The following is a 54,739-nucleotide window of genomic DNA, read 5'->3' on the forward strand; positions in this document are numbered from 1 at the left end:
GTGTAAGGCCGCGCAAGACTTTGCACTAGTTTGCAGATGATCTTGCACAAGTCAAAATAGGGAGAGGGGAGTAAAGTTACCCAATATTGCAGACGTTTCGTCAGCATCGAGTAACGTAGTTGGCAATCGCTTCAACCTGAGTTACATTTTAAAAGCCACTTTTGAGTGGCTTTTTATCCTAGTCTTCTTTCGACAACTCGATTGTTTCTGGTCGAAACAAATCGGATGCCTTATCACTCCCCTTGAACCAAACGCACCTCACATAAGTTGCCATACCCTTAGAATCAGGAATCTCCTCAAATGCAGACATTGTCATTTTTGGGCCGCCACTCTTTAATCGAACCACATCACCTGGTTTAAAACCGCCGTTCATAAAACCTCCGCTAAGTTAACTTGTAAAATATTACTCTACTTGTGCAACCACTCTGTATCCTGCTTTATCATTCAGGAACTCCTGTACTACCTTTAACATGAACTGGCCGTCGTTTTTAGTCATGAAAGATGCCCAAAGTTGCAGTCCAGCTTTTGGGGTTCAATTCAAAACTAGTGGCTTTTTATCTTGGACTCTTCCATCACAAGGCAAAGTTTATTTTGGCTGATAGTGTTTCTCTGTAAACCCATCGGTTACGTCTTCATTTGGAACACTAATAGACGGCCCAATCCTCACACCATTAATTGACTCTATTACTCGACTAGTTGCAAACCGAGTTGATTGAATGTATTCGTCCTGAATGGCACTATAGACCTTGAATGGATAGACTTCAGTGGTATTTCCTGATTGAGCAATGATTGACATATGAACCTCCTTTTGAGTATCAAGCAGTTGTTGGGAATTTTACTAAATAAATAATTTTTTTAAGGTATCTTGAATTGAAGACCACGCACTAAAAATGCCAGCAATGACTAAAAATAGTGCAAAAATTATTGAAATAGTACCAAAAAAACGATTTCTTCCCCATTTTTCCTTTAAGAGGTTAATAAGAGTTGGCCTGCTTTCAAATAACTTTGCATTGAATATTTCTGCTTCTGCTTTGGATTTTCCCCAAACACTTTGAAATGTAATATCAAAGTACTGGTACTCTTCTAAGCCATTCGGCGACATCGAGGCCGCAATGTCACCTGCATTTTTTTCGAGAATTCCTTGCACTGCATCCTTTTCTTGCGACAAGCGACTTAAGAATATTCTTGCTGTGTCAAATAGGTAATTTTCATCATATTTGTCCGAGTCCGAAGAAATTGCATGCTTATAATCTTCCAAGGCGCCTTTACAGTAGTTCTCCATATAATCAGCGCAAATTCTTACTGTCGAATTTATATACATGCTGGAATACCAAGTATTGGTGCTCATCATGTTACTGCGAAGTTCTTTCAAGCGATCGTTCAATAGGGTAGTTTCGGTATGCGATCTTGAATCAAGTAGCGCAGCTAATTGCTCTCTCATTTTGGTCTCTACCCGTTGTTGATTGCCAATTCAGCCAAAGAATACACAAGCACGATAAAAGTATGCAGATTGACAGACGCCCAAGCTGAACCAAGGACCGTACATTTACCTTTTACGACATTTAAATGACAGATAAACATTAATTCTAAAACTGATTTAACGCAAGGGACAATGTTACTTAATTAATATTTTCAACCTAAAAATGAATCATGTGTGCAGCAGTCCACTCAAGATAGGCGGCTTTTTCATACCGCCAATTGGCTAATTGTATTATGTAACTACTATTAATCGCTCCGCGATCCACTCCGCGACTTGCGGGACAACGGCGTTTCCGGCAGCATGAGTTTCCGCAAAGTTGGCCGCATCCAGTCCCCGGCAAATCCCATTATTTTCAACCTCTCCGATCCGCTCAACCATCTTATGCCTGTGTTCTCCGGCAAAGACGAGGCCCGAACCACTGATATTGATTTGTGAGGTTGCGCTCCCTGATAGAAGGGTAGGATAAGCCCATCCATCGACTTCTGCGGGGTAGTTTGCCGGGCTCGTCGAGCCAGAAAAAGTTCCCACTGCTGCGGCGTCAGCCAGCAGCTCAATTGGGGGGTGCTGTCCAAGACCTGCGACCAGGAAAACGCGACGGCGGCGCGTGGGGACTCCGAAATACTGAGCATTAAGCACTCTCCAGTATCCCACATACCCGCAGTCGGCAAGGGATTCGACGACCGTCTGGAAGTCTCTGCCATCTTTGCTATGTAGCAGCCCGACGACGTTCTCAAGGACCACCCATTTAGGCCGAAGCTCGTCAAGGATGCGGATGACTTCGTAGAAGAGGCCCGTTCTGTGGCCTTCAAGTCCTTTTCTTCTTCCCATGCTGCTAACGTCTTGGCAGGGGAATCCCCCGACGATGACATCAACTGGTTCAAGGTTTTGCTTTCCGCATTCTCTGACATCGTTAAACTGTTTAGCATGTGGGAATCGGTCTGCAAGGACTGCCCGGCAAACTGGGTTGATTTCAATCTGCCATCTTGTTTCATATCCTGCGTTCTCAAATCCGAGATCAAATCCGCCGATACCTGCGAAGAGACTACCGACTGTTGGTTTCTTTGTTGCATACATGATTTTCCTCTATGTTAAATAAGGACGCTCTGTGGCGTTCATCATGTTCACTCTTGGTGCTCAATTCATTTAAAGCTTTGCATCTGGGGCATTTGATACTGAGCCTAATGTATTCACCTGCTCCCAACTTCTTACTGCAATTTCCACATCGTATTTCCTGCATTTAACGCTCCGTGATACTATGCGCCCCACCTGTACAGGTGGCAGGGCCTTGGTTTGAGCGCAGTGCATGCTGCTTCTCAGATGACTTGATCAGTGTTACCGCACTGGTCAGGTCGCTCTGTTCTAAACTTCGATGATTTGCACCGTTAAATCGGGTGCTTCACCCTCAATTACTCCGTCCTTAATAAACACCATCTTATTTATTTCTGCCTGGCCTCTGGCCGTAACTTGCGCGCCTCCAGGCAATTGAATGATGTAATGACCAGGCCGGGCTGCGATGACCTTGCCGACAAATAGCGGCGCATCGGGTATCAGGTCTTTGAATACTTTGTAAATGTTAGCCATGCGTCTGCACCTCGATAGTCTGGCGAACCTTGGACAGTTCGGCACTTAAAGACACTCCTTTAACGACACCCATCACCTGGTTTGTGTCCACGTAGCGGGCCATCTTCCCTGGCATGATGATGCCGGACTCCTGCAACACTGGCAGGCTTAGCGAGTAGGTCGCGTTGCGTCCAGTCTCAGCCAGGATTGAAATACCAAGCTGCCTGGCTGCTGCACTTTGGGTGATCAGTGCATCGGTCACCATGGGAGCCAAATTGTCGCCTGCTGATCCGGCACGCTTGACGCATCCGAGGATGCCGCCTGCAGTCGCTCCGCTCACGTAGACGGCGTTGTAATCAGGCTTGTCTGTCCAGCTAATGGACTCCTTTGTGACGGCTGCAGACGGCAATTCAATATCCGGCGTGGCGCTGGCCCATTCCCACGGTTTAACGGGGAAGCGTGGCAGTATGCGCAGGGTCAAGGCTGTCGGATCAGGCTGGATGAAAGCGCCTGCCGCATTGGCAATAGTCGTCAACGCTGACATGTAGCTGCCCTGGTGGCTCCATACGCCTGCAGGGACCAGCCAGTCTTCTATCCGCCAATCGACAGACCAGCCAATAGGCACACCGTTAATCATTAGCGCGTCATTCATCAACTGTTGCGCTGTGCGTTCAATATCGTTTTTAAACGTCAGGATGGGGCTGTACGGGTCTGCCAGCATGGCTGACAAGCCACGGCCACTGACTGATATGGTGGACTTTCCAAATGTTCGTTCGCGTTGGATATCCTCAGCCAGCAAAGAAAACTTTTGCCCGTTGACTGTGGCCTCAAGAATCACCAGGTCACCCGCCTGACCAGGCTCGACCAGTGGCAAGGCAGATGCTGGCATAGATGTCGAAAACGACCAGGTCCAACTATCCATATCAATCTGCATTTGCAGGGTCGTAGCGGGCAAAATGTGATTGCCCTCAACACGTTTGATCAGTACATCATTCAGCACGATATAAGTCCTTTTAACGGGTATGACAATGGTGTTAATCGGTGGCGCTGTCCGCTCACAAACAAACACCAGGTTGGCGTTATCTGCCCAGGGAGCGGAAAACACCAGGTCAACAGCGCTGCCCAGGGGCGGCACATAGCAAGGCGTTTTAACGGGCGGCAGGACTTCAGCCGCTTTTCCTGGTCGCGGCCTCATTGCTGACTGAAAGGCGGTACTGTCCTTTACCTGGAACCCGCTGGCCTTTTGGAAAGCGGTTTGCCCTTGCACCTGGTGCGCCTGGCCATCGCTCCAACTCGTAACGCGTACAGCCCGGCCAGTTGGCTGCATGGACTGAAACGCCAGGCGTAACTCTGTCCGAACGACTTTGGCAGACTGCCAGGCTGTATTGGCTGATACCCGCGCCCTTGGCGACATCGACGCGAAACCTGCCAGCACGCCCATTTCTGTATGGACTGCCTCGGCATGGCTGCCTGTTGCATCCGTCCGGTTACCTGTCATCGTGCGGGCCAGTTTGACCTGGCCAACTGCTTGCAAGGGCTGCGCATGCTGCCATCGATTAGCATTGGCAGAACTGCTGGCCAGCATCCTCTGATAGCTTGATTTAACGCTGCCATCAGTATGACCAGCCTTTTGCCAGGCATTGCTTGTCCTGCCCACCACTGGCCTGGCCGTGTCTGACAGATAGGTCACAACACTCTGTACCGTCATCGCTGGGAATGTTCCAGCCATCTCTCCATGAAGGTCAGGAACAGGCGGCAACACCACGTCACGCCAGCCAAATACCAAAGTAACCGGGTTCTCTACTGGCTTCTCTGAAAACACCAGCTCGACTGGCTCATAAGCCGCTGGCCCGCTACCAAACACCAGCAAAACCGGGTTTGTCAGTGGTGCATCAGAAAACAGTAAAAGGCTAGACTCAGACACTTTTTATCCCAGGACAGCCGAAGTAAGGAAGGCTTTGCCACCTTCATAAAGCTGGGTTTTCTCAAGTTTGATCACAGCGTCGCCAGCCAGGTCTGATACATCGCAATCAAAAGCAATTTCACCAGCACCAGTCATGACACGCGCCCAGGTAGCCTGGCCTGTTTTCGCTATCAGTCCAAATGTGCTGGCCGTCAGCGTCAGTACGCCTTCAGTGACCGTCCCGGCTGGCTTTGTCAGTTCTATCTGTACCAATAGCTCAGTTTCAGGTCCGGCAGGCGCAGGCTGTACGCCTGCAAAGATGCGTATCTTCGCAGGAGAGGAACCGGCATCCAAATGGGCCAGCGACCCAGCATGTCTGGCGTTTTGATGTGCCTGGGATACGCTTAAAATCATGGCATCAGTTCCGGCGTTAAATTATCAGCGACCACGGCGCGTTCATTGTGGTTGTGGTCATAGGTCAGCACCGTGTATTTAATGCCGTGGGCGATATTGGCAAATGTGAATGCACCAGTGACCGGGTCGCTCCAGGTTTCGCGGACTAGCAAACCATCTTTTTCACGTATGAGCCTTACCCTGGTAGACACGGCGGCATCTGGTGTGCCTTTGACTTTCGTCACGCCAGATATGCGGCCACGGCCACCAAACAACAGGTCACTTTCTCTGTTCCTGGTTGTGCCAACTGGCAGCGGTTTTAAGGCTGCAGACTGTGTTGTGGCTGCATACACGCGCCTCGCTAAATTCGCGGTCCTGGAATAAATGTCTGACCGTGTTGTGTCCGCAGCACCTGGCGGTGTGAAGTTTCCAGTGTACCTTGCAACACCTGCAGTAAAACGCACGTCGTCTATATAGGACTGCGAACCTTGAACACCTCTTGCAGAGCCAATCGTATTCATCTTAAATGCGCCAGACACTGTCGGCGCGTTTGCGCCTGCCACACCATTGATATAGAGATAGAGTTTGTCAGCAGAACGCACTGCTGCAACGTGGTGCCAGGTATTCAGGCTTAAGGTTCCAGTGTTGCCCGTATTGTTTGGATAGAAAATCAGGGTCGTATCGTAAAGATATAGCCCGGCTTCGCCATTGCTGACCATCAGCGCAGCATAGCTAACTGGCGCACTACGGAGATATACCCAGCATTCGATAGTCCAATCACCACTACCCAGGATCACATCAGGAAACGTCAAATAGTCAGGACTACCATTCACCTTTAAGCTGGAGCCACCGAATTTACTCTGTTCGGTCGAGAGCTTCGCCCCTCCATTAACTGAAATGGATATGCCTTTTGCGCCAGCGTTCTCTATGGTTGTGCTGTTGTTCGCGCCATCAAAGGGCAGGATAAGTGGCGTATTTAAAAAGAATGGATCAGCCATGCGCTATCTCCATGGTCCGGTAGTATCGAACAAGACCACGCCATTAATCGACCCGGTAGAAACTACGGCGCGCAGCGTCCTGCCTGCAAGATCAGCCTGGCCTATGACTATGTCTTTTGTGCTAAGCGCGTTAAATGCATTCGCCTGTGGTATCGCATACACGCCAGGTAAATTGCCTCTATAGCTTTTGCTGCCAAATTCACAGAGCGCAAAATTAACGGCATAGACCCCACCGTCTGCGCCGTTCGGGAAAGACATCGCTGCACTCACATTGCCAGAATAATTGCCAGTGTCTCCATTCATGAGCGGAAACGTTCTAACCATAGGTATGGATGAACCTAGACCAGTGTAGGAACGCGGGAAATGAATGTCTGCCTGGCTTGTAATAGAGTAGTAGAGTTGCGCAGAGTTGGCCTGGTAGGAGTTGTTCAACGCTGTAGGGTTGCCAGTGATAGCGCATGCATAAGCATCACCGCTGGTTTTAGTCGGCAAGATATCACCAAAAAAAGTAATCTCTGGAACTGTGGGATAAGACGTGCTTGGATACCTGACCAGATAGAACATCCTGCCATCTGCAAACACCAGCCAGGCCCGCGCAGTTGCATCTGTTGTACCGGACTTTTGCCACCAGTATCCACCTGTTACCTGGGCATTGGTTGGAAATGGACCAGAGCCAGTGTTAATGTCTGCCATAGTTTCGTAACCAATGGCGCGGGTGTGTATCGTGCCTGCATCGTCCAGGCGCAAGTAACACCCGGTTGACTGTACATCATTGGGCTTGTAGGCGGCTGTATTGGTCGCTGTGTAAGCCTTGGCCCAGCCAGCACCAGCCAGCTTTGCTGTGATAGTGCCAGTTGCGGTCTGGTTTGATATGCCAGTTGTGACGAACGATATTGAATTGGCAGTAATAGCAGTTACCCTGGCTTCGCCGTTTAGTTCTGCAGGCGATGTAACACCAGCCACCAGCGCCACAGTGCCTACAGTGAAGCTGTGGCCAGCGCCCACGTTTAGGGTGGCTACATTGCCCGCAACGACTGCAGACGTGACAGAGACCAGGCCAAAGCCATTGATCAGGCAGGCATCTAAGACAGCGATCATGCTGCCCGCCAGGCCAGACAAGACTGGCGCGCCTGGCATATCAGAACTAAAGTATTTAACTGTTGTGTTTGGCATGTTTTACTCTCAAGGTTGATCAATGTCACCACGCACCAGGAGCGTGAATTTATCGTTGTTGGTAGTTGGTGGCCCCTGCAGGATGGTCCTGGCCACCCAGACAGGATTAGTCGCGCCGATGGTGTTAAACCGCAAAACGTTACCCACTGCCCAGCCGGAACCAAAGCCGATGGCTTTCAAGGTGAAATATGGCACGTTGGCCGCTGGGTTGATTGGCGAACTGTCAGCAGTGGTAGAGCCTGTACCGATCACACCAACGTGTTCGCCGATGATGTCAAAGCTGGTGGTATTCGTGAACCGGATTGCCCAGCGTTCCGTCAGTGCGCCCTTATTGGTCACCACGATAGGTGCAAGCGTGTCGTTGTATGTGCCTTGCGCATCTGCACCGTTGACCGTGTCCTGCCAAGTATTGTTGAATGTCGCCTGGTCGAACAGCACGGACACGCGGGCGTGTGTGTCGCCTATGATCATGGCGCTGGATACGTAAGACCCGACCGGGAAGTTGTGCGTTAATGCCCTGGATAGTGTCAATTGCCCGTTAATCTGTGCGTCCGTGACCATGGCCATGTCTTCGATACGATGCTCAACTGTCACAGGCATAACGTAGCTGGACACGTCCACGAAAGTGATGGTCCCGGCCTCCAGGTCTTGCGTGTAGCCAGCGCTGATCACCTGGCCATTGCCACCTATCACACGAATGCGCGACAAGCGCACCCTGGCACAGTTGATGGTCTGGCCGTTGACCACTGCTCCTGGATTGATGGTGGCAGTATGGCCGACCACCACAAAGCTACCTTGGCGGAAAATAGGCACTTTGCCATCTGTCGGCAGGCGTACTGGGTCAAGGCCCAGGATGTTTTGATCAAGTGGCAGGTAGGAATAACCGACAGCGTTATAGCGTAGCGAGTCAGTTTTAACGGCACTGGTCTTGACGTATTTAACGCCCGCAATCCCCAGGTAAGTCAGATTCATCACGCCTGGGTCATTGGCGTGGGTGTCGTCCACTGCAGTGCCAAAACGCAGGGAGCAAATGCCGTTATTAAAATCAACGATCCCAAAAACACCAGAAGCCGGATTATTGATGATGCCATTTATGTCTGGCGTGACAGAGAAATTATCACCGTTCTGTTTTGTGCCGTCCAGGGTAAAGCCGCCGTTAAAGAGTGGCGCAACGGCTGTCCTGAAGGTAACAGCATCTGTCAGGGCTGCAGTGCCTTCGGATTCAATGCCAGCGATACTGCTGGGCGTGTTGGCAGCTCCTGCAGCCCAGTCACTCAGCACCACACCATTGACGCTTGAAACTGTCCCTACGGAGCCACAGAGCGTGCCTGTGCCTGTCGTCAGGGATATGTCACGCACCAGGCGATTATCCGAGGTAACAAAGTGACGTTTGCCGCTGAGGTTAAAGGCTGACGGCACAGGGGCGCTCGGCATAAACAGACTATCGACTGTGAAATTGTAGGTCTGGCCAGTGCCATCTGAACCCACGTACATGATTTCTGCAGCGTTATGCTGCGTACCTGTCCACCATGCCCAGGGCGCGGTCATTTCACCAGGCGGCGTGGCTGCGCCGTTCTGTATGTTCAGCGTGCGGGTGTATAAGGTCTTGCTGATGACCTGGCCAAACTGTACAGAGCCATCCGGCAGAAAGCTGGTGCTCTGATAGTTGTTTTCTTCTTTCTTGTAGCCGCCTACGGTTTTGAATAGGGTGCATTCGCCTGTGGTGTAGTTAATGGAGCCTACCGTTAAATTGCTGTCGTAATTGGCGATTTGCAGATGGCCAGCGCCATCGTCGATGACTTTCAGCAGTTCTTGTTTTCCGGCGCTGGATGAATACCAGGTCTGGCCACTGTAGTTCGTGTACACCGACATAAGGAAGGTGGTGGGCCTGACTGGGCCTGCGACTGAGAACGTCCAGCTAGCACCGCCGTCCGCAAACGCTGGGATGGGACCAATGATTGCAGCGGCATTGGTGGTGGTCATGACCACTGCTGCATTTTTAGCGGGCAGTGTCTTAGGGCAGAAATGTACTTTACCTGTCGCGTAGTTTACTGTCCCGGTAGCGTCACCAGTTAACGCACCATTGCTGTCCGTGGCTGTGCGGGCCGCGCCATCGTTCCAAGTCAGCATGAGGGAACCTGGCTTGATTGCGTCGTTGATGGTGACGACCTTGCCAAAGGCTTTGACCTGGTCGCCAGCCTGGCCAGGGATCAGCGCCATGGGGCGGGAGGTGGATGTATCGACCCATTGCAGGATGATCTGGCTGCCCACGTCCGGCAACGTCCCCAGGGTCACGGAAACCGTCCCTGTTGAGAAATTAACCGATCCTGCACCTATGACGCTTTCTGAACCACGAATAGCACCAGAACCATCATCGCTCAATACGTACCAGCGGGACAATGCCCGGTAACTGACTTGCAGGGTTCCACGCGCCGGGATGGACGCGATGGAAAACACCCAGTTTGCGCGCTGGCCCTGGGCTGTGACAGGTACGCCTATCGATGATGTGACGGATGTGGGCGTGTCTGCAGGCGTGTAAGTGTAGGTAGTGTTGTTTGTGCCTGTGCCAAAAATATTGGTGGATACGGATACCACGCCGTTTTCATAATCGATTGCGCCCACTGCGATATCAGCGTTAAGCAATACGCCGCCTTTATCTGTCACGGTTACACTGCCGACCGACAGACTAAACGAGCCTGGCAGTATCTTGCCGCCTATGTACAGCGCTTGCGACTTGTTCAAAGCTGCATTCACCGTGTTGGTGTATGGTTCCCCGGCCTTGAGCAAGGGTAATGCCCTCTGGCTCATACGCGCATCTGCAATGGGTACTTCCACCCGTGTGCTGGGTACAAGCTGCGTAAAGATGCTGGAACCTTTAACGACGAGGTCGCCAGTGGCTGCGGCCTGCACCAGCGGGACCACGCCATAGTAGCGGGCAGCATCAGCCACAATAGTGGAAAACATGCGGGTCTTGCCGATGTAATCGCTGGCTGTTGGTTCGGTGCGTGTGGCATCGAGGCCAGCAAAATCGGCTGTCAGTGCATCACTCAGCGTTAAAGAAACTTCCAGGCGGGTGAAGTCACCAGTCACGTCTGTGAAGGTGCGGACGCGGGAAGACGCGGCTATAATTTTTACGTATTGCTCTAGCTGTGTCGGCAGGCCGTCATTCTTGCGCATGACCAGCGTATCTCCTACTGCAGGCGCTGGAATGCTTTCGCGCTGCAGGAGCGTGACAATGCGCTGGCCAGCGATATGGTCGCCGAACAGGTTGCCGGGATACCTCGCACCCAGGGACAGATAAGACTCAATCCTGCCTTTAGCAGATGCCCTGGTATCAAACACCTGGCCAGTAGAAAACAGGGTGACTGACACTTTAGGGTCTGTCGGTGGCTCAGCCACGATCACATTTGCGCCAAAGTAGGTGTCCACACTGTTTGTCAGGACAGATGCAAACACCTTGCGCAAGTTGACACGGCCACCAGCTCTATCCAGCTCGGATATGTCCGGGAAAATGCTGTTGCTTGTACCGTCCACTATGGCTGTGGCAGTGGGACCGCCGCCGCCTTCGGGTACATCGTCCATTACTCTGGATGTCACCAGGGCGACATCGCCCGCTTGTATAGGCATCGTTAAATCTCCATAAACTTAAGTTTTACTAACCAATAATCATCGGCGTCATAGGTCGCCATCTGGCGAACCGGCTCAGCTTCCAGGGCTGGCGATTCATGGTGGCGAAAGACCACGTTAAAGCCCCGGCCATCGTCCAGCGTTAAACGGAATTGCTGACCTGGTACTGTTGACCAGGTTTGCAGCAGGTCGGCCACAGACCTGGTATGCCAGGCCATGCTGTTGTCGGGCGGCTGCAGGCTGATAGGTCGGCCAGCCTGGCGCGTGGCGTTTTCGACCAGGAGCGCACCAGTCAGGCTGTATTCCACAGACGACACAACAGGCGTCCATTCGTGTTCATCCATCCATTGCAAGTCATGGTGCAACTGCAAATCCTGGCCCAGCGTTAAATTGCGTAGGATCATGATGCAACTCCCTTAGCGCGTTTCAGTAAATCAAGTAAGGCGCGTTCGTTTCCTGCGTCTGTCGTGACAGGGATGGTTTTGCCGCCGCCCGTTAAATCAAACTGGATGACTTTCTCTGGTCCTTGATTGCTGGCGGTCCTGGCGGACTGCTGAACAAGTTCCTTGATGGCTGGGTCATCGGTGATCCTGGGAAAGCTAATCTGGCTTAGCAACTGGCGAGACAGGTCGGCCACAGACGGCGCTTTACGGTAGCTGTCTGCCTCTGCGGCAGTCAGCACTTTCTCATCCTTGTGCAACTCGGCCACGTAACCGTCCTTGGGTACGCGGTCCAGCCCAGTCTCGTGGGAGCCGTCCAGTTTTCGGTAGTAAGCACCATTGGAGCCTGGCGCGGCAAAGCCGCCATATCCTCCGCTGCCATCGTTTAGCCCGGCGCTGCCACTTTCGCTGGTGTTAAGGCCCATGGACTCTGCCAGTGTCTTTGCGCGGTTGTAGCTGCGTAGGATGGAGTCAGCGCCCGCAGAAGAGAAAGCCGTCGAGTTCGCGTCGTACATTTGCTTGTTGGCCTTTGCTGCATTCCAGGCGGTCTGGGCGCGTTGCTTGTTTTCTGCAGTTGGCTCTATCCTTTTTCCATGCTCGGCGTCATACAGCATGTTAGCAACGTCGCTGTCCATAGCGCCACCGCCGAATCCGTCAGACGCAATGCCAGGCTGCTTTTCTGATCGATCTATTGGCTTTTGCACATTGCTGTTACCTTGTCCGCCTCTATCTATATTTGGACTTTGAGGAGCTGGATCACGCGGCCTAGCTGGAGTGTCTGCAGTATTCTGACTAGGTGTTTTAACATTGCCAGCTGCACGAGCCGCCTTGTCAAAATTTGTAATGAGATTTCCTGCAGCGCCATCTGCTTTGTCAATTTCACTTTTAAGCGAACCAATAGCCGCCTTAGTTTCATTTACCTTGTCGGTCACCTTCACCTGTGTTTGCGCGACAGCACCGGTGCTGCTGTTGATCTGTTCAACGGCAGCACGATTTAACTCATAGGCAACGCCCGTTTCTTTAACGATGTCACGCGCAAACTCTTGTTTGACTTTCTTTTCCTCGACCTGACTCACAATGGCTTGCTGACCTGATAATTCAGAGCGTGACCAATTTACGGCATCTTCAGCGGCTTTGGCTGCATCCTCAGCCGCTTTCGCTTTGTCTTTATACACATCCGCATCTTGCTGGCCAATGTGCAGTTCAAGTTCTTTGTCCGCATTCAATTTTTGTTGCAAACTGATGAGTAACTTCTGGGCGTCCACGGCAACCTGGTACGCTAGTTTTGCCTCTGTAGCTTTTTCAACAGCCAGTTGCTTGTTTATTTTCGCCAGATTGAGTTCTTCTTTTGCCAGTTCTGAACCAGACTTCCTATACTCGTTCTGCTTGACCAATACTTCTAGGTTTGCACGACCAACATCAGCTTGTGCCTTCACCAGTTCAAGATGTGACTTAGCGACATCAGAATTTGATTTGGCTAAATCTGACGCTTGCTTTGCAAGGCGAGACATAGCAGCTTCAGCGCCTTTGCTTTTTTCTTCTATATCTTTTAACGCTCTTGCCACTGCGCTGCCGGAAATTGTTCCTTCCTTTCCCAGTCGCTGTACTTCAGCGCGTAAATCTGCAAAGTTGCCCTCGGTCTTCGCTGCTTTAAGTGCTTTCTCAAATAGTTCATCGAACTTGATGCCCACATCGACCAGTGCGGGCTTGATGTCTCCAGTGACCTTCTTAACGTCGCCCAGGGACGCGCCTATCTGATTCAGTTCTGCTAGCGTCTTCGCTGCGTCCACACCCTTAGAAAAGGCATCATTCATTACATCAGCGGTAGTTTTGGTACTGTTCCCCAAAGTTTGTACCGTGCCGACGATAGCCGCGAACTCCGCGTTTAACGACGTGAGGCGATCTTTTCCATCAAGCTGGGTCAGTTTGAGTCCAGCTTCATCGATGGCCGTGATGAATTTCTTAGTGTCGTCACCAGCCAGGGCTGCAAGCCTTTTCTGAAGCTGGCCAAGCTGTTCTGTGGTCAAAGCACCGCTGGCCTGCATCTCCTTCAGCTTGTCGCTCAACAGACTTGACTGTGTGGCTAGGTCGGTGGTGTATGCGCCGTTCTTCCTGACTGCTTCCGCCATGGCTAGGACTTCTGCCTCGGCCTTGCTGAAGTCGGTCACCTCGGCCAGTTTTTGCTGGTAGACCGCAGCATCCCGCAATGACTGGCGGTATTTCAGGACAGCAGTTTCCCCACGTGCGAACTGGTCTACCGTCTTATCTGCAAAGCCGATCATGTCCTTGCCTGTGTCCTGCAGGCCATCTCCCACACCCTGGATCGCTTTGCCCCAGTCCTGATTGATATAGAAAACCAACTTACCAAAGCCAGAAATGATTTTCCCGACGATGTCCAGGGTAGCGCCACCAAAACCAAATATCGCAGCCGTGGCAATATCGATTCCATCCTTGATGCCTGCCATGGCCAGGGCAATAGCGCCAATTAAGAATTTAACGATCTGGCCTAGTACCGTGACTTTCTCGCCCGTCGCGGTGGTGTAGTGGCCCAGGGTGAGTATTTCAGTGCCTACACGGATGACAAAGCCAAGTAATTCCATAAAGCCTTTGCCCAGCGCGCCCAAGGAGGGATAGATTTCTCCAAACATGCCCATCACTGTGTTTAACGAATCACCCATGGCACTGCCGAACGAGGAAACACCCTCAGCGAACAGGCGTGATGCAGCACCGGACTTGTCGATGCCCTGGGCGATCTTGTCGGCGCTCTTCAGGAAATTGGTTGCAGCATCGACCAATGAGCCATAGGCGGGCAACAGCTTGTTGCCAATGTCATTGGCCAGCTCTTCCTGGTATCGCTTAAGGGATTGGACTTTCTTGCCTACTGAGTCCATTGACGCGCCATAAGCACCTTGCAGCTTCTCGGCTTGCTTCAGGCTTTCATCCATGACCGCCTGAATTTTTTGCTTTTGTGTCAGTTGCTCGACTGTCTTGCCTATGGATAGGGCAAACTGGCGCTCTGCGGCTTCAACGTTGACCGTTAAGCCCATGTAGCGCAGGCCAACAGTATCAAGTTGCGAGATGTTGGTAATCAGCTTGGTCAGTGTCTCTGACGAGTTTTCACCTGTGACCACGGCCAGGTCTTGTGCAGCCCTGGCCAGCTTGGCGACCTGGGAAACCTGATTTTCAGCTTGTGGGCCGATCTCCAGGCCGGACTGGATCATCTGTGTGATAGCTTCGCGGGTTCCCTGGGTCGTGATGCCCAGCGCCTTGACTTCTTTTTCGTACTTGCTGATCTCTTGCGCACCATAGCCCGCGTTCTTGGCAACCACGTCCAGGGTAATGCCCAGTGTCTCCGTGCGAGCGGCGTACTCGGTGGATTCTTTGATGCCATAAGCAATGGCCAGCGATGCAAATGCACCCACCAGCGCAATGACATTGTCTTTAACAAAGCTCATGCCCGACGAGAGAACAGACATCCCGGTATCTGCCTTACCTGATGATTGCTCTAGCTCGGCAATCTTCTTTTGCAGCGCGGCCACGTCCTCCAGCCCCTCGACCAGGTTCTTAATTTTCAGTTCCAGGACTGCGGACATCGCTTACCTTTCAAATAGATACTGCATTCGTTTAACGCTTTCCTCGCTACCCCTCGTCGCAATCAGCAGCATGGAAAACATATCCGCATCACGGCTTTTGTTCTGCCTTGTCGTCGCTTCCAGGAAGGCTTTAAACTGCGACCAGGTGTAGTTAAGGATGTCGGCCATGTGGTGGCCGCTGGCAATCAGGTGCTGGAAGCCATCTGCCCAGCTATTCGCACCAGTTGTGCATTGTTCTTGATGACTTCGCCCAGGCTTTCCAGTGCGCCCTTGACCCTCGGCAGGACGCGCAGGACAAAAAAATCCAGGTTCACCTCCAACAAGCCTGTCAGCAAATCAACTGCTTCGTCCTGCTCCAGGGCATCCACCCACTCGCGTGGCTTGTCTGCCAGCACCGCCAGCAATGCCAGGCATTCTTCTGAGTACAGAACAAACAGGCTAATCACGTCCAGGGATTCGCCTTTGACCTGACCAGTAATCATGTGGATAAGTGGCTGCGAAGCCTTCAAGACGGCAGGCAGGCGACCAATTTTGAATTGGCGTACAGGGAAGTCAGCGCCAGCAATAATGATTGTTCTATCTGCGGGAATGACCTTTTCCAGGTCATTTTGCGGGGATGTGTTTTCTACTGGATTCATGTTTGCTCCTGGTTGACTGGTTAAGTACAGCCAGTGTAAGGAGCAAAGAAAAAGCCCATCAGAGGATGGGCTTCAGTGGGAAGAGTGCCGTCAGGTGACGGCTATTTTTACGCGGGCGCTACCTGGATTATTCGGCCAAATTGTCCGATCTCGTCATCCGCTGGCTTGGTGGCATCACGCAAGACCTCGGCGCTGATGCTCAGGTCAGCGAATTTATCAGTGATCAATGCCAGGTCTTTGAATGGTTCTGGCTTCACTTTGTACAGCTCCACCACGATAGGTGCTCCGCCTTCGCCCAGGTTGATGCCTTCATATCGGATGTATTTCTCTGTTTGTTGAGCAGTCAGCAGAGAGACGCTTTCCAGCTCCCCATGGGAATAAGCTGCCTTAAACGGTTGCTGAAAGCCAGTCACGTCAAGAAAATCGATAGAACCAAAATTGGGGTCCACCTTGTACTTGGTAGGGCTGACAGTAGCGGGTGTGCCTGCAGAATCAGTGATGGCGACGGCTGACACTTTGGGATACTTCAGTGCCACACGGTCGCCAGCGACCAGACTACCCGTTAATACTTCGCCAGTGACCGAGCCTGCTACCAGCTTTGTTACTTTGCCAGATACACCACTCGACAGATTGCCTGTATTAATTTCATGCATGGTCAAATCAAACGTGGCTTCCTGGGCAGTAGTAACGCTTTTTACTTTTGTGTTCAGGCCAGAATAGGATTCTTTGTGATCGACCTTGGTCGTCTTGAAGCTGAGTTTTGCTGAAGACACGTCACCCATCCAGCGCAATGCTTTTGGACGACCGTTTGCATCGCGTTCAGCTTCAAACACTTTGCCTTTGCCTAAGTAATACTGTGTCATGTTGACTCCTGTAAGGATTGACTATTAAAAATTGCCTGACTGACTTACTAGGCAAGTTACTTCTTTGTGTCCTTGTCAGGACTGGCTTCAGCCTCCTTTTTTGTCTTGACCAGGTCCCCTATGCCATTGGTAATCAGCCATTCAGCGTCTGTCTGGTGGACTGATATCTCCGACCCATCAGGATGTTTAACGCTGTCGTGGGTGTGTTCTTTTTTCAGTTTGATGGTTTGAATGCTCATGATCTTCCTAACGTGAACAGGGTCTTAAATGCAAACGGGTAGTAGGCAAAGCCGTTGTTGTAAATGACTTTTGGTGCATTGATGCGGCGCAAGGCATCGAGGGGAACGTTTGGCGGCTCCCATCCGGCCAGTGCCTTCAATAGCTTGGTAATGAGTGGGCCAGCCAGTTTGCGGTTACCTTTCCCTGTGGTTGGCGATCCAGCAAATTTAACGACCAGGACAACCATCCATTGCTGGGTAATGGCTTGAACCTTGCCTGATCCGCCCTGGTGCTGCGGGCCAGAACCGATTTCATCACCGAGGTACACCACATGCGCGGCCAGGTCTGCCTTACGGTCGTCTTTGACTGCTGCAAGGTCGGTGGCAGTCAACACGGCTTTCAGTTCCGGCATGGTTTCCTTGATCCGGTCAACCAGCAAGTCTTCCAGTACCAGGTAGTCCATCACCAGCCCCTCCGGTCGCCAAAATCGTTTCTGCCTTCTGCAATCTGCACTGTGTTGCTGGTCTGCGCTGGCGCGCCACCAATGTCCAGACCAAGTGATGCAGTCCCTTTGGCGATGGCCTGCAACAGCTTGATCTGCTGGCCGTATCGGTTTGCAACAGGATGATCTGCCTGGACATCGCCCCACAAGTGATACCTGGTGACGTCCATGGCCACTTTGCGCAGAATCTCTGGCACAGTAGGCAGCGGCAAGACATAGCGACCTGCAAGCCAGACATTGATTTCAGCCTCAGCGTCTCTGATAGCGTTGTTTAACACCACGTCATCGATGGCAGATGCGTTTTCCTTATCGGTGATCTGGATCAGCTCAGCCATGCCAAAGGCCGTTATCAAGTCTGACTTTGTGCAGTAGTTCATTGCCTGGCCTTATTTTTTGGGTTTGTTGCCTTTGGCTTCGGCAACTGGCTCCGGCGCATCAGCTTCTGTTTCAAACGCCACCAGCTCAGGATCGTCTTCAATGAGCTGGCGCTCTTTGTCTGTGAGTTCGGTCAATGGAATGTCAGTCGGTGTAGCCGTGAACTGGCGACCAGCTCGGCGGAATGATGCAGCCCGACTGACGACACGCAGGACGGTGATTTTTGCCATATGAATTACTCCTATTGGTAAATGAAAATGTAGAGGAACCAAGCCTTGCGGTATGTCGCAGCCGTTTTATTTCAGCCAGCGCGATACTTTCAGCTTGGCTGTGTTCTGGAAAATGTTGGTAGCGCCATTCGCACCATGCTCGGCCACCAGGATTTTCTTGGCCTGCTTCTCCATGCTTGGTGGAACGATCAGCAAGCTAGGATTGATGTCCAATGGTTTACCGTTATCACCCTTCAATTCCATCATGGCTTGACGGGCCGCAGCATAGGAGTCTTCGTCCAGCGGTTGCTTGGAAGCGTAAGCGAGTTGCCACAGACCGAAACCGACATTGCTACGAGCATCCACGCCATAGACGAACTCTTTGCGGTTGAATACGTTGGCGTCCGTATCCTTGTCCAGCGCAACAAATGTGTAAGGCTTGCGCTGTTGATAGATAATCGGTTTAATGATCCTGGTGTTATCCACCAGATACCAGGCAGGCCCAGAGCCGCCGCCGAAATTAGACACTGAAGAGAACGAGCCGTCTTCGTTCAAGACAGGATGATCAGTGTCAAAGAAGTATTGGCCGTCATAGCACTTGGCATTGAAACCTTTGCCAATCAGACCCCAAACCAGTTCGCCTGGATGCTTCGCAGAATCCTGACCCAACTGCGCCATGGATGGCTTATATAGGCCATACGTGTCGTCTTCGATTGAATTGCGGGACACTTTAACGGTGTTTTCCCAATCCTTGTTCTTGATCGTGAAATCATGGCTTTCCAGGTTCTGGACGACACGATCACCAATCCATTCGCGGAAGCGCGTTGTCTGGCCCAGCCATGCATACACCTCCTGGGCCGTGGTGGACGGCACGGTCATGGCGATGTCTTCATAGTCATTTTCAATTGCGGAAAATGCCTGCTGAAAGACCATGTTATAGCCCGTGAACAGCGCCGCCAGGCTGTTTTGATTGATTTCCATGGATACTCCTATATACGGTTGAAATAGATGCTTTTTGATGCTTCCGGCAGTTGGCCTGGCGGAAAAGCTTAAAACTCGACCCAGACGCCGTTGGCGTCAACGTCGCGGATTTTTCCGGCGACTGAACGGGTGTTTGTGCCGTTGGTCTTTGCTACCGTGGAGTCATCCACCATGTAGCAGTCCGCCTGGATGTCGCCCAGGGCGATCAGGTCAGCACCACCGGAATTGGCAAAACGGTAGATACTGCCTTGACCACGGAACACCCGGACGCGAATGTCGCCATCCGTGCCGGCACTGTTGTCTGTGAAAGCCTGGGCCACACCGATCGACTTGAGGCCGACGCCTGTTTTGCCTGGGATGGCCAGATTATTGGCCGGGTCTATGGCAACCATGGTTCCTGCATAAATCTTGGTTGCTCCCTTTACCGGGTGTTCAAAGACCACACCCTCTCGGCTGCGAGTATTGCGGTCTGCTATTGCTGCTGTCATGTCTGACTCCTATATTGATATGGTTGATATCGGTCTGCCTGGCGTTAAGCGGCCAGCGTTTTTTTGAAGTCTTCCTGGGACAAGTTCATAGCCTTGCAGATAGCTATTTGCTCCGTGGACAGAGCCGCATCGCCACCGCTTGGTGGTTTGCCGCCTGTCTGCGTATGCTTCAGCGCTGCAATTGGCGTGGTGTTGTCCAGGTAGGTTTTGAGTGAGGACAGGTCTTTGCCTGCAAGTTCTCGCGCCCAGGCTTCCTGTCCAGGCAAGATGCGGCCTTCTTTGAGTGCGACCGTCACCACTTCATCTGCTTCACGGCCATGCACTTTGGCAGAAAGTGCTGCCACTTGGTCTTGCAAAGGCTTTACTGCTTCTATTGGCATGAACTTGGCTGGATCAGGGTTGCCTGTATTGGTTGCCGTCGCTTTCAGGGCTGCAATCTCCTGGTCTTTCACGGCGACCTGGTCGGCTGTTTTCTTGAGTGCTGCGATCTCCTGATCCTTGGCAGTGACCTGGTCAGCTTTGGCTTTGAGGGCTGTCACTGCTGTCATGGCGTCCTTTTCAACGGTGGTTTCTGGCAGGCCCAAGGCTGCGAGCAATGCTTTCAAAAGTGGATTCATTGTTTCCTCTGGTGGTTGGTTGGAATGCTGCAAAGCAGCCTGTATGGTCTTCAGCGCTACTGCCTGCATGCCGTCCAGCGCTGGTGTATTGGTTAAGCCGACATGCAGAATCTGTAAAACTTCGCCTGTGTTCTTGTCGTAGGAAAAGACAGGGGACAGGTATTTGTATTCCTTAGCCTTGATCATTCCTGCGGCTCGTTCCGTCCACTCGGTATCCGTGGCAAACAGGCCCACGCCTTCGCGCCACTCCATCTGCTGGAACCAGCCTGCCGCCGGGGCTGGCTGGCCGTTCTCTGCGGCATTGAGCGTCTGATGCTCATAGTCAATCACCAGACGGGTGCTTGAACTATTGGCCAATACGATGAGGTTTGCGGCTATGCCTGCAGTAGTTACCCAGGCTGCGCAATCGTCCGGCCTGCCATCACGGGAACGGAATGCCCCGGCGGGAAGTATCTGTAAGCCATCGTTGGTGGTTTGAGGTAAGTCAAAGACCAGAGATGCTACGGCGATGTTGTTTGGATTTGTCATGACCATCACTTTGGCGTGTTGGGAACACGGCTAAAAGTTGATGGGGTTCAGTGAGATGTTTTGATACGCCAAACAGGGTTTTGGCGTGTTTGATGCAAAATTGATTGTAGTCTTTGATTGCGCTTGCCGATTAGAAGGGATTTAACGCCTATTTAACGTACTCAAAAGCGTTTCTGCAAGGTCATGCTAGCAGCAGCCCCATAAATTTGTTTATGGGGCTATTTGAATAGTTTTTATCGCAAACAAATTATGACCAGGTAATGTAGCCTGAAGTCAAAGCCTTAAAACGCGTATCAAAGAGAACGCGCCCGTTCTGCGGTAGATACTCAAGTAAGAAGTCGATAGATTCCAACAGGCGCTCATTTACAACTCCAGTTTTCAAGATCCCGAGTGCCAAGCATGCTTGGTGACGGCAAAGAGGGTTGGCTAGTTGATTCTGAATTTCATACGAAGCAAGGACTGCAAGTGCAGTAGGTGTGTATTGATCACCAAGCATGGAAATTATACGGTTATAGTAGACCAAGCCACGAGGTGACACACCATTATTGTACTGAGTACCTTTGCCTATGCGACAAATCAGCACGACTTTTATTAATTTTTGCGAAAAATTTGCAAGGATGTCTTGCTGCCCGCTGAGGTATGACGATATGGAGTCTGCAATAGGAGCCTCATGATGAAAATTATCCCACCCATTGTGCTTTTCAAGCAGTTGATCAATCAAGCCATCAACAATAATTGCGCGTTCAGAATTCGATCTGAAGGCATTTCCACCAACAGTTCGGAAGAATTGCTCCCCCAACTCGTACTTTTCACGGTATAAATTTGTGTTATATCCTTCCAGTGTGAGACCAAGTCGATACTTAGTGTCAATGTCGCTAGCGGTCCAAACATGTAATGCGAGTAATGCAACGTTCTTTCTAACTTGCGGATCAGTTTCTGAAGCTACATAAATCCCAAACATTGTTCTAAGTACGTTACCAGAATGATGTGATGCGAGGGCGCCGATTTTTCCGCAAATAGAAGTTACATTTACAGGATCTAGAGGCAACTTGTACGTTTTAAGGTTCTGAATGAACGCTTGTACTTGTAGGGCTGCTTCTGTCGGACGGTCATTCAATACGTCCTGAATACAAGTTTGGAGCCATCCTAGAAGCTCAAATGCATTAATTGTGTAATTTGTCGGATGAGAGATTCCTATGTCATTTCTCATGTCTAGAATATGCTTAAGCTTCTTATACGTTGTGTCTGCAATAAGCTCCAATTTTCTACAGTTATCTAAAAGGACACCATCTTTTACAGATCGTAGATCATCTTCTGATTGATAAAACTCCCTTGCTTTCCCCCCAATCGCAGCGTCGTAAAATATATCCAATCCATAAGCAATCACTTTTTTGTGAAGATCAAGAACGACTTCATTCCATATAGAGTTTAGCGAATAATCAAATAGCCCGATGCCAGCTCCGACTACAAACTTTGAAAGATATCGTGCATCTTGTTTAACCGCCGCAGGAAGCGAAGCTATATATGAAGGAAGGTTATTATTTATGATCGCACGTTGATCTTGAGTTGCAATAATATTGTCAAACGGCAAACCTACGCTTTTGAGTACATCAATGATAATTTGAGCCTGAGGATCAACTAACTGCATTGGTGGTACTGGGATGACGTTATTCATTTCTTTCCTCTGGAGAAGTTTTCACACTAATAATGCTGCTGGTCATCCAGCGAGCGCATAGATTTGAATCTAACAGAGAAATAGCAATTAAACAATTTTAATCGACTTAGATTTGATGTTAATTAATAAAATTTTTCATTAGCTATTGTTTAGAGTTTCGTCTAAGTAATCCTGCATTAAACTAATTATTTCCGCTTCAGTTTCAGGCATTAACTTACCATCTGCGTCCATCGGCATGAATGGCCGCGCCGGAATATCTCCCCACAAATGCGGAAACTGCGCTTTGGATCCGCCGAATTGCTGCATGGCCGCGTACACCATAGTATTGCTGACTGTTACCGAATCGGCGTCTGCAACGTAGCTAAACTGGCGGGACAAGTCCCTGGATTGACCGATAAGAGGTTTCTTATTCAGTTTCCTGGCTTGCCCCTTGGTTGTGAGCGTTCCGTCTTTTTTGAAATTGCCACCCGTGACCTCAAGGTAACGCAGCACTGTTACATCACTATTGGCCTCCCAGGCTTCACCATCGGGGGAAGCTGAGGTTTCAAAAGACTGTTTGGCGATCTCCATCACAGTTTCGCCTATCGCCTTCATGATAGGCTCGGCGCTCTGCGTGCCTTCCACGATGCGTTTCAGCAGTTCCTGGACTTTGCCACTGTTGTATTTAACTTCTATCATGTTTGGACCTGTGCTATTATTTTAAGCATTGGCGTCACCGTCCTGGACGTAATGGTTGGGGGGAACATACATCAGCCAGATGCCTGCTAAACTTTGATATACATAGACAGCAAGTTTAGAACCCGGTTTTTCTTGCCCAGGCGGACTTCAAAAACCGCTGTGAACAAATCCCCCAAAATTGTTTTGCTCGCCTTGATCGTTGGCAATCCGTGATTTGACTCGTCGCCAGGCATTAATTTGTCTGCTTCATTCAAGACCGTAATGACATGAGCAAAGTCGGCAGGCTTCGGTGGCCTTTGTTGTCCGCCATCTCTGGCATGGCTCTTATTGACGTGACGCGCATATTCACTTTTGAGCAGCACAATAAAGCCCGTTGTGTCCTCACCAATGGCTTTTTGAATCGCTTCTGCATTCTCCACAAAGCCAAGAAATTGATTCTCTGTTAATTGTGGATTCGCCAGAGCATCATTCACAAAGTCCACGACGTCTTCAGCATGCACCGTCTTGTTCATCAGCCGAGAGAGTGCCTTACTAATGGCGGGCGGGTAGGTAATCAGTTTGTCCTGAATGATGCTTCTGAACGATGTATCCATGTTTGCGCCTGGCGCATAGGCAAAACCATCGTCTATTCCTTCTGTGTTCTCCTGGTCTGGTGCATTGGCTGGGCCACGGCCATTAACTACCGCCTTCATAAATTTTGCCTTGGTGACGGGAACCACCCGGCATTGGCATCCCCATCCATTTGGTGGAAAGTGTTGTTTCCAAAAAGGGTGATCAGATGGAAGCGTTAAACCGTCCCAGCTTTTATGCAATGGCCGTGGATAGATCACGCCGTCATTGTGTTTATACTGCCAGTAGGGCATGACCTTCTGTAACTCTGGATCGTTTAACTGCTTCCAGCGTCCGGCTGCATAACTGGTGGACATATTGGTCTGATAAATTACTTTGGTGCGCCATGCCGTCTTCGCTGCGGATTCTTCACCAGTCCAGCCAGTCCATCCGTTTTTTGCAACGATCTGTTTAAAATCTTTGCGAAACGCTTCGATGCCTGTCCCATTTTCTATAGCCTTAGTGATTGCAGCATTTAAGTCATTCAGTAAATCCGCACTCTGCGCCCCGGCCACCATAAAAGCCCGGTCATGCGCTTCTCTAAGAATATCGTTCCATCTCTCAGTCGGTACACTCAGTTTGTACTTAAAGAATGCCAATTGTTCTGCAAAAGGCTTATTCCATGGCGGCAGTCGCTCGTACGCAGCCATGTCTATTTCCCTGTTTTAACGTCAAACATGCCTGCCAACTGGGCCACTGCAAAGCCCTTGGCCATCACTGCCTGCAAGTCCTCCAAGGGCAGGCCGTTAAACGTCTCCAGGAGCGCATGCTGTAGGCTGGGTAAGTCGTCTGCGGTTTCCACCATTTGCTCAATATGGGTGATGACTTGCTGCCATGCGTCGTCAGTTTCCTGACTTGGCTGGCTAAGCAGGCTATCCGAACTGCTGCCCTGTGACGCCTTGAGGGCTGCAATCCGGTTTGCAGCAAATGCGGGTGCAGGGGCTTTATTAATGGTTTGCAGGATAGGCTCATCGCCTTCTGGTGCTGGTATTGAAAGTTTTCTGTTGACCCAGGACACTGGAATTTTCAGACCCACGCTGACGAGTTTAGGCAAGGCTCCGGCCAGCAATTCAAAGTCTTCTTCTTCGCGCACGTCAAAGTGCAGGCGAGGCATGCGGCGTGGATCATCCAGTCGCTTGCCGTTTAACACTGCTAGCGGGTAGAGCAAATCCCGCGTTAAAGTCGCTGCTAGTTGCTTGGAATCCGAGGCCAGTATCTCGCGGCGCACGTCATTATGTACATTGCCCAGGGCATTAGTGGATGACTTGCCATCGGCCTGGCTAGTCAATGTTCCGCCCAGTATGGCTTTGGATACGGTTTTTTCTGCCCATTCGATCATGGCAACGAATGGATCATGGTTGCCCGTAGCCGCGTTTTCAAATTCAATCGCCATGCCGTCCGGGATGATGCCAGCAGCAGCGTGGCCAAGTTGGGTAACAGCACGCAGCAAGGTAGCTTTCTCGGCGTCGCTAGTACCTGGTGGATATTTGCCCAGGCGAATTGGCAGGCCGTAGATTTCCAGCAGCTCGGCAAGATCACGGATGGCGTAATTCTTGAACAGGTAAGGCCAGGCCAGTATGCGATGCAAGCCGGTTCGTGACAGCACACCGGATTTTGCTTTGTGCTTGTGGGTGATCCAGCCAAAAGGGATCAGCTCCGCGCCATTCGGGGTATTGTCGCGCAGGCGTATATCATCCTGGTCAAAACGATTAACGTTAAACCAGGTCGGTGGCCTGTGGTTGATTTCCTTGGGAAACCATTCCTTACCCAGCATGTGCCACTCAATTTCCTGGCATGAGTAACCATGGCCAATGCCATCAAACGCATCGAATAGCATTTGGTCCCAGCCTGGCAAGTCCTGGCACAGTTCCGTTAAATAGGCTGCAACAGACTTTTCCTCGGCGCTAGGGTTGCGTGGTGGCCGGACTTCCCAGTCTATGGATTGGATAGCTCCCTTGCGCTTGCCCATCTCTGCAAAGATGTGGCCGTCTTTCTCTTCCATATCCGCGAACAATTCAGCCTGGGCCATGAGGTTGCCTTGCTCTGCCTGTTGCATGATGCTGGCAAGTTTAACGGGTGTTAAACCACGGCTGGGATGATTCGCAAACTCCATATGCAACTGCATGAGCTTTGCTGTCTGCGGTTCTTTCAGTATCGCTGATTGAATGGGATTGCCGTATTGGTCTAGTATCGTTGCCATAATGTTCCTGTCTGTTTTACCAGGCTCCAGCGCCCGTGTAGATTTCTATATCGTTGTTGCCGTCGCTGCCATCCTGGTCACTTCCACCAGCAGCCTGGAACTCAAAGCAGGCAAAGCCAGTAGTTGCCAACATCCAAAGAATTTGTAAAGCGTCAGGGCCGTCATCATGGTCAGCTTTGGGAAAGTGCCTAAGCTGGTCTTGCAGCGTTAAATGTGTGCTGTGGACACGTATCAACTTATTTGCCATATGTGGCTGTAACGATTCAATCCGTAAAACTTTGTCTGTTGAAGGAATAACTGCGCGGGCTGGCACTGGTATTCGCTGTTTTGCTGACCGTTTAACTAGTTCTGTTCGCATGAACTCCTGGAACTGGACGGACTCAACGCCCCATATCAGACAGCGATAAATCTTCTGGAAAGAAATCACATCTTCAATGATCTTATCTGGCAGTCGCTTTTTTATCGCCGCCTCAACGACATCAAGCACGCCCGTTTCACGGTTGACGCCACCGACCAAGATAGCGGAAGGGTCACGGCCACGTCCTTGCTTTCCCAGGGAAGGGTCGCAAGCACCAAAGAATAGCCATTCCGGCAAGCGATTAACCCAGAAGTGGATGCAATTGGCAAAAGGGGCATCTTCGCCAGACACCGGGTCATTCTGCTGCTCAGAATCAAAGGCTTCCTTGCCATCCCTGGCGCGCTTGATCATCAATTTGTAGAACGTGGTTCCACCTGGCCAGCAAATCTTTGCGCCTGCATCCATACCTGGATGGGCGCGATAGTATGCAAGGGCGGCTTGTTCTCCATCGTTTAACAGTATCTCTGTCCACATGTCCCAGGCTTCCATGTCTTCTGGCCACTGTTCGACGGCCTTGAACTTCCTGCCAAGCCATAGCTTGTTATTGATCAGCCGGGACAGTACAGAGTCATAGTGCAGAATCGTGCCAATGATGAACACATCCAAGCTGTCATCTGCCGGACCAAGCGAGAGCAAACTTTTTAACACCCAGGTCATCAGTTTGTCCCGTTGCTCTGGGCTGCGCACGTTTTCATCATTTTCCAGGTCGTCGCCTATCACCAGGTCTGGCCTGTGAGGGCCATGGCGGCGGCCACGTATCTTTTTGCCTGAGCCAAAGACTTCCACTTTCACATCATTGCTGGTGACGATCACGCCGACCTGCCAGACGCGGCCCTGGCCTGTTGCTTCGGGGAAGTCCAGGAGCAGGCGCGGGTTATAGCAAAGCTCGGCCTTGATTGCTTCCAGCATGGGCAATGCCTGGTCTAAGGCATCCATCACAATGAGGGGATACTTCTTGCGGCCAGTGACGATGCACCAGAGTGTGCCGATCTGGGTAATGATGGTTGATTTAGCGTGTCCACGCGGTGCAGCTATCGCGTCATGGTCGCCAATCTTGTTATCCACCACCTCCTGGAATCGGTCAAACAGGTATTCATGCACAGTCGCAGGGCTGTGCTTGATGTAATGCGGGAAATAGGTCTGCGCAAAAAAACGAAAAGACCCAAGAGCCTGGAAGCGGCGTTCTTGTATCTTTTCAGGCTCAGGGTTAAATCCGTCGCACTCAGATTCGATTGCCAGGCGCATGCCTGCTGCAAGTTCTCCTACCTGGGCAAGGAATTCCTTTTTTGTAAGTTTGCTCATTGCTGTGTTTAACCATATTCCTTGAACAGGACTTCGCCGAACGGCTCAAGCAGTTCTGTGAATGCACTGGCATGCTGCGGATAACGCTGTCTAACAAATGCTGCAAGCTTTTGGATAACTTCCATCGCTGTGGCCAACTCGGATGTCTCTGGCATGATTCGCTTACTCGCCGCAATCGTTTTGTTGAATGCATCAGCCAGGCTGGCCAGTAGCTGGACTTTGGTGGCCGGGTTGATTTCTGCGTTCTTGGTCAGTTCATCCATGCTGGCCTGGTACTGGGTTACCAGTCCGGCCAGCATCTGACGGCCTATGTCTTCGATACTGCCGCCCGCAAGCAATTGCGCGGCCTGGGCTTTTGCCCAGTCGTCGCCTGCCTCAGCTGCTGCAGACTTCCAGCGGCTGGCCGTGCCGTAGCTGACACCACACTTTAACGCTGCCACTTCAAGCGAGAGGCGGTCAAAGACATAGGCACGGCGGACTTTGTCACGCAATTCTGGAGGATGTGCCATTGATTACATCCCCAGCTTGATACGTGCGGCCATGATGCCGGATGAAACGATTGCGCCGGACAAGCCGCCTGCAGCCGCGCCAGCTACTGCACCATAGAGAATGGCTTGCTTGCGTATGCCTGCCATCTGCTGGTCTATGCCGTCTACTTTTTTATCTATCTTCCGCAGCAAGGCGAGTTCTTCGCTGACCGCTGCAGCAGGTTTGCTTTGTTCTGTCATGGCTTGTCAGCTTTCTTATCTAGTTTGTCAAATAGTCGGTCTACTTTGTCAGCCACTGCGTGTATGGCTTCCATCATCTCTACACGTCCGCTTCTGATTTCGGACTTCTGTGCATAGTCGTTTGCACACTGCAGCTTGAAGCTATTGAGTTTTTCAGTCAGGTCACTAACCTTACTGTTGGTGTCTTTCAGGTCGCTTTGCAGCCTGGTGATCCATTGCCGGATAAAGAAGGCCAGGCAGGCAAACAAGACTGCCATCAGCGCCTGGACGATCTGCCCGCCCGTTAAATCGATGGTCATGGCCTTCTCCTGGATCGTTCACTTAAGGTCTTGCAGTCAATGCAAAGCTGGCAGCCTGGGATTGCAAGACGGCGCGCAATAGCTATAGGCTCGTCACAACGGATACAATTTTCCGCACTGATTGCAGGAGTCTTTGCTTTCAGTGCAGCCAGCCTTTTCAGTTCTGCTTCGATTGCACCAGTTCGCGCCACATCTGCCAGCCTGTTGGCATCGTCTAATATGTCAGTCATGCTGCACGCCTTTTTCTGGTGTGGACATATGCCAGTCGATCAAGGCATCAAGCCTGGCCCTGCAGGTGTTGTACTGGGCTGTGGCGCTGTTGATCCAGGAGGCGATATCGGTATCAGTGGCAAAGCCGGTACTCGCCTCAGCAGGCCCGCTGGTGGCGCTGGGCAGGATTGCAGGCTCACTGCCTGTTGTGGCGCGGTTGAGCAGGCCGACAGTACGGCCATTGAGACAAGCGCGGCCAGTGGTGCTTTTTTGGATTTCATTGGATAACTCCGTCTTTGTGGTTGCCAGGCGCTGTTCGGTAGCATCAAGCGTGTTTTGCAGGGCATTTGCGCGCTGTGTGGCTTCTTGCAGGCGAACCAGGGCGGCTTGTGTTGCCTGTGCTTGTTGGTCGCTGTAATGGGCTTTAACGCCTGCCAGGTTGGCTTTGGTAATTTCAATCTGCGCAGTGTCATACACATGCGTGGCAGTTGCGCCCAGAGTCATACCTATAGCCATGACAAGCATGTCAAACCAGCCGAAGTTTGATAAAAATTTCATGGTTGGCCTACCGTTCTGCCCCAGGCCGCGTATCGATACTGCAGGTTATTGAGGATGCGATCTGGATAGCCCAGGTTTTCTCGGCAATGGATAGGGCTACGCCTGGCGCGGCCACACGCTGCATCGATGGCCTCATGATTGAGTGCGGGACGCACCAGGGCTGCTTCCTTCTGCCAGTGTCCCAGGCCACCGTTATAGCTGCGGTCCATCGCCCACAGCCTGTCAAACTCGGTAGCCCCGGCTACCCGCTGATACAGCCACAGGTCATAGCCGATCATGGAACGCATTGCCCAGATTGGATTGCGTGGCTGGCAGTCCTGGGCTGACAACTTGTTTAACGCGCACCACCAGGTAGCAGTGGCTGGCATAAACTGGGTCATGCCTACAGCGCCGACCCTTGATACTGCATCTGGGTTCCAGCCGCTCTCTTGATGTATCTGGGCAGCAAACACTGGCACGGGTGCATCTAAGCCCCAAACGGCTTGGGCAATGCGCGTTAAATCGTTTCGATACTTATTCGCGGCTTGCGGTATGCCCTGGGCTTGTGCCGGGGCTGACAAGCAGACCACCGACAAGGCCAGGAGCATTGCCAGGATGATGGGCAGCGAGAGAGCGGACAGGAACTGGCGCATGTTATGCCCCCAGGCCGACTGCGATCATGGCGGCGGAAACTATGAAAGCTCTTCGCAGCATCGATGCAGCTACCAGCAAATCATTTTGCAGGAATTTCTCCAGCTTGAACTGCAGGGGAGGGTCTTCGACTTCTTGAGTCTGTTCTATCGTTTCAAGATCAATGGCCATGAATGAGTCTGGCCGCGCATAAGGGAACAGGCTACGGTCCAGCCAATAGCCGACCACACCAGCGATGGCGATCAGATTCAGCTTGTACAGGCTTACGGGTAACTGCTGAGGGGAAAAGGCAAGGGCCAAGACTGACAGCAGCAAAGCTGCTACCAGCCAATCGGTCATTCGGGGAAGTTTTTTCATGGTACGCTCCTATCAGGTTGATGTAAATTGATACATCACCAAGGATAATGAGACGTTGCTTTTGAAACTATTGGATGGGGTTCAGTGACAAAAAAAGCCGCTGAAGATATCAGCGGCTTATATAAATAATTGGGTATGTGGCAGGCGTTTAATACACGTTTACGGACTTAATCCTATCAGTCTTTACTTTCACCAATTTGGGAATGTTTTCAGGTACGCCAAGCTCCATTTGTAGCCTTGCTGCCCGTACGCGTCCCCCGTCAGTGATCGGTACGGAGCAGTATAAATACTCCTTGTTTCTGATTAGCTGCGTAGAACAATTGTTTATTGTGCCTTCTACGTTAACTTTCTGCATGTCCTTTAGGGCTACATAATACACGCTTGAACTGCATTTCAATCCTATGCAAGATTTCAAAGTATCTATGTTTTCCTTCTGTTGCTGCTCAAATTTTTCTGCTGCAACGGTGTCAGCTTTCTCTTGCTCGGCGCGCATCTTCGGAAGATTCTCGTTATATAACTTTGCCTCTATTTCAGCTTTCATTTTGCTGGACTCTTTTTTTTCTTTCAGGCTTTCATACTCAGCTTTCAAAGCTTGGATATTCGCGGCGGAGTCTTTCTGTGTTTTTTGGTAACCATCATCTTGTTGCACTTGATCTGCTTTTACAGACTTTACTTTTTCGCCAGCCCCTGTGCAGGGGACTTCCTGGTAAACAGACTTTCCATTAACCGTGCATTTATATGCTTCTGCATGTGCGTGTGACACCACAGCAAAACATGCCAGCGCAATTAAACTTTTCATTGTCAGCCTTTCGATTCAAAACAAACTCTCTTGCACGTATTTGCTTAGCTGGCTCACCTGGTTCATATCGGTTGTTTTCAGAATTTCCCAGACGCGGCGATCAGATAGCCCATACTCCCGCATTAATTCGCGGACCGTTGAACCAGTATTATACTTTGTGACAATGTTTTTGTTGCGTTCTTGTCTATATTGTTGTGCGAGGTTTGGAATATACAGCCGTTCGCCACCAAAGTGATTGCATAGTCTTTGGGCGCTTTGCATGCCTACCACCTCAGCAAGTGCTGCAAATGTTTGCGCGCCCAAGCCCGTCTCTGACTTCGGAAAGTCGAAGCTGCCACCGCCAAAATTCTTGGCATCCATCAGCCTGATGGCAGCAGCTTCACCGATCATACTGACCAGTAATTTAATCGTGGCTTCTGGGTCGCGCTGTGTCATGACGTGACTCTCCCATTTCGTTCTGCATCTTTTACAAGTGCGGTGATAATCTTGCCCAGGTCGCTCACATCGCAAAATTCGATACTGTCGCGGCCCAAGTTCTTTACAATCGGCTTTAAGTAAGACCATGGTCGTTTGGCCTCGGCCAGCAGTGCTTCAATCTTTTGCATACGTGGGATGCGATCAGCCCCGACTTTTGGCATTTGGTGCTTTGGTTTGTTCTTGAAGCCCAGACGCTTAAATTCATCCAGGAGCGTTTTCCGTTCTTGCCAGGTCAGGTCTTTGGATGACTCCTTGCCCGCGACCCTTTTTAAAAGTGCGCGGTAGGTGTCGTCAGCCATAGCTAGCTGAACCTTGGCAATATGTATCTGCGCCAGCTCTGCCTTGCGCAATTGCTCGGCATTTCTTTGCATAGTCATGGTGCGTATCCAATATTGACTACGTCCAGGCTTTGATTGTTTTTCTCAAAGTGGCGGCGCATAGCAGCGACGTTGTTCCAGACTGGCGAGTGAAAGAAAAATTTTCTATTGATATGTTCAAGATCGGCTTTAGGGCAACGCTTGCCACCATGCATCTTTACCATGACTGCACGTTCCTTGGGCTTGAACATGAACTTAGATACTGTTTTGCAAAAGCGCTTGGCTTCCTCAGTGCCGTCAAAAGCCCACTTCCATTCAAACTTACTATCGATATAGACCATGACCGCATAGGTCCTCGCTTTTTGAGGTTCAACGCGTAAGTTAATGTTGTATCCGTCTATTTTCAAATCCACACTTCCCCAGGTCAATGAAAGTTGACCCTCAATTTCTTTCCACTGTTCCTTTGTGATTGGCATTTGCTTCCTCCTTGGCTGCTCATCAGTACCAGGTAACCACACCTGGCAGACAAGGCGCAGAACTGCCTTGTTTCGCTTGTACGACAATTAAAGCGAATGATCCTTAACGCGGATCATTCGGGGCATTCACCTCTCGGAAGGTTACCGGGCATGCCCTGTAGCTGTTACCGTATTGCTTTGCTGATTTGCGCCACCTGCTACCTGGGCGCTCGCTATGCTGTTAAATGGTGCTGGCTGTCTCGCGCTTGCTGCGCCAGATGAACACCTTTTTCCGTGCCTCATGAAAGGCAACCAGTGCTTTGTTCTCAAACTTAAACAAGGTTGTCAGCCGGGCCAGCTCCTCCAGTCCGTCAATCAAAGGCTGACATGGCGGATTCCGGCCAGCGTCTGCTGGGTATTCCTTATAAGTGACCGACGATGACGTGCCATCGTCAGCGGTGTAGTTGATGGTCACTACGGCCTTAATGATTTTGGGATCAGTCATATTGCCGCCATGTCCAGGGGGATAGGGTCGTACTGATCAGTCTCTGCACGGCGCTCGTAGAAGCGTATGTATTGTTTACTACCGATTACCTGGACAGATTCGCCGATGGCAGTCATGGCGTTTTTCCAGCGCTGGTCTTTGATCTCCAGGCGACGCAATGCCAGGATGCGGCCATGATTGAGATTGCCTTCCTTGTCAGTTTTAAAGGCATCCTGTACCAGCACTTGAATTTCAGGGCTGCTGCCTTGGCTCCATTCCTTGATACATTCATCTATAAGGGACTTTGCGGCCTGCAGGCGTTCGTCAAACTGGATGTTCTCAGCCACTGCAAACTGGACCTTGTACTGGCCGTCAAATGAAAACAGTGTGACGTTTCCTTTCTTGCCGCCCAGTTTCGCGTCATATTGTTCGGCGCTCAGCTCAACGAATGCTGCAATGTCACCAAAGGCACTTTTTTTGAAATGCGCTAAAGCCGTGTTCACCGCGATGGCATTCTTGATCAATTCATGCACCAACTGGTCACGTTCCTTATCTATGGGCTTCACTTTCGATTCTGGCCAGAGACGGCCTTGGCTGTCTTTCATGTAACCGTCGATGGTTGCTGCTACATTGATGTCATGTTGTTGTGTGGCTTGCTTCATAGTGTTCTCTCCTGGTGTTAAACGTCTGTTGGGCCAATTGGAATGCGGCGTGGTCTGTCAGGGTTTGGCAATACTGGTTTAGGTTGTTGTTGGATCGGTGGTTGAAACAGGTTCATGCTTTTTCCTTCCTAAAAATTGGTTTAGCTGTTGGCGCGCTTCTGCTGGCATAGCAGAGCGCGGCTGCTCTGTGATTGCCTGGATGGAAGCTGGTAGGCCCACAGTGGTGCTTTGCGTTCTGTGTGAACCAGCGCCAGCATGGCCAGCGCGCTGCTGCTCCGTCCTGGTTTCCGCCTGGGCCTCGACTTTTGTTGCGTACCCGGCGATGACTTCAAGCAGATAGCCATGGCTGTTTAACGGAAGGCGCAAACCGTTGTTGCCGTGTGCGCGATTCACTACCTCTTCAAAGCCTTGTCGCCAGTAGTCGGCTGGCGCTGCCCAGAGTCGGCCATTACGTTCTATCGTGGCAGGGCTGATCATGTGCACCAGGTCGCTGGCCAAGCTGGCGACACGCTCATAACGCATCGCCGTTTTGACAGGGGCGAACAAGCCGATATAGGCCAGCATAGGGCGCAACAGCTTGCGGCCCTCTGCATGGGCATTGATCAGAGCCACCATGGCATCACGCACGCCCTGGTGCGCAAAGACGATGTCCCAGCTCAATGGGTTCCTGCATACTGGGCAGTCGAAAGTTGGCAGGCTGGACATTAGTGAACGACTCCGAAGATTTGAGCGGCGAGTGCAGGGTTATCCTGGACAAAACGATCCAGAATGGCTTTGACTGCAAGTACGTCCTTATGTCCATGGGCAGAGACAAGAGCAAAAATCCACTTTTCCATAGAGAAGGTAGCTTGCTCAAAAGCGTTTCGCTCTTGCAGGCTTTGCTGCAAGGCTGCTTCCATCTCTGAATAGGTTGGTCGCTTTCCTGCTCCCAGTTTGCTGGCGACTCGTTGCATTGCTGTTGTCATGCTAATTTCCTCCCAAGTTGGATAGTTCGGCACGCAAGCGGTTACGGTGCAGCATGGTGTTGGTGCGGTTCTGCTCCGCATATTTGCGGTTCATCTGTAATTGTTCGTCGTACCAATCCAAGTGGCGGCTCAGCTTGATATAACGGCGGTCCAGCAGCTTGATGTGTGCGAGGACGAATGCGCGTTTAACGCTGTTAATCAGGTGTTTCATGTTGCCTCCGTTTCTGCGATTTGAGGGCCACCGACTTCTGGCAGTGGCAGGGTTACTTTGTCGATGATTCCGGCTTGCTGTGCTGGTTCTGTATCTGTATCTGCCTGGCACACAGTTGGCCGCTTTGCTTTGGCCTTCGGCTGGTCGGCTTCCTGAACCGGCGCGGGCTTGTGCTGGCAGGACTGGCACGCCTGCCACTGCATCATTTGAATCGGGTTGTGGGACGGCGCTGTACGTAGTGCTGACTCCCGACAATGCACAGCGCCTACCATTGCACCTGTATGTGGGCAGGTCAGTTGCTCAAACGCTTTGCGGTAACGTATTTCCATGTTAGCTGGGCTGGCATGGCCGCTGCCATATGCGCCCAGTCCGTTAATGAAGACCGACAGTGTCGGGCGTGATACGCCCATCTTTACCGCTACGGCTGAAATACTTGTTGCCTTGGTTTCCGCATGCATGGCGTTAAACCATACGGTATTGAAGTAGTCCGGCTTTTTCTTTGGTTCATTCATCTTGTTCTCCTGCTGGCTCTTGCCACATGACTTTTCCGAGGTTGGCGTCAAACACTGTCTTGGTGCGCTGGATCATGGGCGCACGCTGGCCAGTGTTCATTTTTTTGATCAACGCAAAACGCGCTGGCGTTGCTGCTTTTCCTGACTTGGCCGGGGTAGTGCATTCGAGATAGCCCGCCCGGTGCAATAGCAGTACATAGGTCTTTGCGTTGCCTTCGTTGCACACGTTTGCTGACGTGGAAGCAAATGCAGCCAGCTCTCTATAGTTAAAATCTCTGCCTACAAAAAGCCTGCGCATGGTTCCCCACATACGTTCGTTGCAAGTGCCTTCAGTAACGACATTGCCTTTTTTGTCTATGCGCGGGGCCTCGACACCGTTATCCTTGGTCAGCTCATAGGTGTAGCGGACGCAGTTATTGCGCAATTTCACCCGGTCAAGGACTGTTATAAAACCCGCTGTAACGAGGACTTTAAAATAGTCTTTGATCGCTGAAGCTTCGACCGTGGCCGCTGCTTCAATGTCTGCCTGGGTGAATGTCTTGCCTTTTGCGTACCTCTGTTTGATGGCTTCCCACATGCGTTGGCGCGGGCTTTTGCCACCAATAATTTCAAGTTGGCTGGGTTGTCTTGCCATGCTTAAACCCTCCTGTCCGGTGCTCGGTCTGCAGGCAGGGAAATGCTTGCCAGCTCTGCGATGCCGATCTGATCCAGGGCATATAGCTGGCTGTGCTGATGTATCGCTGTTAAACAGGTCACGACGCGGCGCACGCTGCCTTTTGAAAGTGTCACCAGCTTATCCAGCACATCCTCAGTCAGCTCTACGTCTGGGCAGTAGATAGGCGTCAGCTTTTCTGCATCGTCATAGCTCACACGTTGGGCAGGCGCCCAGGCAGATACTCGGCTGTGAAAGCGTTCCCAGGCTTCCAGCTTGCGTGGCAGCATTTCTTCACCGACCAGCAGCAAAGAGCCTTGTGAACCCTCATAAATATCGCGGGTCAGCTCTATCAGGGTGTCTGATTTTGCAGCGTGATCAAACTCGTCAATGATCAGGGTGCGGCGCGAGGCGGAAAGCTGCTCGGTAACCATATCCAGCAGTTTTGATGCCGTACCACCTTTATGTGCGACGTTCATTTCAGACAGGATTTTTGAGAGCAAGTCTTTGCTGCGCCAGGCAGACAGCATCTGCACGTAATAAGCGCGGCTTTCATTCGCCAGGGAGTTAGTCGCAAAGGTCTTGCCCCATCCGCTAGGGCCGTATAAAACGCCTATGCCTGGCACACCCTGACGGCGGGTAGCCAATTGCTCCAGAGTGGCCTGCACCACGTCAAGGGTAGCGATTGCCGCGATACCGCCCATTGGCCTGGCCTTGCTTAAATTAGATTGTTTATTCATAATCATCCTTGTTTGTTAGTCGTACCATTCAGACGCAGCACGGTTGCAGCCGTGTTGCGTTGTTCTTTGCCTTCGTCCAAGCGCCTTTTTCTGATCGCGAACTCTGGTGTTTGCTGATAGCTTCCGTACCAGCGCGTTAGTCTTGCGTTGTCTATAGTTCCTCCGTTCTTTAGTAATTCATCCAGGTCTAACCATTTCTTAAATCGGTGTTCGTCACTCTCTGGAATGACCGATACATTGCTTACAGCAGCCTGTTTAACGGGGGCGATTTCTTCCGATTTGCGCTTGTCGATTAGGCGTTTCAGTTCTGCTGGTACTTCAGTTTTCGCCACTACGCCATCCAGGACGCGGGCTGCTTCTCCAGAAGCCGTTAAACCTGTGCTTGTGTGGGTGACGCTGGCTTTTGGGAGCGTGGCCAGCTTGCCTGCTGCCTCTGCCTTGTCGCGCAAGAACAAATCAACCAGGCTGTCTGTATTGACCTTCTTGGCCTTTGCTGCCTTGCGTTGATCTGTAATGTTGTTGCGTTGTACCTGGCGCGCCTTGGCAGCCAATTCCTGGCGATTGATGCCTGTCCGCTCTGGGCAGCGGGCGATACAAACAAACTTGCCTTCGTGATAAACGACGATCTGGCCCAGGTCATCCGTTAAACGCACCTGGACAGACTTGCCAGCCATCAGGCCCAGTTCCATGGCGATGAAATGCGCGTTGTCGTAGTTGATGCCTTTCTTGCCTACTACATAGGTGCCTTTGCCTGCTGGCGGGGCCAGCAACACGTCCAGGGCGCGTTCATCTTCGATGCGGTAGGTGTCGCCAGTCCATGCAGCAGCCTTGGCAAACGGGGACATGCCCAAGCCTTCATGTTTATCCTGTTCGTAAGTACCTTTTAACCAAAGGTTAAGGCGTTCCTGCAGCAGTGCCGCTGGCATGGCCATTTCAATCGGCGTTTTGTCCTTGCTAAACAGGCGCTCTGCGAAGCTGGTACGGGCCTCGATGGCGCTGCGCTCGGCCACGTTATGACCTATGAAGGCTGTATATGCCTCCATTACGGAGTGCAGCATGGTTTGATTCATGCGTTCAACGAATGGTTTTTCCCAAGGGCTGAATGGATTGGTACGAACTTGCTCAATGTTCAAAGTTTGCAAGGTGCCGACAAAATCGCGGCCAATGTAGTCCTTGCCGTTGTCGGTCACGATGACTTCTGGCACGCCCCAGCTCAGCAGGGCCAGCCTTAGCGCCAGCTTGTGTGTCTCGGCCCTGGGAGTCGGTGACAAGACCATAATGGCGCGGCGGCTGTACACGTCGATGATGACGGACACAGAATAACGACGCAGGCCACCATCCTCGGTCTTGAGCATCCAGTCTGCTGGGGTCGAATCCATTTCCCAGCGTTGGTTCAGGCGTTCCACACCCTCGGACGCATCGCCGAATGCCACCATGCGTTTGTTTTTCCATTCGTCTGGATTGGTCGATGCCATGAAGAACTCTTCATTTTTCGTCTTCCAGGCATTGCAAAATCTGGTTGTCGCAAAATACGATGGCGCGTTAAACAGCACCTCGCCTGTAGTGCGATCAATCGCAGCCGTACCCAGCAAGTCGGTCAGCGTCTTCATGGTAATGGTTGGGCGCTGGATCAAAATGGCAATGGCGGTCTTTTCCAGCTCTGGCTGGGTCGTGAATACATTCACGTCTTTACGCGCCTTGCCTGTCCAGCCATCTATGAGTCCGGCCATGCCTTCTTTATTGAATTTCAGTACCCAATGCTCTACAGAACGGCCTTGCAAGGGCTGGTACTTCTGCAGCAGTGCCACGTCCAGGTTAATTTCATTGGCGTTAAATGCATCTGCATACGCCCAATAGCTGATCTTCTTGCCCATAGGGTGGGCGGCATACCAGGATTCCCAGCTTTTAACGATGGTGTAACGGCTGTCAAAACGCACTTGCTGTGCTGGCGCGTGTATCTCTGCAACCTTGCGCAGGCTCAATTCTCCCTTTTGTCGGGTTGCTTGCAGTTCTGCTGCAGCCTGAGCGCGAACCTGGGCGACAATTGCCAGTTCTTTTGACGCGCATGCGCCGCGCTGGTGGATTTCCACGCGCTTGGCTACGTCTCTGGGTAGGTTCGCCAGTTCAAACAGCTTACGTTTTCCGCCACGGCCTGTAACAGTTGAGAATGCCCAGCTTTCGCGGTTTGCGCGCTTCTCGACAGCACTTTTGGTAACTTTTAACGCGGCTGAAATGATGTTGAAGTCGATGCTCATTTTTGGCCCAGGCGTTTTAACGCTTCAGATGACAGTTTTTCTGCTGCGCCTGCTGGCAGATGGTTATTGATATGTTTTTGGCGTTCTTTGATGGCCTTCTCTTGCATGGCCAGTGCGCCCAGTTCGGCAACCATGGCTTCCTCTCCGCGCAGGATGCGGCAACCGCATGCGTCAGCGATGTATTCAAGCAGGCTGTAATCACCTGTTGCTACTGTCAGTGCGGGCAGGGCTTCGAGTGGGAAGCGTTTGCCCTCTGCTGAGTTGGCGCAATATTGATCCAGCATGTCTTTTGTCAAAGAGCGATTGCTAAGACGTGATATTTTTGTAGCTACGTCAAAACGGTCATGGCCTGCGACTTTTGCAGCAGCCAGCGTATCGACCAGCACATCACGTACTGCGTGTGCCACATCCAAAGAACCAGCTTCATTGGATGGTGTGGCAGGGACAGAAAAAAAGTTAATCTGCATTTGACCAGCCTGGGGAAGTGAGCGACGGCGTACCATGGTCAATTCCTCACAGTAACTTCAACATTGCATTGCGCAATGGGAGTGTTAAACTTCTGTCTAGCAGGTTTGATATAGGTTGCACGTTGACGTGGCGCTGCCAGTTTCTTTGGCGTGCCGTCTGCGTTGTACCTGGATGGCCAGATTGCTTGTGGTGTTTCGCCAATGGCCTTGGCAATGATTGCCTCAGCTTTTGGGTATTGCTGATTTAACGGGTGGCACATAACGCCAGCTACATAGCCATTGGCTACCGCCAATTTGCGCAGTGTCCACCCAGCTTTTTCAAGTGCGGCTTTAATGTCTGCGCGATGCCAGTCTTGTTGCTTTTCTTTCGCGAGTGAAGGTTTCATGGCTGGTTTTCTTAAGTTGTTTAACTGTGACATGTGACACATCTTACACATACAAATGTATGCGCGCAATATGTATTTGTAGTTCTGCGCTTAATTATTTTGAATAATAAACATACAAATGTATAAGTAATTGATTTTAAAGCTTATTTTTATAAGTGCGGAAAGGATGTGAAAGTGCGTAATTTGTTCCGCACTTAACAAGACTGATATGGATGAAAGCGCGGAACTGTCTGTTGGCAGTAGATTGAAATTATTTAGAGAGTTTCTGAAGTTGACCCAGGTGCAGTTAGCTGCCGCCATAGGGGGTACTGCTATCGCTATTCAGGGGAACGAGTCTGGACGTTCGATGCCCAATAGCAAATCTCTGATCGGCCTATACAAGCTAGGGATGGACATCAATTGGCTTTTGACTGGAGAAGGTCAGATGGTGCTTGCTAAGCAGCCGTCCAATATAAGCGCTGCTGAACTAGGTAAGTTCGCAGATGCAATGGAAATCATCGACCTGTACTTGGTAAAGACCGGAAAAACACTATCGCCGGATAAAAAGCGCAAGGCAGTTGAAGCGCTTTATAAGCTGTCTGAAGGTAAAGCAACGATTGATGCATCTTTTATCGAAATGATTATGCAGTTAGCAGCCTAGCTGCTTGTTACATTAGTTTGAATGTTTATGTCTGAAAAACCAAAAGCAAAAATTTTTTCCTTTCCAAAGCAAAAGAGCGATTTAACGCAAGTTAGCCAAGAAAATGCCGTATTTGACGAACTAAAAGCTATTTTGCTTGGGGACGCCCAGGCCACCACGCAGGAGAAAACAGCGGAATTGAAATCCACTGGCACGAATGAAACCGCCGGAGTTTCCCCGCCAGGGACTGTGATCAATAACATCAATATTCACGGCGGTAATAACCAATTCGCGCCAGGGCATTTAACTGTAGCAGATGAAAAAAACAAGCCACCAAGCAGAAGAAAAGCAGATTCTGCTAGACGCTGTGCTGCAAATGAGATTGAAGTATTTGCTGACGCCATCAACGCAACGCAAAAGTTACAATTGCGGAAATTGCGAGACGAAATTGTAAAAGTATCGACGGAATGTGGCTTTCCTAAGCATCCGGCGTCGATCATGAGTGCGTTAAATTCAACGATGGGCGTTCGCAAATACGATCAGATTGTCGCTAGTGAATTTCCTATTGCGCGGGCCTATTTAACGACTATGAAAAGTGTTTTTTCGGAGCGTCTGGATTTTCATAGGAAAAGGGAGGAATTGCGCCGCTATATGATCCAGGTAGTCACTGAGACACATCGTAAGACTCAGGCCGCTGGCGCGGTGGGCTTGCTTGGCGCGTTAGACACACTCGCGTTCTCAGAACTTGAAAAGATGTACGACCTGATAATAACTGATCTTATTTAATCAAATAGTGCAAAGTTATTTGCAAATTACATTCAGAAGTTTGTCAGTTTTGATTGGAAATGTTCAAAACGTTAAAAAGCCCTGAATCGGCTGGAAACGCTGTATTCACGGGCTTTTTTGAGTTTTCTGAGGCTTTCTTGGATATTCAATATTAAGCACTCCCCCACAGTTCGAGTCCCACCACGCGCACCAAGAGCACCAAGAGCGCGTCAGTAAAGCATATGCGTGCGCGAGCGAGTTTGCGTCCACAAAGCATGTGGCAGAATAAATTTGAAAGCGTGGCAGAGTGGATCAATGCACCTGTCTACATACAGCATCGCTGTCGGGGGCCGTGAGTTCGAATCTCACCGTTTTCAGGTAAATGGAATGGCAGGTCAGAAAAGTTTTCTAGCATTGCCCTTGGCGCTTGCAATATTTTTATATTTTTGCACGCCCATCGTTGTTAAAATGCGGCCCTCTCTGGTATTGGCGTGTGCGTGCATTTCACTTTCGCTCCCACTGTCAATCTCATTGAGAGCAGGGCATTGCTGCTGCATTTTGCGCAGTGCGCTCTCCCACATTCTTTTTGAAAGCTCATACTGATGCGTTTTTTGATTTTCCTTATTAGTCTTGTGGTTCTTGGAAAATTCTTGTTTGGTATGGGGCAAGAGGGCTATCAATCCACAGTGAACGATACCAAAGCGAAATATGCCGTAGAGCGTATTCAGGAAAAGCTGCCCATCAAATTTGAGAACGGTGTGAAAATTGAGAAGGCAGAATACTTTGACCATACAGTCAGCCTGTATTCGACTGAGGGATGGAAGCGGGAGATCTCTACCGAACAGCGTGAAGAATTTAAACGAGTGCTGGTCCAGGCTTACTGCAAGGGCAAGATGAAAACCTTGTCGGAAGCAAAGCTCAGGATTGACTACGTCTTCACTACGCAGGCGCGTTCATTGAATGACTTGTCCACCGACACCTGGAAAGTTGCCCTGCAACCGGGCGACTGCAAAGAGCAGCACAGAATCAACTGATACTGACAAGAAAGCGGTACTCTGGCCTGGCCAGTGCGTACTGTTTTTTCTTGCCGCCATCAGTTCAAATGAAAAGACTCAAAAAACGCAGCAATCCTGGGTGAATGCTCTTCGCTTTTTGGCCCCCCTGCCTCGATGAGGTAGACGGTTTTTCCGGCCAGGAAAAATGTCACTTTCTTGATCTCTCCCTTGGCAGACAAGACCATGCTGCGCCCCGCGTTTCCCTTTAGCATGGTGGTGTTATCTTCAATGACGATGGCTTTAAGATCACTGACGATGCCATCCCTTATTCCTTCAAGGAAGAGACCCGGTTCGTCTGGTTTGCTGGCAAGATCGAAATACGTAATGGCATACTGGAGCTTGCCAGCACGCGATAAATAGGTATGGTGATTGCTGACCCCGGTGGGTGCTGCAAGCCGTTGCTCGACAGGCTCGCCGGGCATGCTGATACTGAAGTGCTGTCCTGGTACAGAGAGTTCTGTCAGTGCCGACTCCGGGGCAGCGCTTGAGCGACTGTTCATATAAGACGCATAGCCAAATTCAGCCAGTATCAGCACGACCGTCAACATGATGACATTGCTCATGTCATGATTGGATTCTGGTATCGCCTCTTTGCAAGCTAGTAAACCTATCTTGTAACCCTCGGCACGCAGAATAGCTCTGGCGCGCAGATTGATGGCCAGCACGGCCAGGATATTGAAAAATGGGATAAAAGCCAGGAAGCCGACGATGATTTTAAATGGCCGCCCCCAGTCAGTACCACGGTACATGCGTATCAAGCCAAATAGACTCATGACGGCGACCAGCGCTAGAAACGGAAACACCATGATCGCAGCTTGCGTGCCGCGCAAGTGGAAATGCTGTACCGACCAGACGATGCCGCCAAACATCAACATGGCCACATTGAGTAAGCGCATGCCGCTGGCAAGATTGCCTAACTCCACATAATCATTAGAGTCTTGCGCAGGCTGATGTCGGGCACCAGTCCCGCGTGTGCTGGCCGGTAACGCCGGTAACACCGGAAACGCCATGCCTATGTCGCAGCGGCTAAAGATCCAGTTGTACACAGCGCGATTCATGGCAAACACTGGCGTTGGCGCGCTGATGGTCACTGAAATCAACATGCTGTCGGTGCGCAGGCAGCAGATCAGCAGATGACTATCTTCCTCATCGCCAGGCAAGCGGCCTTGGTATTCTGTGACTATCCCCTGGACGCGGCTTCCCCAGTTCTCGCCCTGAATGGCAACGGGTTTCGCCACCTGCGTCATCTCTGGCATTTCTTTCGTCAGCATAGGCAGGCGCATACCCACCCATTTTTCTATCGACACATCCTGCCGCGCAAAGCCCTTTGCCTTTAGCTTGGTGCCAGTGGCCATATCATGCAATCGCAAGGAGCGGCTATTCTTGGTTTCGTGCCACTTACCTGGCGCATACAACTCCAGTCCCAGGCTGACGTTACGAAACTCCCTGGGACGCAAATTGGCGATGTCATGCCCAGTCAACTCGCGCTGGCTGGATGACACATGGCTTACTTCAGGCTGACTTTCTAACTTATCCCAGTCGTCCAGGCTAAGAGCCCCGGCCGATTGGCCTTGCGGCTTGGCGTTGAAAGAGTCAAATTTCATATTGCGCGTTCTTGTTATGGAAGGCAAAGCGACGCTTCGCCAAAAATCAAAGCGTGGATTAAAACATTGACACCATAATTGTGTCAAATTGTTTCATAAAATTACAAATGGAAACATTTGTGGAAATGAAATAGTGACAGGCAGGGCGATTGTTCATGCCCTGCCTGTCAACACGCCCTAACAGCATCTGATCCGTCGAAGAAGCTGCTTTATATAAACAAGAAGAGTTACTGCCTGAAATTGATAGTCACTAAGGCATTGCTGGCAAATCAAAGGTCGTCATGGGCGCCTGGTCTTCGTTGAGTATTCTGGTGACTGCATTAATAAATGCCTCTTTCCCCGGTGCCGGGCCCGGACCATAATTGCTGCGGCTGCCATTACAGATGCCGGTCAACATGGTAAATGGCTGGCCTCCTTGCGGCAGCACACTATATTCCAGGCTGAAAGTACGATAGTTGTCAGGCGGTGCCTGGCAGACGATGGCCATGAAGTACGTTTCATTGCGATACAGGGGCATGGGCATTTGTATCGTGATGATCTCGGTGCCTTTCGCCGTGTGGTCGATGAAGACGGCAATCTCTTCACTGGGGATAACATCGGCCGGGTCCTTGATGGTACTGCGACCAAAGTCGTCCCAGGTATCTGCCACCATCTTGCGCCCATCCTGGCGCAAGTGTTCTGTGAAAACGGCCGCGACATCTTCACGCAGGAAGCGAGGCAGGATAATCCGCGTCATTGCCCAATGATGGTCACGCTGCCCCGACTCCGTGGGCAAACGGATTGGCCTGCTTGATGTTTGCTGTTCTTGCTGTTCTTGTTGTTTGCTGTAAAAAGAGAACGTGTCGTTTTTAGAACTCATGGAGACTCCTGGAAAGTGATGTCGTCAACATCAGGGGTGGATGAGAAACAAGCTAGTAAAGCAAACGTCAACACAAACGCCAGATCAGGAGGGCGCTATGAAAATAGCATGGTGTTCTTGTGAAAAGATGCACAAGTCAGATCCCCCTTTTTTCTGGCGGACGCGGATTATGAGGCAGACAATTGCCTGACGCCAGTGCTTGAGATGAAAATAATCGAAGAAATTTGCAAGCTGTTTCAATGCCTCAACGAGGCTGCAATTTATTGACATGCAAGCCCGTGCCACGAAGTCATGGCCTGCATTTTGGCTTTATAATACGAATCATCAAGCCCTTGATTCTTGCTGATCAGAATCGTGTGCATGGCAGTACACTTGTACTGCTCTTTGTCAGCTTTCCACCACCCCCGCCAATAACTCATCCACCACCCAGGTCTGCAGCCAGCCGCCTATCTCGCTGGCGATTTCTGGCTTGTCTTCTGCCACCTGTTCGCAAACATCAGCAAAACGCTGGCCCTGGCTCACGCCTTGCAGGGCTTGGGCTTCTTCTTTATTCAGCGATCTAAAGCATGCCTGCAATTGTTTGCGCCAGACTATCCAGGTGGTGGGCTGTTCATTGCATGCTGGCGCAGGTGGTGTCTGGTCTTCACTCAAGGCCAGCCAGATGGCGACGGCATTGCTTTGCATGGGGATGAATTGCAGCGAACTACTGGTGCGCAAACCCACGGTTTCCCAATCGCTGATTGTGGCCAGATCAGGCAGGCCAAGGATGGGATGATCTTCTGCATCAAAGGCCAGACCGAGCGCCCATTCAAATCGCGCCAGCTCGGCCACTTGCGGGTGATCAGGAAACTGCGTGCCTAACTGCGCTGCAAATGCATCCCCAAACCAGCGCAGGTTGCGATAGGGGGAAGGGTGGTTTTCGATGTACGCTGCACATGCCTGATAAAACATGGCATCGCCCAGATAGGCATGCGTCTTGCTGAAGGCTTCAGATAGCGCATCACGCAAACGCAGGCGATATGCCTGGTAATAAATATCCAGCCGCGCATCACGGTCCAGGCCAGGTGTCACTGCCAGGTGCATGTGCATGCTGCCAGCATCACGCTGCCCCAGAATAAATAGCTGAAAATCGGATTGCAGGTACTGAGTCGCATTCATGTGATCTTTCTCTTTATGCGGCAAGTGCTGGCGACGATGTGCCGTTGCTGATGCCGTTGCAAATGCTGCGCGCCCGTTCAAGTTCAGCCACCAGTTCGGCCAGCGGCGGGATATTGTCATCACGCTCTATCATGCTGGGCACCGCACCAAAGCGGCGTATCGCCTGCGCATACAAGTCCCATACCGGGTCGGCGATGGGCTGATCATGGGTATCGACAATATGCGTGCCATGGTCACTATGCCCGGCCAGATGGATTTGCTGCACGCGTCCAACAGGGATGCCGCGCAAATAGTCCATCGCATCAAAACCATGGTTGACGCTGCTGACATAGATATTGTTCACATCCAGCAAAATCATGCTGTCGGCCTGTTCGGCGATGGCGGCGACAAATTCCCATTCGGGCATGCTGTCGCTGCTGTATTGCAGGTAACTCGATACATTTTCCAGCACCAGCCTGCGCCCTAATACATCTTGCACCCGGCGTACATTATTCACCACCAGGGCAATGGTTTCCTCGTTATACGGGAGCGGGAACAGGTCATGCATATTCTTGCCATGTACACCGGTCCAGCAGATATGGTCAGACACCCACATCGGTGCGACTCGGTCGATGAGTTTTTTCAAGTCACGCAGATAGTCTGTTGATGGCCCCTCCGGTGTGCCTATCGACATCGACACCCCATGCATGACGACGGGGTAATCAGCGCGGATGGCATCGAGCATGGCCAGTGGTTTTCCACCAGGCACCATATAGTTTTCAGACAAAATCTCAAACCAGTCCACCGCCGGTTTGTCGGCCAGAATGGCCAGATAATGATCGGTGCGCAAGCCCAGGCCAAAGCTGGCAGAGGTAGAGGGATTTGTCATGAGGTAGCGATGTGAAGTGAAAACAGAAAATGCGCTGGCTTGTATCGCCAACGCATTTCTTTGACCAGGCGAGGATGCCGGATTACTTGTCCAGATCAATGATCTTGCCGCCTTTGGCCAGGCATTGACCGGCAGCCACGGAGACAAAGCCATGGCCTTTGCAAGAGTTCTGGCCCTTGCAGGCGTTTTCGGCTGTCTTGCAATCGCTCGTACCTTTGCAGCTATTAATGCCAGCACAATGTACCTTGTCACCTGCACTGATGGTGCTGGTGCCAGCAATGGCAAAACCAGACAATGCCATGGTAGCGGCAGCAGCAGCGATCAATGCACCAGTTTGGATGGATTTTTTCATGATGTGTTCTCCGAAAATAGATGAAGGTAAAAAAAGTGGTGATAGTTAAACCAAGCTCCTTGCCTGCCATGCAAATTCGCATCAACAAACGGAACTTATGCATCAGTCGGGTGGATTTCGGATTACTTACACTTCTTTTTAAAATATTTTTAAAATTCTTCAAGAGCACTCAAATCTCTCTTAGGAGCGGCTTCAGCTGTGATTGCCTGCTACGACAGTGATCGCCAGACACGGCTGCGGTTATTCGCTGCTAAAGCCGCTCCTGTAGAAAATGTTTTCAAGGTATGCCCTTGCACTTCATACAGACCGCATATCCACTTCACATGCGCGTGACATGCTACAGGCTCGATGGTGGGTTTGAGGAACATGATGCGCTTGCCCACTTGCGCTCTATCCGGCTCGCTAATTTACTTTATTTCATTGAATACCTTCGCCCATGGAAATACTGGCCTGCCTTTGCCTGATACCCTATGCCATTCCATTTTGCGTCGCTTTCATGATGCCCAGTCGACGCTTGCTCATGGTCGTCGTCATCGTGCTCAGCGCAGCGCTGCTCTGGCAATTGTTTACCGGCCTGGATTCTTTACTTCATCCTGATATGACGAGCCCTGAGGAAAACAGCAGTGGTCCAGAGTCGGGCAGTTTTCTTATTTTCTTGCTTTACGGTTTTCCTTGCGCTGGCCTGTGGGCCGGTGCTGCAAGCCGCTGGTTTTTATGGCGTCCGGCCATGACTGCCGAGAACGGTGTAGCCTGTTTTGCGATTGCCCTATCGGGTTTTCTGGCCTTGCCGCTGCTGTTTTTTTTGTGGATATTGGCCAGGGGCTGAAACCGAAGCAGTAATATTTTCCCATTTTTTTACTACTCTCTTCGCACCGTTTTTTTTTTCCCATGTATTTTGTCCTGATAGCTCTCTTTTTCTCGCCATATGCAATGGCTTTCGTCGTCGCAGTCTTTTTACCCTTGCATCCAGTACCAGTCACCTTGGATTGCTTATCCTGAAGCTGGCTTGCATGGGTTTGTTTACAGGCATAAGTACGCGTTGCTTGCTTTGGTGGCGTGGCGATTCCCACACAAATCAGCTACCGCGTACAGCGTTCGTGCCGACAGGGTTCATGCTTTTGCCAGCAATATTTGTTGCCATTGTCTGAGCGCTGAATTGAGTTATCGCATAAGCCTGTGACTTCACTCTCACTGCATACTCACTTCACATGTGCATGGCATGCTGCTGGCCCGAGGGTGATGTGAATCAGCTTGACGCTGTATTCAACAAGCCCTTCCTACTTTTGACGCAGGAATCGCATCTTTCATGAACATTTATCTCTTTTTGGCCTTGCTGGTGTTGTATGGGCTTCCCTTCGTCCTGACTGTGGCCATGCCACGGCGCCTGGCGCTAACTATCTCTGCGCTGCTGCTAGGTCTACTATTGCTAGCTTTGATCGCCCTGTTCATGGAAGATAGCAGGCATCCGGTTGGCCGGTCGGCTTTTGGTTTTGCAGTAATATTTTGCGTGCTCGCTCTGGCGTCCCTGGGTTTTGGCGCTGGCATCACTACCCGTCTGGCGCTTTTAAGCAAGCGGGCAAGTTTGTACGGCAGGCGGGGACGTGCTGTGATCGTGCTGGCGGGGTTTACTTTTTTACCTGTAGTTGTTCTGATATGGATGTCTTGAACGGCACAGACATCTGACAGCATGTGCTGGAAGGCGGGGCTGTTGATGGACAGGGCACGCAGCGCTATCGTAGGCGCATCTGAGGCATATCCCAGTAAGTAAGATTCAGGGAAGATGGCCAGCTCCACACCCTGATCCCGGCACCAGCGCAGGTCTTCCTGTAATTGTGCCGTCGTCTTTTGCAGGTCATCAAAAAACAGGATGGCACTGGAAGGCAGCAATGCGTACGGTGTCGTTACTCATTGGTGATTGCACCTGCATTGCAACCTGGATTTGCACGCAGATTTTCATGCAGCACTTTTATGCGGGAGGATAGTGCGCACATTTAGTCCCCCAGGCGCAGCATCACCACCGAAGCATCATCCGCCTTTTTGACTGTCATGCCACGAGCACCGCCCGTTTCATGCGCGCGCAATTCCTGCATCAGTGCATCCAGCCCACGGGTGGCGCAGTCTTGCAGCAGGCTTTGCTCGGTATAGAGGTGGTAGCTGTCCACCAGCCTGTAAAAACCATCTGTCATCAGTAGCACATATCCTGATGAGTCCAGCGGGATGTGGTGCTCACGCGCCGCGAAATCCCCCTGTGGATGCAGGCAGAGTATGGATGGCTGCGTGCTCATGTTTTGCGCCACACGCCTGTCACGCAGCATAGGCAAGAGCCTGGCCCAGCGCGCCTGTTCATCCAGGCCTTCCTGTTTCAATTGCTCTATCGCGGTTTTGAGTATGCCTTCTTGCGGGTTGTCATAGGGATCTAGATCGGTGGCCTTGCCCTGCGCATCGAGCAAGAAAGCCTTGCAGTCACCCAGAGCATAGAGGCTGGCATGCTTGCCATCTGCTGGCACGCGCAACCAGGTCAGGGCGGCAATTGGCCAGGCATACGGGGGCATGGCGGCTGCTTGCAGCAAAGCCGCGTGCTGCTCACGCAGGGCCAGCAAGGCCAGCGCGATGCTGTCTGCCTGCGTCAAGCTGGGCGTAGCGATTTGTGTCAGTGCCGCAGAAAATTGCTGTACGAACCAGGCGGGGTCCCCCATGGTGTCATCGAGATAGTGCTGTCCCGATACCGAACTGGCTCCATCAAACATCAGCAAATCCAGCGTGCCGTCATCATGGCTGAGACTGAGTATCAGGTCTTCGTTGGCTTTGTTACCGCCTGGGGTGGATAGGGTAGAGAGGGTGGAGGTTTCTGTGGTGTTCAAGGCGCGGTCCCGGTGCACTATTCTGAAGGCAGAATATAGCACCGGAACACGCCCTTGGCAGTCCTGCTGCTTATTTCAACTTCCAGACAAAGGCCAGATTATTCCAGCCCGGTGTGACACCGACCTGAAAACGGCAAGCCTTTAAAGCGCGCAAGGATTCTTTGTCGATCACGCGAATGCCACTGCTGCCAGCAATCTTGGCATCCACAACGCTGCCTTTTTCATCCAGCAAAAAATTTAGCCTGACCTGGCCTTGCACTTCATCTGTCAGCGTCCTTTGATCATAGGAGGGTGCATCACAACCAGACTCCACAAAAGCCTGGCTGGCATTCATGGCAAAAGCGGGGATGGTAACCAGGGCAAAAGCCAGAGTGGTGACGACGGCATATAGACGCAAATGTGGGGTCATGATGAACTCCTCAGAAAAAATAGATTGATCGTTGAACCTGGGGCAAAGACTGCCATGTCGCAGGCAGATGACTGCAATATACGTGGCCCAGGCTGCGCAAAAAAATCACTATTTCATATAGGCATTATTCGTAAAAAGCATAATGCTGGTCGTGCATTATTCAGGTGCACGCAGGCTATATTGAATCGACAATAAACTCTCCACACCAGTGCAAAAACAGCAGCCAGGCCCCTGTTTGCCGGGGTTTATTGTCATGTTGGTGCAGAAAATATTTTTTGATAGGAGGGCGAATATTTTTGAAGTTTGTGGTTTTGTGGAGGCCTTGCACGAGACCAAGCCCTTGCATGCTCATGACCGCAAACCCGTCATGCCGGACTTGATCCGGCATCCAGTGGCTTTGCTCATGTACCGTCAACGTGCTTTCTTGCTGAGGCATTCAAACTCTGTTGTGCATTTGCGGCCAAGCAGGTGGTATGGCTAACGACACTGGTTGCCAGATCAAGTCTGGCATGACAGTGTGCGGGGCCTGTCGTCGCAGGCTAGGCATTTTATCCCTGCGGAATGCTTTGCTCGAATTTGAAATAATTGTGCGGGTCGTACTTGTGCTTGACGGTTTTCAAGCGGTCCAGGTTGGGGCCATAGTAAGCCTTTGCCCAGTTGGGTTGTTCGCGATTCGGGAAATTGACGTAGGCTTGCGGCAGTACGAATGGGCTCATGGCGGCAAAGTAGTCGCGCAGCCATTGTTGCTGTCTCTGTACCACATCCAGCTTGTCGATCGGCCCCCAGGCGGCTTCCATTTCAAAAATATAGTTGGCATTGCGATGTGGGTAGGCAGTGGCATTGACTGGCACTGTGCGCACCTTGCCACCAATGGCAAACAGGATGCCCATGTTTTCTGGCACGAGCGAACCACCGGGCCATTTCAACATCCAGCGCACCATCATTTCCATGCCCTCTGGTGACATTTTTTCGCCGACATAAGAAGAGCGCAGGTCATACATGCCATTGGGGTCGTCGGTGATCAGATAATCGCGTGCCTGCCAGTAAGTCATTTCACGAATATCCGCTTTGACAGGCGTGAGCATGTTCAATACTGGCTCCAAAGCCTTCATCGCCGCTTCTTTGCCACCGAAGAACTGGCCCAGGGTGGTGACCTGCAAATCTGCCATGGTGTAGTTGCTGCCTGCACGGCGGGGCACGATTTTGCTGCGGGTAGAAATGGTGGTGGGATTATTTTGCTGCAGGTCCTGCAAGGCAGAAAACAATTCTATCTGTTTCTGTGCAGGCCAGAGGATATTGAAAATGGTGACATTGTGCGACACATCCACCAGGTTAAAGGTGAACGAGGTATTCACCCCAAAATTGCCGCCACCGCCGCCGCGCAAGCCCCAGAACAAATCCTGATAGCTGCCCTTGTCTTCGGCCACCACCAGTTGCTGGCTGGGTAAAACAATTTCTGACGATTTCAGGCTATCGCAAGTCAGGCCCGCGTGGGTGGCAGAAAAGCCCCAGCCACCACCCAGCACTAGACCCGCCGCACCCACGGTTGGGCAACGGCCTGACGGCACAGCCAGGCTGCTGCCGCTAAAAAAGTTGGCCATGTCCTGGTTGCTGACACCTGCTGCAATCGTGCAGGTGTTCTCTTTTTCATTGACGCTGATGCCATTCATCGCCTTAACGTCGATCAGCAAACCCCTGGTGGTAGAAAAACCCGCGTAATTGTGGCCACCAGAGCGTACCGCAAAGGGCTGGCGATGATCTATTGCCCAGCGCAGGCACAACTGCACATCCTTATCATTGGCGCACATGGCAACGGCGACGGGCAGGATGTCTGCATAGCGCTGGTTGTTTGGCGCTGCGGCCATCATGTAGCCCAGCTCGCCAGGCAAAATCAGGCGACCGGCCATACTGCGTGCAAGCGCCGCCAGGTTGCGCTTGCTATGCAGCGCCGGTGCCGCGCTGGCCTCACCTGAAATACCCAGCATGCTGGCGGTGGCAAGTGCGGTAGATGTCTGCAAAAAACGGCGGCGGGAGGGGGTGGGAACCAGATCGGGGACTAAGGTGGGGACTTGGCTAGTTACGGTATCCATAGACTTCTCCTTGAGTTTGGCAAAACCAGCGTTGAATGCAGGAATGGCAGTGTGAAAAGCCCCAGGCCAGTTCGCTACCGTCCGCCTGGCGCACACTTTTGCCCGACCAGGTAAAACGCACGGCAGTTTTTTGGGAATATCCACAGCAAAAGCTTGATGCTGACGCTTGTTTTATATTGAAATTAAACCAATAAATTGTCTTTTAAAATAAACTTTATTACAAGATAAAGCAAGCTCATCCATGCAAAAAACAACTAGTGGTATTTCGGCATTGAGGAGTAGTGCTTTACGCCGGCGGCGCGATCAAGTTTGGCATGATGTGTAATTGAAAGGGGATCAGCCAATGTAAGGTAAGCGTCGTCGCTGATCGTAGGAGCGGCTGGGATCTTTGGCTGCCCAGGAAAACAAGCGAATCCTTAGTGACACGCACATGTGGCGCGTTGCATTGCACTTCCCGTTACGGCTACATCGCGGCCTTGTGTAAAAAGGCGAAGGTTTTTAAAGCCGCACCTTTAAACCCGTCATGCCGGACTTGATCCGGCATCCAGAAGTTTTGGCCGTGCACGGTCAGCGTGATTTGTGGTTCTGCTTACATCAGACGCACGGGGCTTAACGACACTGGATGCCAGATCAAGTCTGGCATGACGAGGTAGAGGGCAGTTGTCGAGAATAAGAATTGCCGTGCACTGATTTGCACATCAAAGGCGGAGTCAACTCAGATTTTCTCTGTGAAACTCTGTGCCCCCTCTGTGGTGCAGCAGGGATTTCGTGCGGCCCGCGTAGGGCGGCCCGCGTAGGGCGGCCCGCCGCGCGCCTGCGTAACGAAGACTGCTTGCAAGCAGTCTTTCCTTTCTCTGTGTTGAAAGGTCTTCACAACATCACCCAGAAAAACAAAACCCGGCCAATCCAAGATCGCCGGGTTTTTTCATTTCATCCGCCAGCCAGTGCATACCTGACCAGCTATACCAACACCATCAGTTCTGTGTCGATTTTTGCGCTTTGCCTGCTACTTTCTCAGCATTGGCTTTGTCAGTTGCCAGACGTGTTTCATTGGCTTTGACCAGGGCCGCTTTCTGGGCTGGGTACCAGGAGTAGCCTTCCATGCCGATTTCTTCGCCATTGGCGCGGGCTGCTTGCAGTTCAGCGACGACTTGGGCGCGGGTTTTTTCTACTGGCGCTGTGTCAGCAGCAAAGGCGGCAGTGGCTGTCAAAAATGTCAGGCTGGTTGCCAAAAAGAGTTGTTTCGCATTCATGATCGTTCCTATCAATATAAGTAAGTTTAAGAGTAAGCCACCTCGATGATCTTGCCCAATTGTCATGAGAAGTGAAATTTCACTTCCGATAACAACTGAATCAAGTCGTCGCCAGTAGCGCGGTGTAGAGCTGGATTTATGTTGCACTGCACCGATGGAAAGCAGTGTATGCTTTTCGGATTCAACAATAAAGTATTGAAATGGGAATATACTATTGCTGAAACAGGAACAATAAAGGACTTGAAATGGACAGATTGCAATCTATGCGCATTTTTGCCAAGGTCGTGGAGTTGGGCAATTTTGCCAGGGCAGCCTCAGCAATGGACATGTCCAATGCGGTAGTGACCCGGTATATGGCCGATCTGGAGAGCCATCTGGGCACGCGCTTGCTGAACCGCTCTACCCGCAAATTGTCGCTGACCGAGACTGGCATGGTCTATCTGGAGCGGGTGCGCGCCATCTTGAGCGATATTGACGACGCCGATGCCATTGCCTCGTATGCGGCGCAAAAGCCCAGCGGCACCTTGCGGGTGTATTCTGTACCGCATTTCGGCAAAGCGCAACTGGCTCCCTTGTTGCCTGAGTTTGCCAAAGAATACCCTGACGTCATGCTCGACATCAAGATCACTGACCATCATGTTGATCTGGTGGAAGAGGGTATCGACGTCGGCTTTTACCTCGACCTGCAAAAAGTCGATGGCAGCATGATCTCGCGCAAGCTGGCCACGTCTGAGGTCTTGCTCTGTGCCTCGCCAGCTTATCTGGAAGAGCATGGCACGCCAGCCACGCCTGAGGATATCTCGGGCCATCGCTGCCTCAACTTCAACTATGATTTTTTGCGCGACAACTGGATGGCCTTTGACAAACGCACCGGGCGCGATTCTTTCCGCAGCATCCCCATCCAGGCCAAGGTCATTAGCAATAATGCCGACGTCTTGCGCGCCTGTGCGCTGGCAGGCATGGGTCTGGTGCTGCGCACCTCCTTCCAGATTGACGATGATCTGGCACAAGGCAGACTGGTGCGCCTGTTCCCTGAGCATTGCTTTGGTGCGGTGTCGATTTCCATGGTCTACCCCAGCCGCCGCCAGTTATCGGCCAAGGTCAGGCGCTTTGTTGATTTCGTCGCCAGCAAGTTCCCACACCCTGAAGAAGACATGTGGATGGGCGGTTGCCCCTACCGCATACGTGAAGAGAAACTCAGAGAACTTGGCATCCCTCATCCTGGCAAGGTACGCACCGGCTGAGCTGCGGCACTTTGCAAAGGAGCGCTACG

General features: G+C 51.3%; 66 protein-coding genes, 1 tRNA gene and 1 other RNA gene. 7 read left to right on the plus strand and 61 right to left on the minus strand.

Annotated elements, in window-relative coordinates; genetic code table 11:
• Positions 1-178: 178 nt before the first annotated feature.
• From Q8K39_RS25030 to Q8K39_RS22925, 50 genes are all read right to left on the minus strand, one after another.
• A complete protein-coding gene (locus Q8K39_RS25030; RefSeq protein WP_370868669.1) occupies positions 179-373 on the minus strand; it encodes a YodC family protein in 195 nt (64 codons plus the stop codon).
• A 465-nt stretch (positions 374-838) separates the two neighbouring features.
• Complete coding sequence (locus Q8K39_RS22685) at positions 839-1,441, minus strand: hypothetical protein (protein ID WP_305263437.1); 603 nt, start codon at positions 1,439-1,441, stop codon at positions 839-841.
• 270 nt (positions 1,442-1,711) lie between these two features.
• Positions 1,712-2,554 carry a DNA cytosine methyltransferase gene (locus Q8K39_RS22690; protein ID WP_305263438.1) on the minus strand — a complete coding sequence of 281 codons (843 nt, stop codon included), beginning with the start codon at positions 2,552-2,554 and terminating at the stop codon, positions 1,712-1,714.
• Entirely contained in the window at positions 2,523-2,717 is a 195-nt protein-coding gene (locus tag Q8K39_RS22695; RefSeq protein WP_305263439.1) for a Com family DNA-binding transcriptional regulator, read from the minus strand. Before Q8K39_RS22695 ends, Q8K39_RS22690 begins: the two co-directional genes overlap by 32 nt.
• Before the next feature lie 122 nt (positions 2,718-2,839).
• Positions 2,840-3,061, minus strand: a complete 222-nt coding sequence (locus tag Q8K39_RS22700; protein WP_305263440.1) for a hypothetical protein — start codon at positions 3,059-3,061, stop codon at positions 2,840-2,842.
• Complete coding sequence (locus Q8K39_RS22705; RefSeq protein WP_305263441.1) at positions 3,054-4,964, minus strand: hypothetical protein; 1,911 nt, start codon at positions 4,962-4,964, stop codon at positions 3,054-3,056. The genes Q8K39_RS22700 and Q8K39_RS22705 overlap by 8 nt, the downstream gene beginning before the upstream one ends.
• A 3-nt stretch (positions 4,965-4,967) precedes the next feature.
• The gene (locus Q8K39_RS22710) at positions 4,968-5,357 is read right to left on the minus strand and encodes a hypothetical protein (RefSeq protein WP_305263442.1); all 390 of its coding nucleotides are present in this window, start codon (positions 5,355-5,357) and stop codon (positions 4,968-4,970) included.
• Positions 5,354-6,334, minus strand: a complete 981-nt coding sequence (locus Q8K39_RS22715; RefSeq protein ID WP_305263443.1) for a LamG domain-containing protein — start codon at positions 6,332-6,334, stop codon at positions 5,354-5,356. The genes Q8K39_RS22710 and Q8K39_RS22715 overlap by 4 nt, the downstream gene beginning before the upstream one ends.
• Before the next feature lie 3 nt (positions 6,335-6,337).
• Positions 6,338-7,507 (minus strand): hypothetical protein, encoded by a 1,170-nt coding sequence (locus Q8K39_RS22720; protein WP_305263444.1) that lies wholly within the window; start codon positions 7,505-7,507, stop codon positions 6,338-6,340.
• A gap of 9 nt (positions 7,508-7,516) precedes the next feature.
• A complete protein-coding gene (locus Q8K39_RS22725) occupies positions 7,517-11,134 on the minus strand; it encodes a hypothetical protein (RefSeq protein WP_305263445.1) in 3,618 nt (1,205 codons plus the stop codon).
• 2 nt (positions 11,135-11,136) lie between these two features.
• Positions 11,137-11,538, minus strand: coding sequence for a hypothetical protein (locus Q8K39_RS22730; protein ID WP_305263446.1), 402 nt, complete (start codon positions 11,536-11,538; stop codon positions 11,137-11,139).
• Entirely contained in the window at positions 11,535-15,167 is a 3,633-nt protein-coding gene (locus tag Q8K39_RS22735) for a hypothetical protein (RefSeq protein WP_305263447.1), read from the minus strand. Before Q8K39_RS22735 ends, Q8K39_RS22730 begins: the two co-directional genes overlap by 4 nt.
• A 3-nt stretch (positions 15,168-15,170) precedes the next feature.
• Positions 15,171-15,335 carry a hypothetical protein gene (locus tag Q8K39_RS22740; RefSeq protein ID WP_305263448.1) on the minus strand — a complete coding sequence of 55 codons (165 nt, stop codon included), beginning with the start codon at positions 15,333-15,335 and terminating at the stop codon, positions 15,171-15,173.
• 17 nt (positions 15,336-15,352) lie between these two features.
• Positions 15,353-15,805, minus strand: coding sequence for a hypothetical protein (locus Q8K39_RS22745; RefSeq protein ID WP_305263449.1), 453 nt, complete (start codon positions 15,803-15,805; stop codon positions 15,353-15,355).
• Between the two features lie 107 nt (positions 15,806-15,912).
• Entirely contained in the window at positions 15,913-16,668 is a 756-nt protein-coding gene (locus tag Q8K39_RS22750) for a hypothetical protein (RefSeq protein ID WP_305263450.1), read from the minus strand.
• A gap of 56 nt (positions 16,669-16,724) precedes the next feature.
• Positions 16,725-16,907, minus strand: a complete 183-nt coding sequence (locus Q8K39_RS22755; RefSeq protein WP_305263451.1) for a hypothetical protein — start codon at positions 16,905-16,907, stop codon at positions 16,725-16,727.
• Positions 16,904-17,350 (minus strand): hypothetical protein, encoded by a 447-nt coding sequence (locus Q8K39_RS22760; RefSeq protein WP_305263452.1) that lies wholly within the window; start codon positions 17,348-17,350, stop codon positions 16,904-16,906. Before Q8K39_RS22760 ends, Q8K39_RS22755 begins: the two co-directional genes overlap by 4 nt.
• Positions 17,350-17,766, minus strand: a complete 417-nt coding sequence (locus Q8K39_RS22765) for a gp436 family protein (protein WP_305263453.1) — start codon at positions 17,764-17,766, stop codon at positions 17,350-17,352. Before Q8K39_RS22765 ends, Q8K39_RS22760 begins: the two co-directional genes overlap by 1 nt.
• Positions 17,767-17,775: 9 nt before the next feature.
• Positions 17,776-17,994 (minus strand): hypothetical protein, encoded by a 219-nt coding sequence (locus Q8K39_RS22770; RefSeq protein ID WP_305263454.1) that lies wholly within the window; start codon positions 17,992-17,994, stop codon positions 17,776-17,778.
• A gap of 66 nt (positions 17,995-18,060) precedes the next feature.
• Positions 18,061-18,954 (minus strand): Mu-like prophage major head subunit gpT family protein, encoded by an 894-nt coding sequence (locus Q8K39_RS22775; RefSeq protein WP_305263455.1) that lies wholly within the window; start codon positions 18,952-18,954, stop codon positions 18,061-18,063.
• 68 nt (positions 18,955-19,022) lie between these two features.
• Positions 19,023-19,442 (minus strand): hypothetical protein, encoded by a 420-nt coding sequence (locus tag Q8K39_RS22780; protein ID WP_305263456.1) that lies wholly within the window; start codon positions 19,440-19,442, stop codon positions 19,023-19,025.
• 44 nt (positions 19,443-19,486) lie between these two features.
• A complete protein-coding gene (locus tag Q8K39_RS22785) occupies positions 19,487-20,587 on the minus strand; it encodes a phage protease (protein WP_305263457.1) in 1,101 nt (366 codons plus the stop codon).
• A gap of 247 nt (positions 20,588-20,834) precedes the next feature.
• Positions 20,835-22,262: a hypothetical protein gene (locus Q8K39_RS22790; protein ID WP_305263458.1), complete on the minus strand. Its 1,428-nt coding sequence runs from the start codon at positions 22,260-22,262 to the stop codon at positions 20,835-20,837.
• A gap of 138 nt (positions 22,263-22,400) precedes the next feature.
• Positions 22,401-22,940 carry a phage virion morphogenesis protein gene (locus Q8K39_RS22795; RefSeq protein ID WP_305263459.1) on the minus strand — a complete coding sequence of 180 codons (540 nt, stop codon included), beginning with the start codon at positions 22,938-22,940 and terminating at the stop codon, positions 22,401-22,403.
• Between the two features lie 86 nt (positions 22,941-23,026).
• On the minus strand, positions 23,027-24,199 hold the full coding sequence (locus tag Q8K39_RS22800; protein ID WP_305263460.1) for a phage minor head protein: 1,173 nt from the start codon (positions 24,197-24,199) through the stop codon (positions 23,027-23,029).
• Positions 24,200-24,201: 2 nt separating this feature from the next.
• Positions 24,202-25,749 carry a DUF935 domain-containing protein gene (locus Q8K39_RS22805; RefSeq protein WP_305263461.1) on the minus strand — a complete coding sequence of 516 codons (1,548 nt, stop codon included), beginning with the start codon at positions 25,747-25,749 and terminating at the stop codon, positions 24,202-24,204.
• Between the two features lie 16 nt (positions 25,750-25,765).
• A complete protein-coding gene (gene terL / locus Q8K39_RS22810) occupies positions 25,766-27,409 on the minus strand; it encodes a phage terminase large subunit (RefSeq protein ID WP_305263462.1) in 1,644 nt (547 codons plus the stop codon).
• Between the two features lie 8 nt (positions 27,410-27,417).
• Positions 27,418-27,918 (minus strand): DUF1804 family protein, encoded by a 501-nt coding sequence (locus Q8K39_RS22815; protein ID WP_305263463.1) that lies wholly within the window; start codon positions 27,916-27,918, stop codon positions 27,418-27,420.
• A 3-nt stretch (positions 27,919-27,921) separates the two neighbouring features.
• Positions 27,922-28,137 carry a hypothetical protein gene (locus Q8K39_RS22820; protein ID WP_305263464.1) on the minus strand — a complete coding sequence of 72 codons (216 nt, stop codon included), beginning with the start codon at positions 28,135-28,137 and terminating at the stop codon, positions 27,922-27,924.
• Positions 28,134-28,436, minus strand: coding sequence for a hypothetical protein (locus Q8K39_RS22825; RefSeq protein ID WP_305263465.1), 303 nt, complete (start codon positions 28,434-28,436; stop codon positions 28,134-28,136). Before Q8K39_RS22825 ends, Q8K39_RS22820 begins: the two co-directional genes overlap by 4 nt.
• Positions 28,433-28,666, minus strand: coding sequence for a TraR/DksA C4-type zinc finger protein (locus tag Q8K39_RS22830; RefSeq protein ID WP_305263466.1), 234 nt, complete (start codon positions 28,664-28,666; stop codon positions 28,433-28,435). The genes Q8K39_RS22825 and Q8K39_RS22830 overlap by 4 nt, the downstream gene beginning before the upstream one ends.
• Positions 28,659-29,204 (minus strand): hypothetical protein, encoded by a 546-nt coding sequence (locus tag Q8K39_RS22835; protein WP_305263467.1) that lies wholly within the window; start codon positions 29,202-29,204, stop codon positions 28,659-28,661. The genes Q8K39_RS22830 and Q8K39_RS22835 overlap by 8 nt, the downstream gene beginning before the upstream one ends.
• The gene (locus Q8K39_RS22840; RefSeq protein ID WP_305263468.1) at positions 29,201-29,836 is read right to left on the minus strand and encodes a transglycosylase SLT domain-containing protein; all 636 of its coding nucleotides are present in this window, start codon (positions 29,834-29,836) and stop codon (positions 29,201-29,203) included. The genes Q8K39_RS22835 and Q8K39_RS22840 overlap by 4 nt, the downstream gene beginning before the upstream one ends.
• 1 nt (position 29,837) lies before the next feature.
• Positions 29,838-30,191 (minus strand): putative holin, encoded by a 354-nt coding sequence (locus tag Q8K39_RS22845; RefSeq protein WP_305263469.1) that lies wholly within the window; start codon positions 30,189-30,191, stop codon positions 29,838-29,840.
• A 148-nt stretch (positions 30,192-30,339) separates the two neighbouring features.
• Complete coding sequence (locus Q8K39_RS22850; protein ID WP_305263470.1) at positions 30,340-30,990, minus strand: DUF4124 domain-containing protein; 651 nt, start codon at positions 30,988-30,990, stop codon at positions 30,340-30,342.
• Between the two features lie 15 nt (positions 30,991-31,005).
• Positions 31,006-31,425 (minus strand): Mor transcription activator family protein, encoded by a 420-nt coding sequence (locus Q8K39_RS22855; protein ID WP_305263471.1) that lies wholly within the window; start codon positions 31,423-31,425, stop codon positions 31,006-31,008.
• The gene (locus tag Q8K39_RS22860; protein WP_305263472.1) at positions 31,422-31,844 is read right to left on the minus strand and encodes a gp16 family protein; all 423 of its coding nucleotides are present in this window, start codon (positions 31,842-31,844) and stop codon (positions 31,422-31,424) included. Before Q8K39_RS22860 ends, Q8K39_RS22855 begins: the two co-directional genes overlap by 4 nt.
• The gene (locus Q8K39_RS22865) at positions 31,841-32,260 is read right to left on the minus strand and encodes a hypothetical protein (RefSeq protein ID WP_305263473.1); all 420 of its coding nucleotides are present in this window, start codon (positions 32,258-32,260) and stop codon (positions 31,841-31,843) included. Before Q8K39_RS22865 ends, Q8K39_RS22860 begins: the two co-directional genes overlap by 4 nt.
• Positions 32,261-32,269: 9 nt before the next feature.
• Positions 32,270-32,338: hammerhead ribozyme type II (locus Q8K39_RS22870), an RNA gene on the minus strand.
• A 142-nt stretch (positions 32,339-32,480) separates the two neighbouring features.
• Positions 32,481-32,744, minus strand: a complete 264-nt coding sequence (locus Q8K39_RS22875) for a hypothetical protein (protein WP_305263474.1) — start codon at positions 32,742-32,744, stop codon at positions 32,481-32,483.
• Positions 32,741-33,385 (minus strand): DUF3164 family protein, encoded by a 645-nt coding sequence (locus Q8K39_RS22880; protein WP_305263475.1) that lies wholly within the window; start codon positions 33,383-33,385, stop codon positions 32,741-32,743. The genes Q8K39_RS22875 and Q8K39_RS22880 overlap by 4 nt, the downstream gene beginning before the upstream one ends.
• Positions 33,386-33,463: 78 nt before the next feature.
• Positions 33,464-34,090, minus strand: coding sequence for a hypothetical protein (locus Q8K39_RS22885; protein WP_305263476.1), 627 nt, complete (start codon positions 34,088-34,090; stop codon positions 33,464-33,466).
• Positions 34,090-34,350 (minus strand): hypothetical protein, encoded by a 261-nt coding sequence (locus tag Q8K39_RS22890; RefSeq protein ID WP_305263477.1) that lies wholly within the window; start codon positions 34,348-34,350, stop codon positions 34,090-34,092. Before Q8K39_RS22890 ends, Q8K39_RS22885 begins: the two co-directional genes overlap by 1 nt.
• Position 34,351: 1 nt before the next feature.
• Positions 34,352-34,561, minus strand: a complete 210-nt coding sequence (locus Q8K39_RS22895) for a hypothetical protein (RefSeq protein WP_305263478.1) — start codon at positions 34,559-34,561, stop codon at positions 34,352-34,354.
• Positions 34,558-35,073 carry a MarR family transcriptional regulator gene (locus Q8K39_RS22900; protein WP_305263479.1) on the minus strand — a complete coding sequence of 172 codons (516 nt, stop codon included), beginning with the start codon at positions 35,071-35,073 and terminating at the stop codon, positions 34,558-34,560. Before Q8K39_RS22900 ends, Q8K39_RS22895 begins: the two co-directional genes overlap by 4 nt.
• Positions 35,066-35,707 carry a hypothetical protein gene (locus tag Q8K39_RS22905; RefSeq protein WP_305263480.1) on the minus strand — a complete coding sequence of 214 codons (642 nt, stop codon included), beginning with the start codon at positions 35,705-35,707 and terminating at the stop codon, positions 35,066-35,068. Before Q8K39_RS22905 ends, Q8K39_RS22900 begins: the two co-directional genes overlap by 8 nt.
• Positions 35,708-35,709: 2 nt before the next feature.
• Positions 35,710-36,465 carry an AAA family ATPase gene (locus Q8K39_RS22910; protein WP_305263481.1) on the minus strand — a complete coding sequence of 252 codons (756 nt, stop codon included), beginning with the start codon at positions 36,463-36,465 and terminating at the stop codon, positions 35,710-35,712.
• Positions 36,466-36,467: 2 nt separating this feature from the next.
• A complete protein-coding gene (locus Q8K39_RS22915; RefSeq protein WP_305263482.1) occupies positions 36,468-38,720 on the minus strand; it encodes a transposase family protein in 2,253 nt (750 codons plus the stop codon).
• Positions 38,717-39,223 (minus strand): hypothetical protein, encoded by a 507-nt coding sequence (locus tag Q8K39_RS22920; protein ID WP_305263483.1) that lies wholly within the window; start codon positions 39,221-39,223, stop codon positions 38,717-38,719. Before Q8K39_RS22920 ends, Q8K39_RS22915 begins: the two co-directional genes overlap by 4 nt.
• A 2-nt stretch (positions 39,224-39,225) precedes the next feature.
• Entirely contained in the window at positions 39,226-39,573 is a 348-nt protein-coding gene (locus Q8K39_RS22925) for a helix-turn-helix transcriptional regulator (protein WP_305263484.1), read from the minus strand.
• Positions 39,574-39,781: 208 nt separating this feature from the next.
• On the opposite strand from Q8K39_RS22925, the gene Q8K39_RS22930 reads away from it, so the two are divergent.
• The 3 genes from Q8K39_RS22930 to Q8K39_RS22940 all read left to right on the plus strand — a co-directional run bounded on the left by Q8K39_RS22930 (position 39,782) and on the right by Q8K39_RS22940 (position 41,334).
• A complete protein-coding gene (locus Q8K39_RS22930) occupies positions 39,782-40,213 on the plus strand; it encodes a hypothetical protein (protein ID WP_305263485.1) in 432 nt (143 codons plus the stop codon).
• A 27-nt stretch (positions 40,214-40,240) separates the two neighbouring features.
• Positions 40,241-40,978, plus strand: coding sequence for a hypothetical protein (locus Q8K39_RS22935; protein WP_305263486.1), 738 nt, complete (start codon positions 40,241-40,243; stop codon positions 40,976-40,978).
• 272 nt (positions 40,979-41,250) lie between these two features.
• Positions 41,251-41,334 (plus strand) — tRNA-OTHER (locus Q8K39_RS22940).
• Between the two features lie 18 nt (positions 41,335-41,352).
• Here Q8K39_RS22940 and Q8K39_RS22945 read toward each other — a convergent pair.
• Positions 41,353-41,625, minus strand: a complete 273-nt coding sequence (locus Q8K39_RS22945) for a hypothetical protein (RefSeq protein WP_305263487.1) — start codon at positions 41,623-41,625, stop codon at positions 41,353-41,355.
• 18 nt (positions 41,626-41,643) lie between these two features.
• Here Q8K39_RS22945 and Q8K39_RS22950 point away from each other — a divergent pair, with 18 nt between their 5' ends.
• Complete coding sequence (locus tag Q8K39_RS22950) at positions 41,644-41,991, plus strand: hypothetical protein (protein ID WP_186953623.1); 348 nt, start codon at positions 41,644-41,646, stop codon at positions 41,989-41,991.
• Positions 41,992-42,050: 59 nt separating this feature from the next.
• Here Q8K39_RS22950 and Q8K39_RS22955 read toward each other — a convergent pair whose 3' ends face one another.
• From Q8K39_RS22955 to Q8K39_RS22975, 5 genes are all read right to left on the minus strand, one after another.
• On the minus strand, positions 42,051-43,616 hold the full coding sequence (locus Q8K39_RS22955) for a hypothetical protein (RefSeq protein ID WP_305263488.1): 1,566 nt from the start codon (positions 43,614-43,616) through the stop codon (positions 42,051-42,053).
• A gap of 250 nt (positions 43,617-43,866) precedes the next feature.
• Positions 43,867-44,475: a hypothetical protein gene (locus Q8K39_RS22960; protein ID WP_305263489.1), complete on the minus strand. Its 609-nt coding sequence runs from the start codon at positions 44,473-44,475 to the stop codon at positions 43,867-43,869.
• A 387-nt stretch (positions 44,476-44,862) separates the two neighbouring features.
• Positions 44,863-45,753 carry a DNA-binding domain-containing protein gene (locus tag Q8K39_RS22965; RefSeq protein WP_305263490.1) on the minus strand — a complete coding sequence of 297 codons (891 nt, stop codon included), beginning with the start codon at positions 45,751-45,753 and terminating at the stop codon, positions 44,863-44,865.
• Positions 45,647-46,654, minus strand: coding sequence for a DUF692 domain-containing protein (locus Q8K39_RS22970; RefSeq protein WP_370868670.1), 1,008 nt, complete (start codon positions 46,652-46,654; stop codon positions 45,647-45,649). The genes Q8K39_RS22965 and Q8K39_RS22970 overlap by 107 nt, the downstream gene beginning before the upstream one ends.
• On the minus strand, positions 46,584-46,853 hold the full coding sequence (locus tag Q8K39_RS22975) for a hypothetical protein (RefSeq protein WP_305263492.1): 270 nt from the start codon (positions 46,851-46,853) through the stop codon (positions 46,584-46,586). Before Q8K39_RS22975 ends, Q8K39_RS22970 begins: the two co-directional genes overlap by 71 nt.
• A 436-nt stretch (positions 46,854-47,289) precedes the next feature.
• Between Q8K39_RS22975 and Q8K39_RS22980 the strand changes: the two genes are divergently transcribed.
• Together Q8K39_RS22980 and Q8K39_RS22985 are read left to right on the plus strand one after the other, a co-directional pair.
• A complete protein-coding gene (locus Q8K39_RS22980) occupies positions 47,290-47,679 on the plus strand; it encodes a hypothetical protein (RefSeq protein ID WP_305263493.1) in 390 nt (129 codons plus the stop codon).
• Positions 47,680-48,159: 480 nt separating this feature from the next.
• Entirely contained in the window at positions 48,160-48,519 is a 360-nt protein-coding gene (locus tag Q8K39_RS22985; RefSeq protein WP_305263494.1) for a hypothetical protein, read from the plus strand.
• Positions 48,520-48,844: 325 nt separating this feature from the next.
• Here the strand turns inward: Q8K39_RS22985 and Q8K39_RS22990 are convergent, their stop codons facing one another.
• The 5 genes from Q8K39_RS22990 to Q8K39_RS23010 all read right to left on the minus strand — a co-directional run bounded on the left by Q8K39_RS22990 (position 48,845) and on the right by Q8K39_RS23010 (position 53,466).
• Positions 48,845-49,714, minus strand: a complete 870-nt coding sequence (locus Q8K39_RS22990; protein ID WP_305263495.1) for a SpoIIE family protein phosphatase — start codon at positions 49,712-49,714, stop codon at positions 48,845-48,847.
• A gap of 70 nt (positions 49,715-49,784) precedes the next feature.
• Entirely contained in the window at positions 49,785-50,123 is a 339-nt protein-coding gene (locus Q8K39_RS22995) for an energy transducer TonB (protein WP_186953614.1), read from the minus strand.
• Between the two features lie 175 nt (positions 50,124-50,298).
• Entirely contained in the window at positions 50,299-50,559 is a 261-nt protein-coding gene (locus Q8K39_RS23000) for a hypothetical protein (RefSeq protein ID WP_305263496.1), read from the minus strand.
• Between the two features lie 112 nt (positions 50,560-50,671).
• Entirely contained in the window at positions 50,672-52,213 is a 1,542-nt protein-coding gene (locus Q8K39_RS23005; RefSeq protein ID WP_305263497.1) for an FAD-binding oxidoreductase, read from the minus strand.
• Positions 52,214-53,187: 974 nt separating this feature from the next.
• Complete coding sequence (locus Q8K39_RS23010; protein ID WP_305263498.1) at positions 53,188-53,466, minus strand: DUF4148 domain-containing protein; 279 nt, start codon at positions 53,464-53,466, stop codon at positions 53,188-53,190.
• A 245-nt stretch (positions 53,467-53,711) separates the two neighbouring features.
• Between Q8K39_RS23010 and Q8K39_RS23015 the strand changes: the two genes are divergently transcribed.
• Entirely contained in the window at positions 53,712-54,710 is a 999-nt protein-coding gene (locus tag Q8K39_RS23015) for a LysR family transcriptional regulator (RefSeq protein WP_186953611.1), read from the plus strand.
• Positions 54,711-54,739: the final 29 nt, after the last annotated feature.

This window comes from Undibacterium sp. (genome assembly GCF_030683615.1).
Lineage (GTDB): Bacteria > Pseudomonadota > Gammaproteobacteria > Burkholderiales > Burkholderiaceae_D > Undibacterium > Undibacterium umbellatum.

Excerpts from the sequence above, each read along its gene's own strand:
- Q8K39_RS22700 (WP_305263440.1), bottom strand. The coding sequence starts at position 3,061 with ATGGCTAACATTTACAAAGTATTCAAAGACCTGATACCCGATGCGCCG.
- Q8K39_RS22735 (WP_305263447.1), bottom strand. The coding sequence starts at position 15,167 with ATGTCCGCAGTCCTGGAACTGAAAATTAAGAACCTGGTCGAGGGGCTG.
- Q8K39_RS22785 (WP_305263457.1), bottom strand. The coding sequence starts at position 20,587 with ATGACAAATCCAAACAACATCGCCGTAGCATCTCTGGTCTTTGACTTA.
- Q8K39_RS22780 (WP_305263456.1), bottom strand. The coding sequence starts at position 19,442 with ATGACAGCAGCAATAGCAGACCGCAATACTCGCAGCCGAGAGGGTGTG.
- Q8K39_RS22710 (WP_305263442.1), bottom strand. The coding sequence starts at position 5,357 with ATGATTTTAAGCGTATCCCAGGCACATCAAAACGCCAGACATGCTGGG.
- Q8K39_RS22825 (WP_305263465.1), bottom strand. The coding sequence starts at position 28,436 with ATGACCATCGATTTAACGGGCGGGCAGATCGTCCAGGCGCTGATGGCA.
- Q8K39_RS22875 (WP_305263474.1), bottom strand. The coding sequence starts at position 32,744 with ATGACTGATCCCAAAATCATTAAGGCCGTAGTGACCATCAACTACACC.
- Q8K39_RS22805 (WP_305263461.1), bottom strand. The coding sequence starts at position 25,749 with ATGGCAACGATACTAGACCAATACGGCAATCCCATTCAATCAGCGATA.
- Q8K39_RS22690 (WP_305263438.1), bottom strand. The coding sequence starts at position 2,554 with ATGTATGCAACAAAGAAACCAACAGTCGGTAGTCTCTTCGCAGGTATC.
- Q8K39_RS22900 (WP_305263479.1), bottom strand. The coding sequence starts at position 35,073 with ATGAATGAACCAAAGAAAAAGCCGGACTACTTCAATACCGTATGGTTT.
- Q8K39_RS22835 (WP_305263467.1), bottom strand. The coding sequence starts at position 29,204 with ATGAAATTTTTATCAAACTTCGGCTGGTTTGACATGCTTGTCATGGCT.
- terL (WP_305263462.1), bottom strand. The coding sequence starts at position 27,409 with ATGAGCAAACTTACAAAAAAGGAATTCCTTGCCCAGGTAGGAGAACTT.
- Q8K39_RS22960 (WP_305263489.1), bottom strand. The coding sequence starts at position 44,475 with ATGAGTTCTAAAAACGACACGTTCTCTTTTTACAGCAAACAACAAGAA.
- Q8K39_RS22850 (WP_305263470.1), bottom strand. The coding sequence starts at position 30,990 with ATGAAAAGTTTAATTGCGCTGGCATGTTTTGCTGTGGTGTCACACGCA.
- Q8K39_RS22885 (WP_305263476.1), bottom strand. The coding sequence starts at position 34,090 with ATGTCCAGCCTGCCAACTTTCGACTGCCCAGTATGCAGGAACCCATTG.
- Q8K39_RS22910 (WP_305263481.1), bottom strand. The coding sequence starts at position 36,465 with ATGAATAAACAATCTAATTTAAGCAAGGCCAGGCCAATGGGCGGTATC.
- Q8K39_RS22790 (WP_305263458.1), bottom strand. The coding sequence starts at position 22,262 with ATGAATAACGTCATCCCAGTACCACCAATGCAGTTAGTTGATCCTCAG.
- Q8K39_RS22980 (WP_305263493.1), top strand. The coding sequence starts at position 47,290 with ATGGAAATACTGGCCTGCCTTTGCCTGATACCCTATGCCATTCCATTT.
- Q8K39_RS22745 (WP_305263449.1), bottom strand. The coding sequence starts at position 15,805 with ATGAATCCAGTAGAAAACACATCCCCGCAAAATGACCTGGAAAAGGTC.
- Q8K39_RS22865 (WP_305263473.1), bottom strand. The coding sequence starts at position 32,260 with ATGCCAATCACAAAGGAACAGTGGAAAGAAATTGAGGGTCAACTTTCA.
- Q8K39_RS22935 (WP_305263486.1), top strand. The coding sequence starts at position 40,241 with ATGTCTGAAAAACCAAAAGCAAAAATTTTTTCCTTTCCAAAGCAAAAG.
- Q8K39_RS22955 (WP_305263488.1), bottom strand. The coding sequence starts at position 43,616 with ATGAAATTTGACTCTTTCAACGCCAAGCCGCAAGGCCAATCGGCCGGG.
- Q8K39_RS22925 (WP_305263484.1), bottom strand. The coding sequence starts at position 39,573 with ATGAAACCTTCACTCGCGAAAGAAAAGCAACAAGACTGGCATCGCGCA.
- Q8K39_RS22820 (WP_305263464.1), bottom strand. The coding sequence starts at position 28,137 with ATGACAGAACAAAGCAAACCTGCTGCAGCGGTCAGCGAAGAACTCGCC.
- Q8K39_RS22725 (WP_305263445.1), bottom strand. The coding sequence starts at position 11,134 with ATGCCTATACAAGCGGGCGATGTCGCCCTGGTGACATCCAGAGTAATG.
- Q8K39_RS22795 (WP_305263459.1), bottom strand. The coding sequence starts at position 22,940 with ATGATAGAAGTTAAATACAACAGTGGCAAAGTCCAGGAACTGCTGAAA.
- Q8K39_RS22985 (WP_305263494.1), top strand. The coding sequence starts at position 48,160 with ATGAACATTTATCTCTTTTTGGCCTTGCTGGTGTTGTATGGGCTTCCC.
- Q8K39_RS22720 (WP_305263444.1), bottom strand. The coding sequence starts at position 7,507 with ATGCCAAACACAACAGTTAAATACTTTAGTTCTGATATGCCAGGCGCG.
- Q8K39_RS22895 (WP_305263478.1), bottom strand. The coding sequence starts at position 34,561 with ATGAAACACCTGATTAACAGCGTTAAACGCGCATTCGTCCTCGCACAC.
- Q8K39_RS22880 (WP_305263475.1), bottom strand. The coding sequence starts at position 33,385 with ATGAAGCAAGCCACACAACAACATGACATCAATGTAGCAGCAACCATC.
- Q8K39_RS23000 (WP_305263496.1), bottom strand. The coding sequence starts at position 50,559 with ATGCCTCAGCAAGAAAGCACGTTGACGGTACATGAGCAAAGCCACTGG.
- Q8K39_RS22765 (WP_305263453.1), bottom strand. The coding sequence starts at position 17,766 with ATGAACTACTGCACAAAGTCAGACTTGATAACGGCCTTTGGCATGGCT.
- Q8K39_RS22830 (WP_305263466.1), bottom strand. The coding sequence starts at position 28,666 with ATGACTGACATATTAGACGATGCCAACAGGCTGGCAGATGTGGCGCGA.
- Q8K39_RS22715 (WP_305263443.1), bottom strand. The coding sequence starts at position 6,334 with ATGGCTGATCCATTCTTTTTAAATACGCCACTTATCCTGCCCTTTGAT.
- Q8K39_RS22930 (WP_305263485.1), top strand. The coding sequence starts at position 39,782 with ATGGATGAAAGCGCGGAACTGTCTGTTGGCAGTAGATTGAAATTATTT.
- Q8K39_RS22775 (WP_305263455.1), bottom strand. The coding sequence starts at position 18,954 with ATGGAAATCAATCAAAACAGCCTGGCGGCGCTGTTCACGGGCTATAAC.
- Q8K39_RS22755 (WP_305263451.1), bottom strand. The coding sequence starts at position 16,907 with ATGAGCATTCAAACCATCAAACTGAAAAAAGAACACACCCACGACAGC.
- Q8K39_RS22890 (WP_305263477.1), bottom strand. The coding sequence starts at position 34,350 with ATGACAACAGCAATGCAACGAGTCGCCAGCAAACTGGGAGCAGGAAAG.
- Q8K39_RS22730 (WP_305263446.1), bottom strand. The coding sequence starts at position 11,538 with ATGATCCTACGCAATTTAACGCTGGGCCAGGATTTGCAGTTGCACCAT.
- Q8K39_RS22860 (WP_305263472.1), bottom strand. The coding sequence starts at position 31,844 with ATGACTATGCAAAGAAATGCCGAGCAATTGCGCAAGGCAGAGCTGGCG.
- Q8K39_RS22695 (WP_305263439.1), bottom strand. The coding sequence starts at position 2,717 with ATGCAGGAAATACGATGTGGAAATTGCAGTAAGAAGTTGGGAGCAGGT.
- Q8K39_RS22855 (WP_305263471.1), bottom strand. The coding sequence starts at position 31,425 with ATGACACAGCGCGACCCAGAAGCCACGATTAAATTACTGGTCAGTATG.
- Q8K39_RS22905 (WP_305263480.1), bottom strand. The coding sequence starts at position 35,707 with ATGGCAAGACAACCCAGCCAACTTGAAATTATTGGTGGCAAAAGCCCG.
- Q8K39_RS22800 (WP_305263460.1), bottom strand. The coding sequence starts at position 24,199 with ATGGCTGCGTACGAGCGACTGCCGCCATGGAATAAGCCTTTTGCAGAA.
- Q8K39_RS22685 (WP_305263437.1), bottom strand. The coding sequence starts at position 1,441 with ATGAGAGAGCAATTAGCTGCGCTACTTGATTCAAGATCGCATACCGAA.
- Q8K39_RS22915 (WP_305263482.1), bottom strand. The coding sequence starts at position 38,720 with ATGAGCATCGACTTCAACATCATTTCAGCCGCGTTAAAAGTTACCAAA.
- Q8K39_RS25030 (WP_370868669.1), bottom strand. The coding sequence starts at position 373 with ATGAACGGCGGTTTTAAACCAGGTGATGTGGTTCGATTAAAGAGTGGC.
- Q8K39_RS22840 (WP_305263468.1), bottom strand. The coding sequence starts at position 29,836 with ATGCGCCAGTTCCTGTCCGCTCTCTCGCTGCCCATCATCCTGGCAATG.
- Q8K39_RS22845 (WP_305263469.1), bottom strand. The coding sequence starts at position 30,191 with ATGAAAAAACTTCCCCGAATGACCGATTGGCTGGTAGCAGCTTTGCTG.
- Q8K39_RS23005 (WP_305263497.1), bottom strand. The coding sequence starts at position 52,213 with ATGGATACCGTAACTAGCCAAGTCCCCACCTTAGTCCCCGATCTGGTT.
- Q8K39_RS23010 (WP_305263498.1), bottom strand. The coding sequence starts at position 53,466 with ATGAATGCGAAACAACTCTTTTTGGCAACCAGCCTGACATTTTTGACA.
- Q8K39_RS22770 (WP_305263454.1), bottom strand. The coding sequence starts at position 17,994 with ATGGCAAAAATCACCGTCCTGCGTGTCGTCAGTCGGGCTGCATCATTC.
- Q8K39_RS23015 (WP_186953611.1), top strand. The coding sequence starts at position 53,712 with ATGGACAGATTGCAATCTATGCGCATTTTTGCCAAGGTCGTGGAGTTG.
- Q8K39_RS22920 (WP_305263483.1), bottom strand. The coding sequence starts at position 39,223 with ATGGTACGCCGTCGCTCACTTCCCCAGGCTGGTCAAATGCAGATTAAC.
- Q8K39_RS22970 (WP_370868670.1), bottom strand. The coding sequence starts at position 46,654 with ATGGCTTTGTCTCCGTGGCTGCCGGTCAATGCCTGGCCAAAGGCGGCA.
- Q8K39_RS22740 (WP_305263448.1), bottom strand. The coding sequence starts at position 15,335 with ATGGCCGACATCCTTAACTACACCTGGTCGCAGTTTAAAGCCTTCCTG.
- Q8K39_RS22965 (WP_305263490.1), bottom strand. The coding sequence starts at position 45,753 with ATGACAATATCCCGCCGCTGGCCGAACTGGTGGCTGAACTTGAACGGG.
- Q8K39_RS22750 (WP_305263450.1), bottom strand. The coding sequence starts at position 16,668 with ATGACACAGTATTACTTAGGCAAAGGCAAAGTGTTTGAAGCTGAACGC.
- Q8K39_RS22975 (WP_305263492.1), bottom strand. The coding sequence starts at position 46,853 with ATGAAAAAATCCATCCAAACTGGTGCATTGATCGCTGCTGCTGCCGCT.
- Q8K39_RS22760 (WP_305263452.1), bottom strand. The coding sequence starts at position 17,350 with ATGGACTACCTGGTACTGGAAGACTTGCTGGTTGACCGGATCAAGGAA.
- Q8K39_RS22815 (WP_305263463.1), bottom strand. The coding sequence starts at position 27,918 with ATGGCACATCCTCCAGAATTGCGTGACAAAGTCCGCCGTGCCTATGTC.
- Q8K39_RS22995 (WP_186953614.1), bottom strand. The coding sequence starts at position 50,123 with ATGACCCCACATTTGCGTCTATATGCCGTCGTCACCACTCTGGCTTTT.